The 57,168-nt window shown below is 65.4% G+C and carries 50 protein-coding genes and 1 tRNA gene (1 of these 51 only partly in view); 20 read left to right on the forward strand and 31 right to left on the reverse strand.

Annotation, left to right across the window (positions count from 1 at the left end; genetic code table 11):
- Window positions 1-195: 195 nt before the first annotated feature.
- Together VL52_RS13305 and VL52_RS13310 are read right to left on the reverse strand one after the other, a co-directional pair.
- Window positions 196-906 carry a substrate-binding periplasmic protein gene (locus VL52_RS13305; RefSeq protein WP_082113739.1) on the reverse strand — a complete coding sequence of 237 codons (711 nt, stop codon included), beginning with the start codon at window positions 904-906 and terminating at the stop codon, window positions 196-198.
- Window positions 907-983: 77 nt separating this feature from the next.
- Window positions 984-2,303 carry a sodium-dependent transporter gene (locus tag VL52_RS13310; RefSeq protein ID WP_046157465.1) on the reverse strand — a complete coding sequence of 440 codons (1,320 nt, stop codon included), beginning with the start codon at window positions 2,301-2,303 and terminating at the stop codon, window positions 984-986.
- Between the two features lie 615 nt (window positions 2,304-2,918).
- Between VL52_RS13310 and VL52_RS13315 the strand changes: the two genes are divergently transcribed.
- Entirely contained in the window at window positions 2,919-3,398 is a 480-nt protein-coding gene (locus VL52_RS13315) for a hypothetical protein (RefSeq protein WP_046157466.1), read from the forward strand.
- A 320-nt stretch (window positions 3,399-3,718) separates the two neighbouring features.
- Window positions 3,719-4,654 (forward strand): sensor domain-containing diguanylate cyclase, encoded by a 936-nt coding sequence (locus VL52_RS13320; protein ID WP_046157467.1) that lies wholly within the window; start codon window positions 3,719-3,721, stop codon window positions 4,652-4,654.
- Between the two features lie 77 nt (window positions 4,655-4,731).
- Here the strand turns inward: VL52_RS13320 and mpl are convergent, their stop codons facing one another.
- On the reverse strand, window positions 4,732-6,102 hold the full coding sequence (mpl, locus tag VL52_RS13325) for a UDP-N-acetylmuramate:L-alanyl-gamma-D-glutamyl-meso-diaminopimelate ligase (RefSeq protein WP_046157468.1): 1,371 nt from the start codon (window positions 6,100-6,102) through the stop codon (window positions 4,732-4,734).
- A gap of 187 nt (window positions 6,103-6,289) precedes the next feature.
- Here mpl and VL52_RS13330 point away from each other — a divergent pair, with 187 nt between their 5' ends.
- The 4 genes from VL52_RS13330 (at window position 6,290) to VL52_RS13345 (ending at window position 11,615) form a co-directional block, all read left to right on the forward strand.
- Window positions 6,290-7,990, forward strand: a complete 1,701-nt coding sequence (locus VL52_RS13330) for a sensor histidine kinase (protein ID WP_046157469.1) — start codon at window positions 6,290-6,292, stop codon at window positions 7,988-7,990.
- On the forward strand, window positions 7,984-8,706 hold the full coding sequence (btsR, locus tag VL52_RS13335) for a two-component system response regulator BtsR (RefSeq protein WP_046157470.1): 723 nt from the start codon (window positions 7,984-7,986) through the stop codon (window positions 8,704-8,706). The genes VL52_RS13330 and btsR overlap by 7 nt, the downstream gene beginning before the upstream one ends.
- A gap of 84 nt (window positions 8,707-8,790) precedes the next feature.
- On the forward strand, window positions 8,791-9,576 hold the full coding sequence (locus tag VL52_RS13340) for a type 2 periplasmic-binding domain-containing protein (protein ID WP_046157471.1): 786 nt from the start codon (window positions 8,791-8,793) through the stop codon (window positions 9,574-9,576).
- 230 nt (window positions 9,577-9,806) lie between these two features.
- Complete coding sequence (locus VL52_RS13345; protein ID WP_046157472.1) at window positions 9,807-11,615, forward strand: carbon starvation CstA family protein; 1,809 nt, start codon at window positions 9,807-9,809, stop codon at window positions 11,613-11,615.
- Between the two features lie 70 nt (window positions 11,616-11,685).
- Here VL52_RS13345 and VL52_RS13350 read toward each other — a convergent pair whose 3' ends face one another.
- The 9 genes from VL52_RS13350 to hemG all read right to left on the reverse strand — a co-directional run bounded on the left by VL52_RS13350 (window position 11,686) and on the right by hemG (window position 20,618).
- Window positions 11,686-13,101 (reverse strand): sodium:proton antiporter, encoded by a 1,416-nt coding sequence (locus tag VL52_RS13350; protein WP_046157473.1) that lies wholly within the window; start codon window positions 13,099-13,101, stop codon window positions 11,686-11,688.
- A gap of 198 nt (window positions 13,102-13,299) precedes the next feature.
- Window positions 13,300-13,689 carry a lactoylglutathione lyase gene (gene gloA, locus VL52_RS13355; RefSeq protein ID WP_046157474.1) on the reverse strand — a complete coding sequence of 130 codons (390 nt, stop codon included), beginning with the start codon at window positions 13,687-13,689 and terminating at the stop codon, window positions 13,300-13,302.
- Window positions 13,690-13,708: 19 nt separating this feature from the next.
- Entirely contained in the window at window positions 13,709-14,419 is a 711-nt protein-coding gene (locus VL52_RS13360) for a M48 family metallopeptidase (RefSeq protein ID WP_046157475.1), read from the reverse strand.
- Complete coding sequence (locus VL52_RS13365; RefSeq protein WP_046157476.1) at window positions 14,379-15,155, reverse strand: lysophospholipid acyltransferase family protein; 777 nt, start codon at window positions 15,153-15,155, stop codon at window positions 14,379-14,381. Before VL52_RS13365 ends, VL52_RS13360 begins: the two co-directional genes overlap by 41 nt.
- Before the next feature lie 16 nt (window positions 15,156-15,171).
- Window positions 15,172-15,711, reverse strand: a complete 540-nt coding sequence (gmhB, locus tag VL52_RS13370) for a D-glycero-beta-D-manno-heptose 1,7-bisphosphate 7-phosphatase (RefSeq protein WP_046157477.1) — start codon at window positions 15,709-15,711, stop codon at window positions 15,172-15,174.
- Between the two features lie 89 nt (window positions 15,712-15,800).
- Window positions 15,801-17,861 carry a glycine--tRNA ligase subunit beta gene (gene glyS / locus VL52_RS13375; RefSeq protein ID WP_046157478.1) on the reverse strand — a complete coding sequence of 687 codons (2,061 nt, stop codon included), beginning with the start codon at window positions 17,859-17,861 and terminating at the stop codon, window positions 15,801-15,803.
- A gap of 15 nt (window positions 17,862-17,876) precedes the next feature.
- Window positions 17,877-18,299, reverse strand: a complete 423-nt coding sequence (locus VL52_RS13380) for a surface-adhesin E family protein (RefSeq protein ID WP_046157479.1) — start codon at window positions 18,297-18,299, stop codon at window positions 17,877-17,879.
- Window positions 18,300-18,363: 64 nt separating this feature from the next.
- Window positions 18,364-19,254, reverse strand: coding sequence for a glycine--tRNA ligase subunit alpha (gene glyQ / locus VL52_RS13385; protein ID WP_046157480.1), 891 nt, complete (start codon window positions 19,252-19,254; stop codon window positions 18,364-18,366).
- A gap of 56 nt (window positions 19,255-19,310) precedes the next feature.
- Window positions 19,311-20,618, reverse strand: a complete 1,308-nt coding sequence (gene hemG, locus VL52_RS23320) for a protoporphyrinogen oxidase (RefSeq protein ID WP_052729286.1) — start codon at window positions 20,616-20,618, stop codon at window positions 19,311-19,313.
- Between the two features lie 174 nt (window positions 20,619-20,792).
- Between hemG and VL52_RS25385 the strand changes: the two genes are divergently transcribed.
- Window positions 20,793-22,307: a methyl-accepting chemotaxis protein gene (locus tag VL52_RS25385; protein ID WP_235429293.1), complete on the forward strand. Its 1,515-nt coding sequence runs from the start codon at window positions 20,793-20,795 to the stop codon at window positions 22,305-22,307.
- Window positions 22,308-22,369: 62 nt separating this feature from the next.
- On the opposite strand, the gene tdh is transcribed toward VL52_RS25385, so the two are convergent.
- The 5 genes from tdh to hemB form a co-directional block, all read right to left on the reverse strand.
- Window positions 22,370-23,395 (reverse strand): L-threonine 3-dehydrogenase, encoded by a 1,026-nt coding sequence (gene tdh / locus VL52_RS13400; protein ID WP_046157481.1) that lies wholly within the window; start codon window positions 23,393-23,395, stop codon window positions 22,370-22,372.
- 56 nt (window positions 23,396-23,451) lie between these two features.
- A complete protein-coding gene (locus VL52_RS13405; RefSeq protein WP_046157482.1) occupies window positions 23,452-24,651 on the reverse strand; it encodes a glycine C-acetyltransferase in 1,200 nt (399 codons plus the stop codon).
- 15 nt (window positions 24,652-24,666) lie between these two features.
- A tRNA-Leu gene (locus VL52_RS24910) sits at window positions 24,667-24,758 on the reverse strand.
- A gap of 25 nt (window positions 24,759-24,783) precedes the next feature.
- The gene (locus VL52_RS13410) at window positions 24,784-24,984 is read right to left on the reverse strand and encodes a hypothetical protein (RefSeq protein ID WP_046157483.1); all 201 of its coding nucleotides are present in this window, start codon (window positions 24,982-24,984) and stop codon (window positions 24,784-24,786) included.
- Window positions 24,985-25,056: 72 nt separating this feature from the next.
- A complete protein-coding gene (gene hemB / locus VL52_RS13415; RefSeq protein ID WP_046157484.1) occupies window positions 25,057-26,061 on the reverse strand; it encodes a porphobilinogen synthase in 1,005 nt (334 codons plus the stop codon).
- A gap of 402 nt (window positions 26,062-26,463) precedes the next feature.
- Here hemB and VL52_RS24555 point away from each other — a divergent pair, with 402 nt between their 5' ends.
- Both VL52_RS24555 and VL52_RS23330 read left to right on the forward strand, forming a co-directional pair.
- On the forward strand, window positions 26,464-26,661 hold the full coding sequence (locus tag VL52_RS24555) for a hypothetical protein (protein WP_144410244.1): 198 nt from the start codon (window positions 26,464-26,466) through the stop codon (window positions 26,659-26,661).
- A 206-nt stretch (window positions 26,662-26,867) separates the two neighbouring features.
- A complete protein-coding gene (locus tag VL52_RS23330; RefSeq protein ID WP_052717610.1) occupies window positions 26,868-27,980 on the forward strand; it encodes a porin in 1,113 nt (370 codons plus the stop codon).
- Between the two features lie 119 nt (window positions 27,981-28,099).
- On the opposite strand, the gene dnaJ is transcribed toward VL52_RS23330, so the two are convergent.
- The 4 genes from dnaJ to grpE form a co-directional block, all read right to left on the reverse strand.
- Entirely contained in the window at window positions 28,100-29,224 is a 1,125-nt protein-coding gene (dnaJ, locus tag VL52_RS13425) for a molecular chaperone DnaJ (protein ID WP_046157485.1), read from the reverse strand.
- 13 nt (window positions 29,225-29,237) lie between these two features.
- Complete coding sequence (locus VL52_RS13430) at window positions 29,238-30,347, reverse strand: fatty acid desaturase family protein (RefSeq protein ID WP_046157486.1); 1,110 nt, start codon at window positions 30,345-30,347, stop codon at window positions 29,238-29,240.
- A 118-nt stretch (window positions 30,348-30,465) separates the two neighbouring features.
- A complete protein-coding gene (dnaK, locus tag VL52_RS13435; RefSeq protein WP_046157487.1) occupies window positions 30,466-32,394 on the reverse strand; it encodes a molecular chaperone DnaK in 1,929 nt (642 codons plus the stop codon).
- Window positions 32,395-32,508: 114 nt separating this feature from the next.
- Window positions 32,509-33,054 (reverse strand): nucleotide exchange factor GrpE, encoded by a 546-nt coding sequence (gene grpE, locus VL52_RS13440; protein WP_046157488.1) that lies wholly within the window; start codon window positions 33,052-33,054, stop codon window positions 32,509-32,511.
- A gap of 440 nt (window positions 33,055-33,494) precedes the next feature.
- Between grpE and aceA the strand changes: the two genes are divergently transcribed.
- Both aceA and rraA read left to right on the forward strand, forming a co-directional pair.
- Complete coding sequence (gene aceA, locus VL52_RS13445) at window positions 33,495-34,793, forward strand: isocitrate lyase (protein ID WP_046157489.1); 1,299 nt, start codon at window positions 33,495-33,497, stop codon at window positions 34,791-34,793.
- A gap of 94 nt (window positions 34,794-34,887) precedes the next feature.
- Window positions 34,888-35,367: a ribonuclease E activity regulator RraA gene (rraA, locus tag VL52_RS13450; protein ID WP_046157490.1), complete on the forward strand. Its 480-nt coding sequence runs from the start codon at window positions 34,888-34,890 to the stop codon at window positions 35,365-35,367.
- Here the strand turns inward: rraA and VL52_RS13455 are convergent.
- Window positions 35,364-35,771 carry a GFA family protein gene (locus VL52_RS13455; protein WP_021478193.1) on the reverse strand — a complete coding sequence of 136 codons (408 nt, stop codon included), beginning with the start codon at window positions 35,769-35,771 and terminating at the stop codon, window positions 35,364-35,366. The genes rraA and VL52_RS13455 overlap by 4 nt on opposite strands.
- Window positions 35,772-35,937: 166 nt before the next feature.
- Between VL52_RS13455 and VL52_RS13460 the strand changes: the two genes are divergently transcribed.
- Entirely contained in the window at window positions 35,938-36,735 is a 798-nt protein-coding gene (locus tag VL52_RS13460) for a substrate-binding periplasmic protein (protein ID WP_046157491.1), read from the forward strand.
- 70 nt (window positions 36,736-36,805) lie between these two features.
- Here the strand turns inward: VL52_RS13460 and panD are convergent, their stop codons facing one another.
- From panD to VL52_RS13495, 7 genes are all read right to left on the reverse strand, one after another.
- Window positions 36,806-37,186 carry an aspartate 1-decarboxylase gene (gene panD, locus VL52_RS13465; protein WP_046157492.1) on the reverse strand — a complete coding sequence of 127 codons (381 nt, stop codon included), beginning with the start codon at window positions 37,184-37,186 and terminating at the stop codon, window positions 36,806-36,808.
- 63 nt (window positions 37,187-37,249) lie between these two features.
- Window positions 37,250-38,083, reverse strand: a complete 834-nt coding sequence (gene panC, locus VL52_RS13470; protein ID WP_046157493.1) for a pantoate--beta-alanine ligase — start codon at window positions 38,081-38,083, stop codon at window positions 37,250-37,252.
- 19 nt (window positions 38,084-38,102) lie between these two features.
- Window positions 38,103-38,891, reverse strand: coding sequence for a 3-methyl-2-oxobutanoate hydroxymethyltransferase (gene panB / locus VL52_RS13475; RefSeq protein ID WP_046157494.1), 789 nt, complete (start codon window positions 38,889-38,891; stop codon window positions 38,103-38,105).
- A gap of 51 nt (window positions 38,892-38,942) precedes the next feature.
- Entirely contained in the window at window positions 38,943-39,578 is a 636-nt protein-coding gene (locus tag VL52_RS13480; protein ID WP_046157495.1) for a deoxynucleoside kinase, read from the reverse strand.
- A complete protein-coding gene (folK, locus tag VL52_RS13485; protein WP_046157496.1) occupies window positions 39,575-40,087 on the reverse strand; it encodes a 2-amino-4-hydroxy-6-hydroxymethyldihydropteridine diphosphokinase in 513 nt (170 codons plus the stop codon). The genes VL52_RS13480 and folK overlap by 4 nt, the downstream gene beginning before the upstream one ends.
- Window positions 40,084-41,436, reverse strand: a complete 1,353-nt coding sequence (gene pcnB, locus VL52_RS13490; RefSeq protein WP_046157497.1) for a polynucleotide adenylyltransferase PcnB — start codon at window positions 41,434-41,436, stop codon at window positions 40,084-40,086. Before pcnB ends, folK begins: the two co-directional genes overlap by 4 nt.
- 117 nt (window positions 41,437-41,553) lie before the next feature.
- Window positions 41,554-42,483, reverse strand: a complete 930-nt coding sequence (locus tag VL52_RS13495) for a LysR family transcriptional regulator (protein WP_200896017.1) — start codon at window positions 42,481-42,483, stop codon at window positions 41,554-41,556.
- A 123-nt stretch (window positions 42,484-42,606) separates the two neighbouring features.
- Between VL52_RS13495 and VL52_RS13500 the strand changes: the two genes are divergently transcribed.
- The 6 genes from VL52_RS13500 to mobA all read left to right on the forward strand — a co-directional run bounded on the left by VL52_RS13500 (window position 42,607) and on the right by mobA (window position 51,195).
- Entirely contained in the window at window positions 42,607-43,620 is a 1,014-nt protein-coding gene (locus tag VL52_RS13500) for a zinc-binding alcohol dehydrogenase family protein (RefSeq protein WP_046157498.1), read from the forward strand.
- 146 nt (window positions 43,621-43,766) lie between these two features.
- On the forward strand, window positions 43,767-44,540 hold the full coding sequence (locus tag VL52_RS13505) for a glycine betaine ABC transporter substrate-binding protein (protein ID WP_046157499.1): 774 nt from the start codon (window positions 43,767-43,769) through the stop codon (window positions 44,538-44,540).
- 214 nt (window positions 44,541-44,754) lie between these two features.
- The gene (locus VL52_RS13510; RefSeq protein ID WP_052729287.1) at window positions 44,755-46,272 is read left to right on the forward strand and encodes an efflux transporter outer membrane subunit; all 1,518 of its coding nucleotides are present in this window, start codon (window positions 44,755-44,757) and stop codon (window positions 46,270-46,272) included.
- Between the two features lie 81 nt (window positions 46,273-46,353).
- On the forward strand, window positions 46,354-47,460 hold the full coding sequence (locus VL52_RS13515; protein WP_046157500.1) for an efflux RND transporter periplasmic adaptor subunit: 1,107 nt from the start codon (window positions 46,354-46,356) through the stop codon (window positions 47,458-47,460).
- A 9-nt stretch (window positions 47,461-47,469) separates the two neighbouring features.
- Entirely contained in the window at window positions 47,470-50,526 is a 3,057-nt protein-coding gene (locus tag VL52_RS13520) for an efflux RND transporter permease subunit (RefSeq protein ID WP_046157501.1), read from the forward strand.
- 72 nt (window positions 50,527-50,598) lie between these two features.
- Window positions 50,599-51,195 carry a molybdenum cofactor guanylyltransferase MobA gene (gene mobA / locus VL52_RS13525; RefSeq protein WP_046157502.1) on the forward strand — a complete coding sequence of 199 codons (597 nt, stop codon included), beginning with the start codon at window positions 50,599-50,601 and terminating at the stop codon, window positions 51,193-51,195.
- A gap of 6 nt (window positions 51,196-51,201) precedes the next feature.
- Here the strand turns inward: mobA and fdhD are convergent, their stop codons facing one another.
- Complete coding sequence (gene fdhD, locus VL52_RS13530; RefSeq protein WP_235429294.1) at window positions 51,202-51,978, reverse strand: formate dehydrogenase accessory sulfurtransferase FdhD; 777 nt, start codon at window positions 51,976-51,978, stop codon at window positions 51,202-51,204.
- Between the two features lie 151 nt (window positions 51,979-52,129).
- Between fdhD and VL52_RS13535 the strand changes: the two genes are divergently transcribed.
- Window positions 52,130-52,411, forward strand: coding sequence for a hypothetical protein (locus tag VL52_RS13535; RefSeq protein ID WP_046157519.1), 282 nt, complete (start codon window positions 52,130-52,132; stop codon window positions 52,409-52,411).
- Between the two features lie 143 nt (window positions 52,412-52,554).
- On the forward strand, window positions 52,555-54,858 hold the full coding sequence (locus VL52_RS13540) for an FdhF/YdeP family oxidoreductase (protein WP_046157504.1): 2,304 nt from the start codon (window positions 52,555-52,557) through the stop codon (window positions 54,856-54,858).
- A gap of 28 nt (window positions 54,859-54,886) precedes the next feature.
- On the opposite strand, the gene VL52_RS13545 is transcribed toward VL52_RS13540, so the two are convergent.
- On the reverse strand, window positions 54,887-57,168 hold the final stretch of the coding sequence (locus tag VL52_RS13545; RefSeq protein WP_144410245.1) for a PAS domain S-box protein. The gene runs 2,926 nt beyond the window's last position; 2,282 of the gene's 5,208 nt are visible here — the last part of the coding sequence; its start codon lies off the right edge, out of view; its stop codon occupies window positions 54,887-54,889.

Genomic DNA, 57,168 nt, shown 5'->3' on the forward strand with positions numbered 1-57,168 from the left:
CACGTCGACGGCGGGGGCGGAGGCCGGTTCCGGCGCGACGATGGGGGCCGGCGCGGAGGCCGGATTAGGCGGCGTGGCGCAGGCGGCGACAAGCAGGCTGCCTGCCAGCAGGGTCAGACGGGCTTTCAACGGTGTCTCGCAAACGGGCAAAGACGGCAGTGTAGCCCAGCGCGGGCCCATTTGGCATGCCTGCCGTCAACGCAGATCGAAACGGGCCATGCTGCCGTCGGCGCGCATCGAAGCGATGGCGCGGTCCAGCCGGGCGATCAGCGCGTCGTCGACTTTCCGGTTGCAGGCGAAGGATACGTCCAGCGTATCCATCACCCAGGCCACCCTGGGCGGCGGCATGTCCAGACGCTTGGCCAGCGACGAAATGCCGACATCCAGCATCGCCCACAGGTCCAGCCTGCCCAGCCGCAGCTTCTCCAGCCCGCTCAGATAATCGGCGCTCTCCTCCACCGCCAGGCCCCGCTCTTTCAGCCGCGCCGCCGCCATGGTGCCGCGCATCGCCCCCACCCTCAGCGACTGAGCCTGTTCCAAGCCGCTCAGCTGACGGCCGTCGTCCGCCCTGGCCAGCAACACCAGGCGCATGTGCAACAGCGGCGCGGTCCATTTGTACTTCGCCTGCAATTCGGGCAAGCGCCCAACGGGAAAGCAGGCGTCGGCCTGCTGTTCCACCAGCAGGCGGGCGCGCGCCTGGGGATAGGCCTCGAAGCGCAACTCCACGCTAGCCCGGCGCCCCACTTCCTTCATCAGGTCGACGCCGGTGCCCCGCATGGACGCGCCGTCCGGCGCCAGCTCGATGACGCCGGGAATCTGCGTCAACAGCATGCGCAGGGTTTCCGCTTGCGCGCCCCCCGCCTGCAACGCGCCCAACAAGACCGCCGCCGCTCGCCATCCAGACATCGTCTCTCCAGGCCATCCGTACTGTCTGAACCATAGCAAAACGGGGAGCCATCGCTCCCCGTCTTCTCATGCCGGCGTCAGATGCCGGCCAGCATGATCCAGCCTATCAGCAAAGGCGCCAGCGCCATGCAGAAGCCGCGCATGCACTGCATCGCCCGCGGGGAGCGGCCCGACGACAGCTCGGCCTTCACCACCGGCCAGGCTTTCCAGCCGACGAACAGCGCCAGCAGCAATTCGCCGGCCGGCATCAGCAGTTTGGAGGTGACGAAGTCCAGCAGGTCGAAGAAATTCATGCCGCCCAGCTGATAATCGCCCCACACGCCCAGCGACAGCGAGGCCGGGATGCCCAGCAGGAAGGTGCCGGCGGCCATCAGGATGGCGGAGGCGCGGCGCGACAGGCGCAGCTCGTCGATCGCGAAGCTGGTCACCACTTCCAGCAGCGAAACGGAAGATGTCAGCGCCGCCAGCAACAGCAGGCAGAAGAACATCACCGCGAACAGCTGCCCCAGCGGCAGGTGGGCGAACACCGCCGGCATGGTGATGAAGGTGAGGCCGGGGCCGGCGGACGGATCGAAGCCGAAGGCGAACACCGCCGGCAGCACCATCAGGCCGGCCAGGAAGCAGGTGGCCACCGTCAGCGCGATCACCCACAGCGCCGAGCTCACCAGCTTGGATTCGCGGCCGACGTAGGAGCCGTAGGTGATCATGATGCCCAGGCCCAGCGACAACGAGAAGAAGGCCAGGCCCAGCGCGTCCACCAGCATCGCCGCGCTCACCTTGGAGAAGTCCGGCGCGACGAAGTAGCTGACGCCCTCCAGCGCGCCCGGCAACGTCAGGCCGCGCGCGATCAACACCAGCATCAGCACGAACAACGCCGGCATCAAAAACTTGGACAGCGCCTCGATGCCCTTCTGCACGCCGCCGACCACCACTGCCAGCGTCAGCAGCGCGAAGCCGCCGTGGTAGAGCACCGGCTGCACCGGGTCGCTGATGAAGCCGGTGAAAATGGCGCCCAGCGCCTTGGGATCGGAAGTCATGATGCTGCCCTGCAGCGACTTGACGATATAGGCGACGGTCCAGCCGCCCACCACGCTGTAGAACGACAGAATGAGGAAGCACACCAGCACGCCCATATAGCCGATCACCGGCCAGAAGCCGCCGGCCAGCTTGCGGAAGGCGCCGACGGCGCCGGCGCTGGCGGCGCGTCCCAACGCCATCTCCGACACCATCAGCGCCAGGCCCAACGTCAGGCAGATGCCGAGATAAATGAACAAAAACGCGCCGCCGCCGTTGGTGGCGGCGACGTAGGGGAACTTCCAGATGGCGCCCAGCCCGATGGCCGAGCCGGCTGCCGCGAGAATGAAACCGAGGCGCGAGCCCCATTGAGATCTAGCCATGTCCTGTAAATCTTTGTCGTGTAATAGGTTTTATGTGTGCCGCCACGCGCGCTCGGGCACGCGCAATCGCCCCGCCGAAACGGAGCCGGTCTAACGTGCACGGGAAGCGCGCGATGCCGCGGCGTCGCCGAACGTCCGCGCCTGCCTATGCGGCAAGCCGCGGAGTCGAGATGTCCGTCGCGCGCGTCGCGGCCGCTGCGCGGACCACGTCCGCCTGCGCGGCGGAACCGGGGGAGGAAGCCGTCTGTTGAACGGTTGCTACTGGCGCCCCGGGGTGGTGGAGCCTGCCAGTCCTCGCGATGCATCTTGAAGATGCGTTTCAGAATGTAACACGATTGCGAGCAGTCTCTAATTCATGCCAGTGTAAATAGTCGTTTACATGACATTCCGCATATGCGGCAATCCCGCCAGGGATCCGCCTCCGGCAGCGCGAAACCGCTCGATTTCCGCGTTGCCACCAGCCTCCGCCTGCGCCAATCCGACCGCTTAACACTTTCTTCACCATTGCAAAACAAACACATCACTTTTATTGCAATTGAAACATAAGCCTTATTCATCATCACTAGAATGACTCTCGCATTAAAACAATGTCATTAAAACTACAAGGGTCATGAAATGAAGAAACTTGCTTTGGCCGCCTGCCTGCTGGGCGTTTCCTTCGCCGCGCTGGCGGACGCCAAATCCGACTGCCGCGCCGCCGCCGGCAGCTACCTGACCGGCACTGTGGTGAGCGGACCGACTTTCGCCTCCGGCCAGTCGCTCAACGGCGTCGAGCTGTCGCACACCCACGTCCGCCTGCGCGCCGACCAGGACGGCCGCACCTACGACGTGGCGATGGACAATGTCTACGCCTACGGCTACGACTACGCCGGCGAAGACGTCCCCTCTCCGCTGAACACCATCCAGCAGGGCGACCGCCTGCAGCTGTGCGGCCAGCTGTACACCAGCGGCGTCGGCATCCACTGGGTGCACCCCAACTGCGGCGCGCAGCCGACCAGCCGGCAGCCCAACGGCTGGGTGAAGAAGATCTACAACGACGGCACGGTCAGCGACAACTACGAAGCGAACACCGAATACTGTCAGCTGTGGCAATAAGGAAGCCGCCATCTTCATGCGAAAAGCGCGCCCGAGGGCGCGCTTTTTCATGGTTCAGCCGCTTGCCAGGCCGGACTGGCCGACCGGTTCTCCCATGCGCGCGAAACGATGCGCCGCCGACTCCGCCCTATCTCGGCGAAAAGCCCGCCCAGCCTGGAAAACAGATATCTAATTGAAAATTAAGCAGTTAATCTTCATCAAACAACGTGAAAATGGCGAAAACTATGAATAAACTAAGTAGAAGAACGTAGTGTGCTGCGACGCCTCCCCCAGGTGCCCGAGCCGCGTCATTACCTTCGGCAGCCACGGGAGACGGAGAGATGGTTACATTGCAGGCATTCCAGCCATTGATAGACACGGTGCAAGGCAGCCTGCTGCTGGCCTCGCCCGAGGATGGCCGCATCTACTGCGCCAACCAGCTGGCCTGCATCCTGCTCGCCAGCCCCCAAAGCGAGCTGCTCAAGTCTTCGGTCTACGACTTCCTGCCGGACAAGACCGAGGCCTACAACATCTGCCGCGAGCTGGCCGGCAACAACATGATCTACAACCGCGGCATGCAGTTGAGCACCGGCACCGGACGGATGTTCGACGTCCAGTTGTCGGCGCGGCGCATCCTGCTGGACCAGGTGCCGCTGCTGGTGGTCAGTTTCTCCGACCGCACCGAGGCCAAGGTGCTGGGGCAGCTGCTGGATTTCGAGCGCCAGCTGGTGGAGCGCTCGCTCAGCATCGTCAAGACGCTGAAGGAAGAAGGCCGGCAGAGCGAAGACGAAGACAAACTGACCGGCGTGGTGGGCATGCACAGGCTGATGTCCAGCGCCCACGCCGAAACCAGCCGCGCCAAGCGTTACGGCGGCAATCTGTCCAGCCTGGCGCTGGAGCTGGTCAACATTCCCGAGATGGTGCCGCGCGAGGATGACGGCTCCGCCTACAGCCATCTGATCCGGCTGGCGGGCAGCCTGTGCCTGCAAAGCAGCCGCGACAGCGACCTGGTGGCGCGCCGCAGCGCCAACACCTTCGTCATCCTGCTGCCGCAGACGCCGATCAGCGGCGCCCATGAGATGGGACGGCGCCTGATCAAGTCGCTGCGCCAGCTCACCTTCCTGTACCAAGGCGCCGAAAACCAGGCGGCCGCCTGCATCGGCATCAGCACGCTGCGGCCGGAGGAAACCAGCCCCGCGCCGATGCTGGAACGGCTGGAGGATGCTTTGGCCAAAGCCCGCGCGGGCGGCGCCAATTACATCATCGAACTGCCCTGATCCCGCAAGCCGACACAGGCGCTTAATCTAGCGCCCGGAGCCGGGAACCGCGCTTGCGGCATTCTCCGCTCGGCGGCTCAGGCCAGCCTGTCCAGCAGCTTCTGGTGGATGCCGCCGAAGCCGCCGTTGCTCATCACCAGCACATGGTCGCCCGGTTTGGCCTCGGCGACGATGGCGTCGATCAGCTCGTCGAAATCGCCGAAGGTCTGCGCCTTGGCGCCCATGACTTGCAGCGCCTCGCCCGGATTCCAGTTCAGCCCCGCCGCCGAGCAGAACACTCTGTCAGCCAATTCCAGCGAGCCCGGCAACGCGTCCTTCATCGTGCCCAGCTTCATGGTGTTGGAGCGCGGCTCCAGCACCGCCAGGATGCGCGCGCCGCCTACCTTGCGGCGCAGCCCCTCCAGCGTGGTGGCGATGGCGGTCGGATGGTGGGCGAAATCGTCATACACCGTGACGCCGTTCGCCGTTCCCTTCACTTCCATCCGGCGCTTGACATTGGCGAAGCGGGACAGCGCGGCTATGGCGTCTTTCACCGCCACGCCGGCGTGGCGGGCGGCGGCGATGGCGGCGATCGCGTTCAGGCGGTTGTGCTCGCCCATCAGCGCCCAACGCACCGTGCCCTGCGCCTCGCCGTTCAACAGCACGTCGAAGCCGCCATCCTCATGCAGCGCGCCCAGCTGCCAGCCGGCGTCCGCGCCGAAGCGCTCCACCGGGGTCCAGCAGCCGCGGTCCAGCACGCGGTCGAGATTGGCCTCGCGGCCGTTGCTGACGATGCGGCCGTCGCCGGGAATGGTGCGCACCAGATGGTGGAACTGGGTTTCGATCGCGGCCAGGTCGGCGAAGATGTCGGCGTGGTCGAACTCCAGATTGTTCAGGATGGCGGTGCGCGGCCGGTAGTGGACGAATTTGGAGCGCTTGTCGAAGAAGGCTGTGTCGTACTCGTCAGCCTCGATCACGAAAAAGGGGCTGACGCTGTCCGGGTCCAGCGCCGGCCGGCCCGGCAGCCGCGCCGACACGCCGAAGTTCTCTGGAATGCCGCCGATCAGGAAGCCCGGCGCCAGGCCGGCGTCTTCCAGGATCCACGCCAGCATCGAGCTGGTGGTGGTCTTGCCGTGGGTGCCGGCCACCGCCAACACCCACTTGCCCTGCAGCACGCTCTCGGCCAGCCACTGCGGGCCGGAGATGTACGGCAGGCCGCGGTTGAGGATTTCCTCCATCAGCGGCTTGCCGCGCGTCACCACGTTGCCGATCACGTACACGTCCGGGTTCAGATCCGCCTGCTCCGCGCCGAAGCCTTGCACCAGTTCGATGCCCATCGCCTCCAGCTGGGTGCTCATCGGCGGATAGACGTTGGCGTCGCAGCCGGTCACCTTGTGGCCGGCCTGTTTGGCGATGGCGGCGATGCCGCCCATGAAGGTACCGCAGATACCCAGGATGTGGATGTGCATATCGTTCAACGCAGCTAAAAACAACGAAACCGCAAGGATACCGGAAAGCTGCCCGCCCCGACACCGCGAGCCGGCCTCCCCGCCCGCCTCGACGCGCCGCAGGCGCCGTCCGCTCTTGCGCCAGGACAAGGCCGCGGCGGCGATACAGCCATTAAACTGTCTTCATGCAAACCATCCACGCCGCCGAATGCTCGTAGAACTGACCCTGGTGCTGTCGTTGCTGCAGCAGATGTGCGTTTACCTGGTGATCGCCTATCTGCTGTCCAAGACGCCGCTGTTCATCCCGCTGACCCAGATCACGCTGCAACTGCCTCACAAGCTGGTCTGCTATCTGGTGTTTTCGATGTTTTGCATCATGGGCACCTATTTCGGTCTGCACATCCAGGATTCCATCGCCAATACCCGCGCCATCGGCGCGGTGCTGGGCGGCATGCTGGGCGGCCCTTGGGTGGGGCTGGCGGTGGGCTTCACCGGCGGCCTGCATCGCTATTCGCTGGGGGGGCTCACCGCTGGCGCCTGCATGGTGTCGACGATGATGGAGGGCCTGCTGGGCGGCCTGGCGCATCTGTATCTGGTGCGCCGCGGCCTGCGCGCGCGGTTGTTCGATCCTCTGGTCGTGGCGGCGGTGGCCTGCGTCGCCGAGATCGGACAGATGCTGATCCTTCTGGCGCTGGTGCGCCCTTCCGATGCGGCCGAGCGTCTGGTGGCCAGCATCGCGCTGCCGATGATGGCGGCCAACACGCTGGGCGCGGCGATGTTCATGCGCATCCTGCTGGATCGCCGGGTGCTGGCGGAAAAATACTCCACCGCCTTCTCCGGCAAGGCCCTGCAGATCGCCGCCCGAGCCGAAGGCGTGCTGCGACAGGGATTCGACCCGGAAAACAGCATGACGGTGGCCCGCATCCTGTACGAGGAACTGGGCGTCGGCGCGGTGGCCATCACCGATCGCGAGCGGCTGCTGGCCTTCATCGGCATAGGCGCCGGCCACCACCTGCCCGGCACGGCCATCACCTCGCCGCACACCCATCGCGCGATCGAGCGCAACGAGGTGGTGTACGCCGACGGCAACGAGACGCCCTACCGCTGCTCCATCAGCGCCCAGTGCCGGCTGGCGTCCTCGCTGGTGATTCCGCTGCGCGGCGAGGACGAGCGGGTGATCGGCACCATCAAGTTGTACGAGCCGCGCAACAAGCTGTTCTCCCGTATCAACCTGACGCTGGGAGAAGGCATCGCCCGGCTGCTGTCCACCCAGATACTGCAAGGCCAGTACGACAGGCAGAAGCAGCTCTTGGCGCAAACCGAGATCAAGTTGCTGCATGCCCAAGTGAATCCTCACTTCCTGTTCAACGCGCTGAACACGCTGTCAGCCGTGATACGGCGCAACCCGGAGCACGCCCGGCAACTGGTTCAATACCTGTCCACCTTCTTTCGCAAGAACCTGAAGCGCTCTGAAGAGGCCGCGACGCTGGAAGACGAGATCGAACACGTCAGCGCCTACCTGCGCATCGAGGAAGCGCGCTTCGCCGGCAGGCTGAACGTGGAGATCGCGCTGGATGAGGCTGCCCGCCTGGCGCGGCTGCCGGCGTTCTCGCTTCAGCCCATCGTGGAAAACGCGATCAAGCACGGCACCTCTCAATTGCTGGAAGCCGGCCGAATCCGCATCGGCGCGCGCTGCGCGGACGGTAGGCTTTGCGTGACGGTGGAAGACAACGCAGGCCTGTACGCGCCGGCCGGCCCCGGCGACGGATTGGGCATGGCGCTGGTGGACCGCCGCATCCGCGCCCGCCACGGACCGGATTACGGCCTGTCGGTGGAATGCAAACCAGAGGCCTACACCCGCGTCACGCTCAGCGTGCCCTGCCCCGCGCCCGGAGAAACGCCATGCTGAAAACCCTGCTGGTCGACGACGAGCCGCTAGCACGCGACGAATTGCGCCAGATGCTGGCCGGACACAGCGATTGCGACGTCGTCGGGGAATGCGGCAACGCGATCGAGGCCATCGCCTTCATCCACCGCCAGCAACCAGACGTGGTGTTCCTGGACATCAGAATGCCGCGGATCAGCGGCCTGGAAATGCTGGCGATGCTGGACCCGGACAAGATGCCGCGCGTGGTCTTCGTCACCGCCTTCGACGACTTCGCGATTCAGGCCTTCGAAGAACACGCGTTCGATTACTTGCTCAAGCCGGTGGACCCGCAACGCCTGGCCAAGACGCTGGCCAGGCTGAAGCGGGAAACCGCGCCGCAGGCGCTGGACATCTTGCGCTGCCTGCCCCCGCTGGAAGTGGTGCCCTGTCACGGCGTCAACCGCATCATGCTGTTGCCGCTCGCCGAAGTGGAATTCGTGTCCTCGCGCGTCAGCGGCGTGTTTGTCCAGGCCGGCGACGGGCGTGAACACTTCACCGAGCTGACGCTGCGCACCTTCGAGGAGCGCAGCGCGCTGTTCCGCTGCCACCGCCAGCATCTGGTCAACCTGCGCGCGATCCATGAGATTCGCCTGGGTGAAAACGGCATGGCCGACATTGTCACCCATGCCGGCCGCTCGCTGCCGGTCAGCCGGCGCTTCCTCAAGCCGCTGAAGGAGGCGCTGGGCATTCCCGGCTGACGCCATCCTCCCCCTGTGCTACACCCAAATCAGCAAGCGCCGCCTCATAACAAGGCGCAAGACGAAAAGGATGGATGCAAGGGGATGGCCATATACGCGCCGAAAACGCTTTGCCTGCCGCTGGCCCTATGCGCCGCCCAGGCCCTCGCCTGCAACGGCACCACCACGCCCGAGCCCTCGTCCCCGGTGGACGCGCCCGATCTGCACGGCATCGCGGTGTTTCTGCCCCAGGTACTGGAAAGCAACGAATCCGGCCCCTTCGCCGAACTGCTCAAGACCATCGCCCGCCATTATCCGGAAGGCAAGATCAGCTTCGAGATCAAGCCGGTCAAGCGCGTCTACCTGGATACCGATGCCCGCGGCGCCGATTTCCGCTTCCCCATCATGAAGGTGCGCGACAACGCCGACGGCGCCACGCCCTACCAGTTCTCCCACGAAATGATGGGCAAGGTCACTTTCGTGCTCTACTCCAACCAGGCCAAGCCGCTGCGCAAGATCGACATCCTTCGCACCGCCAACCTCGCCCGTTATTCGGTGGAGGCGCCGCCGGTGAACTGGGGCTTCCCCAGCAAAAGCGTGGTCAATCTGGAGCTGTCGCTGAAACAGCTTAATCTGGGCCGCGTCGACGCCGTGCTGTGGGCGCAAGAAGAAGCCGACTACCTAGTGCGCAAGCACAAGCTCAGCCACATCCATCGCGAGCATTTCGACGACTTTCCCGACGTGCTGTTCATGTCCTGCAATCGCCGCGGCGACTTCGTCAACCAAGCGATCAGCCGCGCCATCAAGGCCGCGCGCGCCAGCGGCGAGCTGCAAAAAGCCTACGCCAGGGTGCACCTGCCCTATCAGGACTGGCAGCCGCAGAACCGCTAATCCCCCGGACCCGCTCTTTGTCCCGCAACTTGCGCTGCCCGCGCCGGCTCGTTTTGGCCCAGGGACTCTTCGCGGTTGGCTCTTTCCGCTGCTCATGGGGTCGTGGCCGCCGCCGCTCGCCCCCGCCACGCCGCCGCTCGCGACGCCAGGCTGCCGCTCGCCCATTTCCCGCGTCGGCCCGCTCCTTTTGAAGCGTAAGGTGGAGCCACGATTTCACCGGAGCCTCCATCATGGATCACGCATTGAGTTTTGTGATCGGCACCCTGTGCATACTTGCGATCTGCTACCGCCTGTACGGGGTATTCTTCACGCGCAAGGTGCTGGGCGTCGACGATAGCGCCGTCACCCCTTCCCACGAACTGAAGGACGGCAAGGACTACGTGCCCACCAGCAAGTGGGTGGCCTTCGGCGGCCACTTCGCCGCCATCGCCGCCGCCGGCCCGTTGGTGGGCCCGGTGCTGGCCGCCCAGTACGGCTATCTGCCCAGCATGATCTGGCTGCTGATAGGCTGTGTGATCGGCGGCGCGGTGCACGACACCGTGGTGCTGTTCGCGTCGATGAAGCACCACGGCAAGTCGCTGTCCGAAGTCGCCAAGGCCGAGCTCGGCCCGGTAGCCGGCTGGTGCACCGGCCTGGCCATGCTGTTCATCATCACCATCACCATGGCCGGCCTGTCCATGGTGGTGGTGCACGCGCTGGAACGCAACCCGTGGGGCGCCTTCGCCGTGTTCATGACCATCCCCATCGCCATCGGCGTCGGCCTGTGGGAACGCATGACCGGCAGCATGAAAAACGCCAGCTACGTCGGCATCGCCGCCATCATGGCCTGCGTGTTCGCCGGCCCTTACATCCAGCACACCGCGCTGGGCGAATGGCTGTCGCTGAAGGCGTCCACCGTGTCTCTGCTGCTGCCGATCTACGCCTTCTTCGCCACCGCGCTGCCGGTATGGATGCTGCTGACCCCGCGCGCCTGCCTGTCCAGCTTCATGAAAATCGGCGTGTTCGGCCTCCTGGTGGTCGGCGTGGTGTTCATCAACCCGCAAATCCAGTTCCCGGCGGTGACCCAATTCATCCACGGCGGCGGCCCGGTGTTGTCCGGCCCGGTATGGCCCTTCATCTCCATCACCATCGCCTGCGGCGCGATTTCCGGCTTCCATGCCTTCATCGGCTCCGGCACCACGCCCAAGCAGATCGACAAGTGGAGCGACATCCTGCCGGTGGGCTTCGGCGCCATGCTGGCCGAATGCGTGGTGGGCGTGATGGCGCTGATCGCCGCCACCGCCTTGCACCCGGCCGATTACTTCGCCATCAACTCCGCGCCGGCCGTGTTCCAGACCCTGGGCATGGACGTGGTCAATCTGCCCAAGCTGTCGCAGGAGATAGGCCTGGACCTGTACGGCCGCACCGGCGGCGCGGTGACGCTGGCGGTGGGCATGGCGGACATCTTCACCCGCATCCCCTGGTTCAGCCATCTGGCATCCTACTTCTTCCAGTTCATGGTGATGTTCGAAGCGGTGTTCATCCTCACCGCCATCGATTCCGGCACCCGCGTCGCCCGCTATCTGATCCAGGACTTCGTCGGCGACCTGTGGGCGCCGCTGAAGCGCACCGACTGGATGCCTGGCGCGATCGGCGCTTCCGTAGTCGCCTGCGCGATGTGGGGCTACCTGCTGAACTCCGGCGACATCAATTCGGTATGGGCGCTGTTCGGCGTGTCCAACCAGCTGATGGCCTCCATCGGCCTGATCATCGGCGCCACCATCATCCTGCGCCTGTCTCACAAGCGCAGCTACATGCTGACCTGCCTGGTGCCGCTCGCCTACCTGTACGTGACGGTCAACTACGCCGGCTACTGGATGGTGAAGAACGTCTACCTGAACCCTGCCGCCAAAGGCTATAACGTGTTCAACGCCGGCATATCCATCGTAATGCTGGCGCTGGGACTAGTGATCCTGATCTCCGCCGTCCGCCGCTGGAAAGCGCTGCTGGGCCGACCGGCGCCGCAAGCCGGTTTGAAGCCGGCAGCCGCCGAAGCCTGACCCCGATCCTCTCCGACAAAAAAAGCCCATCGCATGCGCGATGGGCTTTTTCCTTGCGGCAGAGGCGGCATCAAAAGTGGAAGAACACCAGCGTCAGCAGCAGGAAGCACGGCAGCAGCACCGCGCCCGACCACAGCATGTAGCCGAAGAAACCCGGCATTTTGACGTGGCGGTGCTCGGCGATGGCCTTGACCATGAAGTTGGGCGCGTTGCCGATATAGGTCATCGCCCCCATGAACACCGCGCCCATCGAGATGGCCAGCAAGGTGCTGGCGAACGGCCCCATCAGCTCGGCGGCGTCGCCTGACGCCAGATTGAAGAACACCAGATAGGTCGGCGCGTTGTCCAGGAAGCTGGACAGGATGCCGGTCATCCAGAAATACATGCCGTCCAGCGGCTTGCCGTCCGAACCCGACACCGTCTGCACCAGGCCGGCCAGCGCGCCGTGGTCGCCGGCGCGCAGGATGGCGATCACCGGCGCGATGGTGATGAAGATGCCGGCAAACAGCTTGCCCACCTCCAGGATGGGCAGCCAGTTGAACTCGTTGCCGGCGCGCACCTGCTTGGGCGTGATCCACAGCGAAACGAAGGCCAGCAGCAGCAGGGCCAGGTCGCGCAGAAGGTTCTGCAGCTCCAGATGGACGCCTGGCAGCTCGAAAGCGATGCCGGGCTTCCACAGCCCGGACATCAGCACCGCGCCCACCACGCCGCCCAGCAGCCAGAAGTTGCGCTTGCCGTGCAGCTTCAATGGCTTGTCGTGGCTGGTGTCCACCGGCTTGAGCGTGCCCTCCTCCGCCTCTTTGGCGAACATGTGGCGATCCAGGAAGTAGAAGATGATCAGCAGCAGCGCCGACAGCAGCAGCACCGGCATCAGCATGTGCTGGAAGGTCCAGCCGAAGGTCACGCCCTTGAGGAAGCCCAGGAACAGCGGCGGATCGCCCAGCGGCGTCAGGCCGCCGCCGACGTTGGCCACCAGGAAAATGAAGAACACCACCACGTGCACATTGCGCTTGCGGCCCTCGTTGGCGCGCAGCAGCGGCCGGATCAGCAGCATCGCCGCGCCGGTGGTGCCCATGATGGACGCCAGCGCGGTGCCTATGGCCAGGATGGTGGTGTTCAGCCGGGGCGACGCGTGCAGCGAGCCCCAGACCAGGATGCCGCCCGACACCGTGTACAGCGCGAACAGCAGCACGATGAAGGGGATGTATTCGGTGAACAGCGCGTGCAGCACCAACGCGCCGGTGTGCCCCAGCCCGAAGGCGGCGGCAAAAGGCAGCAGGAACAGCGCGGTCCAGACCGCGGTGATCTTGCCGAAATGGTGGTGCCAGATGCCGGGAGCCAGCATGGGAAACAGCGCGATGGACAGCAGGATGCCGGCGAACGGCACGCCCCAGCCCAAGCCAAGCGTGGCGCCGTCCAGATCGGCGGCGCCGGCTAGCGCGGGGAGCAGCAGCCCTCCCGCCAGTGCAATCAGTTTTTTATTCATCAGTCCTTCCCGAACGAGCAGGTGCCCGTGATGCCAAAACGCAGCCGCGGCTGCCGGAACATTCCCGGTTGTTATTGGAAGCGGACCGGCTTCCGGGTGCCGGTCCGCCCGGGCGGCCCCTCCCGCCCGCAGCCGGCCGCGTCGAAACGGCCGGCGAATTCGGCAAGATGCCCGCACCGGGCATCCCGCCGGCAGCGTTTAGCGGCTGCCTTTCTGGATGAACTCGATCTTGTAGCCGTCCGGATCCTCGATGAAGGCGATCACGGTGGTGCCGTGCTTCATCGGGCCGGCTTCGCGCGTCACCTTGCCGCCCTTGGCGCGCGCCATGTCACAGGCGGCGTAGGCGTCTTCCACCTCGATGGCGATGTGGCCGTAGCCGCTGCCCAGGTCGTAGGATTCGGTGTCCCAGTTGTGGGTCAGCTCCAGCACGGTGTGGGCGGCTTCGTCGCCGTAGCCGACGAAGGCCAGCGTGAAACGCCCATCCGGAAAGTCGTTGCGGCGCAGCAGCTTCATGCCCAGCACTTCCTGGTAGAAGGCGATCGAGCGATCGAGGTTGCCGACGCGCAGCATGGTATGGAGCATTCTCATGGCGTTTTCCTTTTAAAGATCAGTCTAAGACAAACAAGCCGCCGCCGTGCTGGCGCAGCCAGCGGCGGGCATCGCGCCAGCCCGGACAGAGACGCTCGGTCTCGGCCCAGAACGCCGGCGAGTGATTCATGTGTTCGAGATGGGCCAGCTCGTGGGCGGTCACGTAATCGACCACCGCCAGCGGCGCCTGCGCCAGCCGCCAGTTCAGGCGGATGCGGCCATCGGCGCTGCAACTGCCCCAGCGGGTGCGCGCAGACGACAGCTGCAGCGAGCCCGGCTTGCGGCGGCAATGCGCGGCCAGCAGGGAAAGACGGCCGGGAAACAGCATCGCCGCCTCGCGTTTCAGGAATTTGGCCAGAACGGCTTTCAGCGCGGCAGCGTCGCCGTCGGCGACGCCCGCTACCAGCAACTCGCCGCCCTCGCGCCGCGCCGCCTTGCGCGCGCCGCCTGTCAGCCTGATAGCCAACAGCTCGCCCAGCAGCGCCAGACTGCTCAGCTGCTCGCCGGCCGCCAGATGGCTGCGCTGGCGCAACACGTGGCCGACGATCCAGTCGTAGCGCTGCTGCAGCACTTGATGCAAGCGCTGTTGACTGACACCCGGCGCGGCGATCAGTTCCACCACTCCGCCGCTGACCTTGATGCCTATGCTCTGGCGCGCTCGGCGCGTCAACAGCACAGGCACCTCGCCGTCAGGCAGAGGCAGGCGGTGCCAGACGCTGGCGTTTTTCATCGGGATGGGCGAAGGGGCCGACGCCGCCGATTTCGCGTTGGCGGGCCTCGATCCAGGCCTCGGCCTCGGCCATCATCGCCTCGGGGCCGGTCTCTTCGTCTGGATGGATGGCGGGGCCGATCACCACCGTGACCTCGCCCGGATATTTCAGGAAGGCGTTGCGCGGCCAGAACTCGCCGGCGTTATGCGCCACCGGCACCATCGGCATGTCGAACTGCTTGGCCATGCGCGCGGCGCCCAGCTTGTACTTGCCGCCCACGCCTGGCTTGGTGCGGGTGCCCTCCGGAAACACGGTGATCCAGAAACCGTGGCGCTTGCGCTCCAGGCCCTGGTCCAGCAGGCGCTGGTTGGCGCGGGCGCGGTCGGAGCGGTTGATGATGATGGGGTTCATCAGCACCAGGCCCCAGCCGAAGACCGGAATCCAGGTCAGCTCGCGCTTGGCCACATACACTTGCCACGGGAAGATTTTCTGCAGCGCCAGCGTTTCCCAGCCGGACTGGTGCTTGGAAGTGATCACCGACGGCACCGACGGAATATTCTCCGCGCCGATCACCTTGTATTTCAGGCCGATCACATGCTCCAGCATCCAGAACAGGGTCATCGCCCAGCTCACGCCGAACACGTGGCGGCTGCGGCGCGGCAGCGGCGCGGCCAGCATCAGCAGCAGGAAAAACACCGGCGTGGCGATAATCAGCACCACCCAGTACAGCAAGTTGCGTATCCACAAACCAATCATGCTTTCAGTCTCTGCCTCAATGATGGTTGATCAGATGCTCGGCGGCATCGTACAGGTCGTTGAACACCAGCGTGCTTTCCGGCAGGCCGCCCTTGGCCAGCGTCTTGGCGCCCTTGCCGGTCTTCACCAGGATGGGCTGGCCGCCGACGGCGGCGATGGATTCCAGGTCGCGCAGGCTGTCGCCTATCATCGGCAGCCCTTCCAGCTTGACGTTGAAGCGCTCGGCGATCTCCAGCACCATGCCGGGCAGCGGCTTGCGGCACTCGCAGCCGTGGTCCGGCCCGTGCGGACAGAACACCACCGCGTCGATGCGGCCGCCGGCCTGGCCGACCAGCCGGTGCATCTTCTCGTGCATCGCGTTCAGCGCGTGCATGTCGAACAGGCCGCGGGCGATGCCGGACTGGTTGGTCGCCACCACCACGCGCCAGCCGGACTGGGTCAGGTTGGCGATCGCCTCCAGGCTGTGCGCCAGCGGCACCCATTCGATGGTGTTCTTCACGAAATCGTCGCGATCCTCGTTGATCACGCCGTCGCGGTCCAGAATGACTAGCTTCACCCGATAATCCTTTCACCCAGCCATCTTGTCAAAACGGGAGGCCGGCCGCGTCGCCGCGGCCTCCTCCCATCCATGCGTCTGCCTGCCGCTTACTCCGCCAGCAGCGAAATATCGGCCACGCGGTTGAACAGCGCGGCCAGGCTGGCCAGCAGCGCTACGCGGTTGGCGCGCACCTTGGCGTCCTCGGCCATCACCATCACGCCGTCGAAGAACGCGTCCACCGGCGCCTTCAGGCTGGCCAGCTGCGACAGCGCCCCGGCGAAGTCGTGGGCGGCGAACTTGGCCTCCACCGCCGGCGCCAGCTCCCGCACCGCGGCGTACAAGGCCTGTTCGGCGGCTTCCTGCAGCAACGCGGCGTCCACCGCGCCGATTTCGCCCTCGGCCTTCTTCAGGATGTTGTTGACGCGCTTGTTGGCGGCGGCCAGCGCGGCGGCTTCCGGCAGCGACTTGAACGCGGCCACGGCGGCCAGCACCGCGCGCACTTCGTTCAGGCGGCTGGGCGAGAGCGCCAGCACGGCGTCGATCTCGTCGCCCTTGTAATCGGCGGCCAGGAAGTTCTTCAGGCGATCCATCATGAAGCCGAACACTTCCTCGGCGACGTTGGCGGACAGCTTGCCGGCGGGGAAGGCCTCGACGACGACCGCCAGCAGGCGCTTCAGGTCCAGATCGGCTTCCAGCGCCATCCGCACCACGCCCAGCGCGGCGCGGCGCAGCGCGAACGGGTCCTTGTCGCCGGTCGGGATCAGGCCGATGCCCCAGATGCCGACGATGGCTTCCAGCTTGTCGGCCAGCGCCGCCGCGGTGGCGATCTTGCCTTCCGGCAACGTGTCGCCGGCGAAGCGCGGGTGGTAATGGCCCTCGATGGCGGCGGCCACTTCGGCGTGCTCGCCGTCGTGATGGGCGTAGTACATGCCCATGATGCCCTGCAGTTCCGGGAACTCGCCGACCATGTCGGTCACCAGGTCTGCCTTGGCCAGATACGCGGCGCGGGCGGCCAGCGCGGCGTCGGCGCCCAGCTCATGGGCGATGGCGCCGGCGATGCTCTGCAGGCGCTCGACGCGCTCCAGCAGCGAGCCGATCTTGTTGTGGTAAACCACATTGGCCAGGCGCGGCAGGCGGCTGTCCAGGCGGTGCTTCTTGTCTTGCTCGAAGAAGAACTTGGCGTCGGACAGGCGGGCGCGCAGCACGCGCTCGTTGCCGCCGACGACGAAGGACGGATCCTGCGGATCGACGTTGGACACCAGCAGGAATCGGTTCATCAGCTTGCCGTTCTTGTCCAGCAGCGGGAAGTACTTCTGGTTCTGCTGCATGGTCAGGATCAGGCATTCCTGCGGCACTTGCAGGAACTCGGCCTCGAAGCCGGCCTCCAGCACCACCGGCCACTCCACCAGCGCGGTCACTTCGTCGAACAGCTCATCCGGCGCGGCGATGGTGGCGCCGAGCTTGGCGGCGGCCTCGGCCAGCTTGTGGCGGATCAGCTCGCGGCGCGCGTCGAAGCTGGCGATCACCTTGCCCTGCTCGTGCATCGCGCGGGCGTAGCCATCGGCGTTGGCGATGGCTACGTCGCCCTGCGACAGGAAGCGGTGGCCGCGGGTGGCGCTGCCGCTCTTCAGGCCCAGCACCTCGCCTTCAATCACCTTGTCGCCGTGCAGCATGATCAGGCCGTGCACCGGACGGACGAACTGCACGTCGGAATCGCCCCAGCGCATCAGTTTGGGCACCGGCAGCTTCTTCAGCGCCAGCGACACCACGTCGGCCAGCTGCGCGGACAGCGCCTCGCCCGGCTTGGTGCTGGAATAGGCGTAGACATCCTGCTTGCCGTTTCTGACGATGGAGAGTTCGGACACGCCCACGCCGCAGGAGCGGGCGAAGCCGGCCAAGGCCGGCGTCGGCTGACCGTCCTTCATGCCGGCGGCGGCGGCCGGGCCCTGGCGGGTGATGCGTTGTTCCGGCTGCACGGCGAGCACGCCGGACAGCTGCACCGCCAGGCGGCGCGGCGACGCGTACACCACCGCCTCGGCGTCGGCGGCGGCGAACTGCATCTTCTTCAGTTCTTCGGCGATGGTCTGGGCGAAACTGGCGGCCAGACGCGGCAGGGCCTTGGGCGGCAGCTCCTCGGTCAGGAGTTCGATCAACAGGGTCGCGTTCATTCTCTCAAGCTTCAATTATCGGGATGCGGATCCCGCCGCCTCGCAAATCACCTTCATCATGGCGTGGGCGACCGAATCCTCGTTCACCGGCTGCCACTTCCAGGCATAGCGCGGCACCGGGAACATGGTGGAAAACAGGTGCTTGTTGTTCTTGTCGAAATACTCGGAACCGACAAACACGTACTGGTACTGCTTGCAATCGGCGTAACCGGTGGTGCGGCGGATATAGAAGTTCAACCGGTACGACTTCTCGTAGCGTTGCTTGGCGAAGCGTTCCTGGTTGATGAAATGCACCAGCCCATCCTTGCCCAGCCACAGCGAGTTGCCGTCTATCGCCAGCTGCATCTGGCTGCCGTCCTGGTACACCACCCAGTCGGCGGCCGGCTGCGCCCAGGCCGGCAAAGCGAACAACAGCCAGAATGCGGCTTTGACTCTCATATCCACCCCCTGTCAGGCGCGACGACGATTGCCGCCGCCCCTAACAGCATAGACCTCCCTCCGCTCAGTCCTTGCGGCACATCGGAAAGCCCAGCGCCTCGCGGGCGTCGTAATACGCCTGCGCCACGCCGCGGGACAGATTGCGGATGCGGCCGATGTAGGCGGCGCGCTCGGTCACCGAGATGGAGCCGCGGGCGTCCAGCAGGTTGAAGGCATGTCCCGCCTTCAGGATCATCTCGTAGGCCGGCAGCGGCAGGCTGGCGTCCAGCAGCGTCTTGGCTTCGGCTTCGTAGTCGTTGAACTGGCGGAAAAGCAGCTCGACATTGCTGTGCTCGAACGCGTACTTCGACTGCTCCACCTCGTTCTGGTAGAACACATTGCCGTAGGTGACCGGCTGGCCGTCCGGCAAGTGGGTCCAGATCAGATCGTAAACGTTCTCCACGCCCTGCAGATACATCGCCAGGCGTTCCAGACCATATGTGATCTCGCCCAGCACCGGTTTGCAATCCAGACCGCCCACTTGCTGGAAATAGGTGAACTGGGTCACTTCCATGCCGTTCAGCCACACTTCCCAACCCAGGCCCCAGGCGCCCAGCGTCGGGTTTTCCCAGTTGTCCTCGACGAAGCGAATGTCCTGCACCGTCGGGTCCAGGCCCAGCTCCCGCAGCGAGCCCAGGTACAGTTCCTGGATATTGGACGGCGACGGCTTCAGCACCACCTGGAACTGGTGGTGCTGGAACAGGCGGTTCGGGTTCTCGCCGTAGCGGCCGTCCTTCGGGCGGCGGCTGGGCTGGACGTAGGCGGCGTTCCAGGGTTCAGGCCCCAGCGCGCGCAGGAAGGTGGCGGTATGGGAGGTGCCCGCGCCCACTTCGGTGTCGTACGGTTGCAGCAGCGCGCAGCCCTGGCGGTTCCAGTAGTGCTGGAGCGTGAGGATGATTTCCTGGAAGGTAAGCATAGAGGTGGTGTTGGAAAATTGAAGAAACAAGGGTCGATTCTACCCCCTGCGGCCGCTCACGCAAAGCCGGACGCCCTCTCCGCCAATTGCTTCGCCAGCCTTCGCCCTTTTCCCAGGCAATCCGGCAGGGAGGCGCCGTCCAGCCAGTTGGCGCACAGATGCAGCCCCCTGCCGCTCCACGGCGCCGCCGCGCCGCGCAGCCTGCGCTGCAAGCCGGTGCCCTGCGGCAGCGCCTGCGGCCAGCGGGCCAGGTATTGCGCCAGCGGCTTGCCGCGCATGCCGAACAGCCTCTCCAGCTCGGCGTTGAGTCCATTCAACAATGCGGCGTCGCTGCTCTCCAGCGATTCCGGATGCCTGCGGCCGCCGATAAAGCTGGTCACCAGCCGGGTGCCCGCCGGACAAACGTGAGGGTAGATATTGCTGACGGTCAGGTGGCCCAGCGTCAGCGCCCCCTCCCCGCTCGGATGCAGCGCGCCGTAGCCGGGCAGCGGCCGGTCCATCGCCTCGCCGTCCAGCAAGGTGGACACCACCGCCAGCGGCGCGTACGGGATGCGCCGGCAAATATCGGCCATCTCCGGCGCCAGCGGATGCAGCAGCTCGGCCGCGGCGTCGGCCGGCAGGGCCAGCACCACTCGCTCGGCCCGCGTCCACCCCTCGCGGGTTCGCAGCCGCCAGCCCTCGCCGTCGCGGCGCAGCGCGGTCACCGGCGAGTCCAGCCTCACGTCCAGGTCTCGCGCCAGCCGCTGCGGCAACTGCTGCAGCCCGCCTTGCAGCGTGCACATCCGGGCGCGCGCGGTCCTTTGCCGCCACAGTCCCCGCCACAAAGGCAGCGGCTGCGCCGCCGCCCGCGCCAGCCTCGGCAGCGTCTCATCCAGAGCCAACTCTTCCGGATCGCCGGCGAACACGCCGCCGGCCAGCGGGTCCAGCAGCTTGTCCAGCACCTCCTGTCCGAAGCGGCGGCGGCAGAACTCGGCCAGACTGGCCTCGGCCTCCTTGGGACTGCCCGGCCGCAGCAGGCCGCGCAGCAAGGCCCACTTGGCCGGCCAGCTCAAAAAGCTCCCAGCCAGCAACTGCCAAGGCCCGGATGGCAGCGGCCGGTATCGCCCGCTCCGCAGCACATGCCGCAAGCCGCTGCCCTGCTCCGGCCACAGCGGAGACAGGCCCAACTCGGCCAGCCACTGCTGAAGCTCCTCGTCCAATAACAGCATATTGGGCCCCTGTTCGCACAAAGCGTCAGCCGCCAAGGTGCTCACCTTGCCGCCGACGCGCTCCGCCGCCTCGAATACCCGTACCGCCACGCCCTGCCGTTGCAGCCACCAGGCACAGGACAGCCCTGAAACGCCCGCGCCGATTATCGCGATCATCATCGTCTCCAAAAAACCCGTTCAAGCACGATTATCCCTGCCCCCGCCCCGCCCTCATTGACTGCGGTCAACAGCGGCCGGCATCGCGCGGGAACGCGAAGACTCCGTCGCGGCGGGCTATACCGATAGCAACCAGCCCGATGCGAAGAAATGCCGATGCGACAAGCTCTCAGCATGAAAACCAGGCTCTGGCTCCTGGCCCTGATCAACCTGACGGTCCTGCTTCTGCTGTCCCTATCCTGCCTGGGCCAGCTGCGCGACATGGCGGAAAACACCCGGCGGGAACTGGAGCAGGTCAGCCGCGGCAGCCGGATCAACCACGCGATGCAGCTGGCCAATCTGCACTTCAAGGTGCAGGTGCAGGACTGGAAGGACGTGCTGCTGCGCGGCAACAATCCGGCCGACTACCAGCGCTACCTAGCCGCCTTCGAAGCCGAGCGCGCCATCGTCGAGCAAACGCTGGCCCAGGCCTCCGCCGCGCAGCGCGACGACGGCGAGTCCAGCGCGGCGGTAGACGCGGTGCGCGACGAACATCTCCGGCTGACCGTCCGCTACCGCGCGGCGCTGGCAGCCTTCCGCCAGGAAGACCCGCTCTCCGGGCAAGCCGTCGACAAGCTGGTGCGCGGCATGGACCGCGCGATGACCGATAAGCTGCTGCGACAGAGCGCCCAGGTCCAGGACGGATTCGAGAAGATGCTGGCCGATCGGATCGCGGAAGCCGACCGCGGCTACCGCCAGACCCTGAACCTGTTCATCGCGGTCGCCGCCCTCAGCCTGCTGGTCCTGGCCGGCTCCATCGGCCACATCGGCCGGGGCCTGTTCCGCCAGGTGGGCGGCGAGCCGGCAGCGGTGGCCGAGATCGCCCGCAGGGTGGCCGGCGGCGACCTGACGGCAAGGCCGGCGCTGCGCGACGGCGACGATCGCAGCGTGCTGGCGGCGATGCAGCACATGGTGAACCGGCTGACCGGGGTGATCGAGCAATTGCGGCTCGACGCCGAGCAATTGAACGCCACCTCGTCCGAGGTCGCGGCTTCGGCGCAGGCGCTGAGCCAGAACGCGTCGCTGCAGGCCGCCAGCCTGGAAGAGACCAGCGCCTCGGTGGAAGAGATCGCGGCCACTGTGACCCAGAACTCCGAAAGCGCCCGCCTCACCGACACCATGGCCCGCCAGGCGGCGCAAAGCGCCGGCGGCGGCGGCGAGGCCGTGACCCGCACCGTGGCGGCGATACGCGACATTTCCAACCGGATAGACGTGATAGACGACATCGCCTATCAGACCAATCTGCTGGCGCTGAACGCCGCCGTCGAGGCCGCCCACGCCGGCAGCCAGGGCAAAGGCTTCACCGTGGTGGCCGCCCAGGTGCGCAAATTGGCCGAACACAGCCAGACGGCGGCGCGGGAAATCGGCTCGCTGGCCGGCTGCAGCGTGGACATGGCGGAACAGGCGGGCGCGGCGCTGGACGAAATGCTGCCCGCCATCCGCAAAACCGCCAGCCTGGTGCAGGAGATCGCGCTGGCCTCGCATGAACAGAGCGAAGGCCTGCAGCAGATCAACGCCGCGGTCAACCACCTGTCGCTGGCCACCCAGCTGAACGCCTCCACCTCCGAGCAGTTGTCCGCCGCCTCCGACCAGTTGAACACGCAGGCGGAACACCTGCGGCGGATGATCGCCTATTTCAAAACCGCCTGAGCGGGCATGAAAAAGCGGCTCCTCTCGGAGCCGCTTCGCATGCGGTCGAACCGGGACGACGCTCAGCGCCAGTCCAGGATCACCTTGCCGCTTTGGCCGGACAGCATGGCGGCGAAGCCCTGCTCGAACTCGTCCACCTTGAAGTGGTGGGTGATGATGGGGCTGATGTCCAGACCGGACTGGATCAGCGCCACCATCTTGTACCAGGTCTCGAACATCTCGCGGCCGTAGATGCCCTTGATTTCCAGGCCCTTGAAGATCACCTGGTTCCAGTCGATCGCGGTGTTGGACGGCGGAATGCCCAGCAGCGCCACCTTGCCGCCGTGGTTCATCGTTTCCAGCATCTGGCGGAAAGCCTGCGGATTGCCGGACATTTCCAGGCCCACGTCGAAGCCTTCGGTCATGTGCAGCTCCTGCATCACCGCCTTCAGGTCTTCGCGGGCGACGTTGACGGCGCGGGTGGCGCCCATCTTCTTCGCCAGATCCAGCCGGTAGTCGTTGACGTCGGTGATCACCACGTGTCGCGCGCCGACATGCTTGGCGATGGCCACCGCCATGATGCCGATCGGACCGGCGCCGGTGATCAGCACGTCCTCACCCACCAGGTTGAAGCTCAGCGCGGTGTGCACGGCGTTGCCGAACGGGTCGAAGATGGAGGCCAGGTCGTCGGAGACGTCATCCGGAATCGGGAAGGCGTTGAAGGCCGGAATCACCAGATACTCGGCGAACGCGCCTTCGCGGTTGACGCCCACGCCGGTGGTATTGCGGCATAGGTGGCGGCGGCCGGCCCGGCAGTTGCGGCAGTAACCGCAAGTGATGTGGCCTTCGCCGGACACGCGCTGGCCGATCTTGAACCCCTGCACTTCCGAACCCATGCCGGCGACGACGCCGACGTATTCATGGCCGACGTGCATCGGCACCGGGATGGTCTTCTGCGACCATTCGTCCCAGTTCCAGATATGGATGTCGGTGCCGCAGATCGCGGTCTTGACGATCTTGATCAACAGATCGTTGTGGCCGACTTCCGGCTGCGGAACGTCGGTCATTTCCAGGCCGGGAGCGGCCTTCAGCTTGGCAAGCGCCTTCATGTCTCTATCCTTGGGCGCGCGGGCATTCGATCCGCGCCGCCTGTCATGCGGTCAAATCAGATTACACCCAGCTCGCGGCCGACCTTGGTGAACGCGGCCACCGCCTTCAGCACCTGCTCTTCGCTGTGCGCGGCAGACATCTGGGTGCGGATGCGGGCCTTGCCCTTGGGCACCACCGGGTAGGAGAAGCCGATCACGTACACGCCTTCGGCCAGCAGCTTGGCGGATACTTCGCCGGCCAGACGGGCATCGCCCAGCATCACCGGGATGATCGGGTGCTCGCCCGGCACCAGGGTGAAGCCGGCGGCGGACATTTCCTTGCGGAACAGCTCGGCGTTGCGGCGCACCTTGGCGCGCAGCTCCGCGCCTTCGCCGCTCTTCAGGATGTTCAGCACTTCCACGCTGGCGGCGGCGATGGCCGGGGCCAGCGTGTTGGAGAACAGATAGGGGCGCGAGCGCTGGCGCAACAGGTCGACGATGGGCTTGTGCGCGGCGACGTAGCCGCCGGACGCCCCGCCCAGCGCCTTGCCCAGCGTGCCGGTGTAGATGTCGACGCGGTCGGACACGCCACAGTATTCCGGGGTGCCGGCGCCGGTTTCGCCGATGAAGCCGACCGCGTGCGAATCGTCCACCATCACCAGCGCGTCATGGCGCTCGGCCAGATCGCAAATGCCCTTCAGGTCGGCGATGATGCCGTCCATCGAAAACACGCCGTCGGTGACGATCAGCTTGAAGCGGGCGCCGGCCGCTTCGGCGGCGGCCAGTTGCGCCTCCAGATCGGCCATGTCGTTGTTCTTGTAGCGGAAGCGCTTGGCCTTGGACAGGCGCACGCCGTCGATGATGGACGCGTGGTTCAGCTCGTCCGAGATCACCGCGTCCTCTTCGGTCAGCAGGGTTTCGAACACGCCGCCGTTGGCGTCGAAACAGCTGGAATACAGGATGGTTTCGTCGGTGCCGAGGAAATCGGAGATCGACTTTTCCAGTTGCTTGTGGATGGACTGGGTGCCGCAGATGAAACGCACCGACGCGCAGCCGTAGCCGTATTGGTCCATGCCGGCCTTGGCCGCCAGCACCAGCCGCTTGTCGTCGGCCAGGCCCAGGTAGTTGTTGGCGCAGAAGTTCAGCACATGCTCGCCGCCGGCCAGCGCGATATCGGAGCTTTGCGGCGTGGCGATCACGCGTTCCGGCTTCTCGAAGCCGTCGGCCTTGATCTGGGCCAGCGTCGCCTGCAGGTGGGCAAGATAAGTGTGATTCATGGCAGTCCTTTGGATTGGCCGGACGCGGGAATCGAACCCGCGTCCGCAGGCACCGCGCGCCGCTCTTGGCGGCTGCGCGCCGAAACTGTCGCCATTCTAGCCCAGCCGCATGCGCGCTAGCAGTGACAGTTATCAGTGTTTTGGCGGCTCTCTGTCACCGTCATGCAACTTTTCCGGAACATCGTCCTCCTCGTCCCAGCCCAGCGGCTTGACGCCAGGCGGCAGCTTGACCGGCGGCTCGCGCCTGGCCAGCCGGGCCAGCGTGCCAATCACGAGAATGGCCGGCGCGGCGATCACCGCCAGCCAGAACCAGGTGGAGTGCAGCACATCCATATATTGCCCTTAGATAGACAAACACCCCTCGCCGCTGTCTTGGCAAGGGGTGCGGCTCATCCATTCATGATATCAGCGCTGGCGCAGCAAGCGAGCCGCGTCCATCGCGAAATAGCTGAGGATGCCGTCGGCGCCGGCGCGCTTGAAGGCGAGCAGGCTTTCCATCATGCACTTCTCTTCGTTGAGCCAGCCGTTCTGGAACGCCGCCTTCAGCATCGCGTACTCGCCGGACACCTGATAGGCGAAGGTGGGCACATGGAAGGTGTCCTTGACGCGGCGGATCACGTCCAGATAGGGCATGCCGGGCTTGATCATCACCATGTCGGCGCCCTCCTCCAGATCCTGCGCCACTTCCTGGATCGCCTCTTCGATATTGGCCGGGTCCATCTGGTAGCTGTTCTTGTCGGCCTTGCCCAAGTTGGCTGACGAGCCCAGCGCGTCGCGGAACGGGCCGTAGAAGCCGGACGAATACTTGGCGGAGTAGGCCAGGATCTTGGTGTGGATGAGGCCCTCTTCCTCGAAAGCCTCGCGGATGGCGCCGATGCGGCCGTCCATCATGTCGGACGGGCCGAACACGTCGACGCCGGCCTCGGCATGGCACAGGCCCTGCTTGATCAGGATTTCGGTGGTCTCATCGTTCAGCACGTAGCCGTTGGCGTCGATCACGCCGTCTTGTCCGTGGATGGTATAGGGATCCAGCGCGCCGTCGGTCATCACCCCCAGCTCCGGGAAGCGCTTTTTCAACTCGCGCACCACGCGCGGAATCAGCCCGTCCGGGTTGTAGGCCTCGCTGCCTTCATTGTCCTTGTTGCCGGTGATCACCGGAAACAGCGACAGCATCGGGATGCCCAGTTCCAGCGCCTCTTCGGCCACCGGCAGCAGCCTGTCCAGCGTCAGGCGCGGCGCGCCCGGCATCGACGGCACGTCCACCACCTGGTTGCTGCCCTCCATCACGAAGACCGGGTAGATCAGGTCGTTGGTGGTCAGCACGTTCTCGCGCATCAACCGGCGGCTGAACTCATCCTTGCGCATCCTGCGCATGCGGGTCACCGGGAAATAGCGATTAGCAAAAATCATGACGACAGCCCCCTAAAAAAGACATCGGCAATTGTACGCCCAATCCCCACGATGCGGCAGCGGGCTTTACGCATCGCCCCTATGCATCCGCGCAGCATTCGTCGCTCCGCCGCACTCCGGCCACGGCGGCGTTGGAAATCCGCGGCTCATTGCATAGTAGAAAAGCAAAAACATCCATTTTTCAAATTCATTTAAGCATCCATCAGCTTTTCCAATGCCTGGCCTCACATTCTTCCATTCCGCGAGCTCAATCCGAATCCTGCTGCCTAGCCCGACGCAAGCGCCTCATCAAACGACAAGCGAAACCGCGATAAGCTGCGCGGCCAACGGAGGCATCCGCTCAACAAACGGCCTGCGGCTCACATCCGGCCGTCTGCTGGCGCTCATGCCAGGCGGCGGCTGGTGGCCAGCGAATCCACCGACATTCCCCAGCCATGGCGGCGCATGACAAAAACTCAATCATCATTAATTGTGCAATTGCAGCAAAATGCAAAAAAGCAACAAACATTATCATTATCGGCTGAAATTTTTATATTCCATACAAATTCAACCTCGCAAAAAATACAGAACCCAGCGCAACCAGCAAAAACAAGCCATTGAATAGAAAGAAAATAGCAAAATAAACTAAAACAAATGCCATAAAAATTCATAGAGCATCACAGTCAGCTTCCTGATATGTTAACAAGTATGTCTTGACGGAAAACTCATCCCTCCCACACACTGCCGAACCTATCACGACGGAATAAAAACAACACCGTCGGAAGGCGCCCCAGGGCAAAAAATCGAAACAAAGGGTTTTAGAGAAAATGAAGAAAATCGCACTCGCCGCCGCCATCGCAGCGGCCATCCCGGCATTCGCTCAAGCCGATGTCAATATCTACGGCTCGCTGCGTACTGGCGTTTCCATCACCAAGAACAGCACCAACAACTACAGCTCCACTTTCGGCGTTGACGATTTCGGCAGCCGTATCGGCTTCCGCGGCAATGAAGATCTGGGCAATGGCCTGAAAACCATCTGGCAGGTGGAAACCGGCTTCTCCACCGACGGCACCACCGGCTTCGGCAGCACCGACTCCGGCACCCTGGCCAACCGCCAGACCTTCGTCGGCCTGGAAGGCGGCTTCGGCAAAATTCGCATGGGCTACATCACCGATGTGCTGGGCGACACCGAATCCACCGACAACTTGTACGGCCCGTACCGCGACAGCATGGGCACCGGCTTCCCGCTGTACGAAGCCACAGACGTGTTCGGCGCCTATGGCGACTCCCGCTTCAAGAACAGCATCCGCTACGACTCCCCGGATTTCTACGGCTTCAACGCCTCGCTGCAATACGGCGCAGGCGAAAACAGCACCGCCGGCCAGATGAAGCAAGGCGACAAATACGGCCTGCGCCTCGCTTACCAGAATTCCGGCTTCTTCGGCGCCTGGGCCTACGCCGGCGCGATGAACACCAAAGGCGGCAGCAACAGCTCGACCAACCGCCTGGAAGGCGGCTACACCAGCGACGCGCTGTATCTGGCGGCCAGCTATCAATGGGTCACGCTCTATGGCGATGCCCACGCCGCCAACAAGGACGGCTCGCTGAAATTGCCCGGCGTCGCCAGCCTGAGCCCCATCATCAATACCGGCATCAACAAGCTGGAAAACACCGGCTGGGCGCTGAACGCCGCTTACACCATCGGCAACTTCAAGCCGTCGATTGTTTACTCCAAGCGCAACGACGCCAAAGTGGACGGCATCCGCTACAGCCTGGGCGCGACCCAATGGGCGATCGGGCTGGACTACACGCTCAGCAAGCGCACGCTGCTGGAAGCCGGCTACGGCCAGGTGAAGGAAAACCGAGATGCGCAGACCATCAACAAGCACGCCAAGGACACTTCGTCCACCATCTGGGCGATGATGAAACACAACTTCTAAGTCTCCCCGGTTTCAGGAATGTGCGAACGGCCGCCCGATGGGCGGCCGTTTTGCTTTGCGACGCCCAAACAAAAACGCCAGCCTGAGGCTGGCGTTTTGCGCTGCGGGCGAAAAGCGGCTTATTCGAAGAAGTCGCGCAGCTTGTCCATGAAGGACTTGGAACGCGGATTGTGGGTGGCCACATCGCCCTGGCTGATCGCCTCGAACTCGCGCAGCAACTCTTTCTGGCGCTCGGTCAGCTTGACCGGGGTTTCCACCACCACATGGCAATGCAGGTCGCCGAATTCGGCACCGCGCACCGCCTTCACGCCCTTGCCGCGCAGGCGATAGACGCGCCCGCTCTGGGTTTCCGGCGAGATCTTCACCTTGGCCATGCCGTCTAGCGTCGGAATTTCCACCTCGCCGCCCAATGCCGCGGTGGAGAAGGAAATCGGCATCTCGCAGTGCAGGTCCATGCCGTCGCGCTGGAACACCGTGTGCTGCTTGATATGAGTGACCACATACAAGTCGCCCGCCGGGCCGCCATTCTGCCCCGGCTCGCCCTCGCCGCCCAGGCGGATGCGGTCGCCCTCGTCGACGCCGGCCGGGATCTTCACGTTCAGCGTCTTGGTGGTTTTCTTCTGCCCTGCGCCGTGGCAACTGGTGCACGGATCGGTGATCTGCTTGCCCGTGCCATGGCAAGTCGGGCAGGTTTGCTGGATCGAGAAGAAGCCCTGGCTCATCCTCACCTGGCCGTGGCCGCCGCAGGTGGCGCAGGTCTTGGGCTGGGTGCCCGGCTTGGCGCCGGTGCCGCTGCAGGTGGAGCAGGATTCGTGCGACGGGATGCGGATCTGTTTCTCGCAGCCGCGCGCCGCTTCTTCCAGCGAAATCTCCATGTTGTAGCGCAGATCGGCTCCGCGGTAGACATTGGAGCGCCCGCCGCCGTTGCCGCCCCGGCCGCCGCCGAAGATGTCGCTGAAAATGTCGGCGAAATCGCCGAAACCGCCGAAGCCCTGCCCGCCGCCCCCGCCGGCCTGCGGGTCAACCCCGGCATGGCCGAACTGGTCGTAGGCGCCGCGCTTCTGGCTGTCGGACAGGATCTCGTAGGCCTCCTTCACCTCCTTGAACTTGTCCTCCGCTTCCTTGCTGTCCGGATTGCGGTCCGGATGGTATTTCATCGCCAGCTTGCGGTAGGCTTTCTTGATGTCGTCGTCGGAAGCGTCTCGGTTGACGCCGAGCACGTCGTAGTAGTCTCGTTTGGACATCTTGCTGTCACTCTCAAATTCTGGTTGCCGCAGCAACAGGGCCCACGCTCAGCGCGGCCGGTTGTCGCCCCATCTGTTTCAAAAAGCGGAAATGCGCCCTCATCGCCGACCACACCGACTGGAACGACTGGTAGGGCATGCCATGCTCGCGACAGGCTTCGGCGACTATCCTGCTCAGCGCCGGATAGTGGACATGGCTGGTCTTGCGGAACAAATGATGCTCGACCTGGAAATTCAGGCCGCCCATGTAAAAAGTCACCAGGCGGTTACCGCAAGCGAAATTGGCCGTGGTTTTCAACTGGTGCACCGCCCACTCGTCCGCCATCTTGCCGTCGCCGTCCGGCAGCGGAAACGCCGCGCCTTCCACCGTGTGGGCCAACTGGAACACCACCGACAAGGTCAGGCCGAACAGCAGGTGCACGCCCAGGAAGGCCAGCAGCACATGCGAAAACGGATGGTACAAAGCAGGCAGAACCAGCGCATAGCCGATATACAGCAACTTGGTGGCCACGAAATAAGGCCATTCCCACCATGCCCGCTTCGGCAGCGGCGTGTCGCCGATCTTGCCGCGTATCATCTTGTGCCAATCGCTGAACAGCAACCAGAACAGCGTCAACAGGCTATACAGGACCACCGCGTACCAATGCTGCAGCCGGTGCCAGGGCCGCCACTGCGTGGCAGGCGACAAGCGCATCAGGCTGCCCAGCGCGATGTCGTCGTCCTTGCCCTCGACATTGGTGTAAGTGTGGTGCAGCACATTATGCTTCTGCTGCCACATGCTCTGGCTGCCGCCCAGCACTTCCATGCTGGAGCCCATCAGCCAATTCACCCAGCGCTTGCGCGAATAGCTGCCGTGCGCGCCGTCGTGCATCACGTTGAAGGCGATCAGCACCAGGCCCTGCGTCAGGCCGAAACCTGCCAGCAGCGCCGTCCACAGATGCTCCGCGCCCCACACCAGCATCGCGTAGCTGAAACCAGCCAGCGCGTAGGAAAACACAGTCTTGAAATGCAGCAGCCGATTGCCGGTGTGGCGTTGGCCGGTTTGCTGAAAATAGGCGTCAACCCGGGACTTCAGCGTTTCGAAAAACGGCCCTCGGGCCGAAAAGGTGATACGGGACGACATGCACTCTCCAAAAGACCGAACCTGAAGACGTCACGCAAACGCCGATGACCGGAGCAAGCCCCGGGGCTTCCCGGAGGGCTTGGCCCGGTCATCTGGCGCCATCATGACAAGACGGCTATCAGGCCTTGTCTTTCTTCACTTCTTCGAACTCGGCGTCCACCACATTGCCTTCGTCCTTCTTGTCGCCGGCGGCGGCTTGCGCGCCTTCGGCGCCGCCTTCCGCCTGAGCGGCCTGGGCGTACATGATCTCGCCCAGCTTCTGACTGGCCTTGGCCAGCTCTTCCGCCTTGGCTTCGATGGCGTCCTTGTCGTCGCCCTTCACCACTTCCTCGGCCGCCTTGATGGCGTCCTCGATCTTGGCCTTCTCGTCGGCGCCGATCTTGTCGCCATGCTCGGACAGAGATTTCTTGATGCTGTGGATCAGGCCTTCGGCGTGGTTGCGCGCGGTCACCAGCTCGTGCAGCTTCTTGTCTTCCTCGGCGTTGGCTTCGGCGTCCTGCACCATGCGCTCGATTTCAGCCTCGGACAGGCCGGAGGAGGCCTGGATGGTGATGTTGGCCTGCTTGCCGGAAGCCTTGTCCTTGGCGGACACGTGCAGAATGCCGTTGGCGTCGATGTTGAACTCGACCTCGATCTGCGGAATGCCGCGCGGCGCCGGAGGAATGTCGCCCAGATTGAACTGGCCCAGCGACTTGTTGGCGGCGGCCTTCTCGCGCTCGCCCTGCAGCACGTGGATGGTCACGGCGGTCTGGTTGTCGTCGGCGGTGGAGAAGGTTTGCGAGGCCTTGGTCGGGATCGTGGTGTTCTTCTGGATCAGCTTGGTCATCACGCCGCCCAGGGTTTCGATGCCCAGCGACAGCGGGGTCACGTCCAGCAGCAGCACGTCCTTGCGGTCGCCCGACAGCACCGAACCCTGGATCGCGGCGCCGACGGCCACCGCTTCGTCCGGGTTCACGTCCTTGCGCGGCTCCTTGCCGAAGAATTCCTTGACCGCGTCCTGCACCTTGGGCATGCGGGTCTGGCCGCCGACCAGGATCACGTCGGTGATGTCGGCCAGCGATACGCCGGCGTCTTTCAGCGCCACGCGGCACGGCTCGATCGAACGGGCGATCAGGTCGTCAACCAGGCTTTCGAACTTGGCGCGGGTGATCTTCATCGCCAAATGCTTCGGACCGGTGGCGTCCATGGTGATGTACGGCAGGTTCACCTCGGTCTGGGTCGCGCTGGACAGCTCGATTTTGGCCTTTTCAGCCGCTTCCTTCAGGCGTTGCAGCGCCATCACGTCCTGCTTCAGATCAACGCCCTGCTCCTTCTTGAACTCGGTGACGATGTAATCGATCACACGCTGGTCGAAGTCTTCGCCGCCCAGGAAGGTGTCGCCGTTGGTCGACAGCACTTCGAACTGGTGCTCGCCGTCCACGTCGGCGATCTCAATGATGGACACGTCGAATGTGCCGCCGCCTAGGTCGTACACCGCGATCTTGCGGTCGCCTTCCTGCTTGGCCAGACCGAAGGCCAGCGCGGCCGCGGTCGGCTCGTTGATGATCCGCTTCACTTCCAGGCCGGCGATGCGGCCGGCGTCCTTGGTGGCCTGGCGCTGGCTGTCGTTGAAGTAGGCCGGCACGGTGATCACGGCTTCGGTCACTTCCTCGCCCAGGTAGTCTTCGGCGGCCTTCTTCATCTTGCGCAGCACTTCGGCGGAGATTTGCGGCGGTGCCAGCTCCTGGTCGCGCGCCTTCACCCAGGCGTCGCCGTTCTTCGCCTTCAGGATTTCGAAAGGCATCAGGTCGATGTCCTTCTGCACTTCCTTGTCTTCGAAACGGCGGCCGATCAGGCGCTTGGCGGCGTAAATGGTGTTCTTCGGGTTGGTCACCGCCTGGCGCTTGGCCGGCGCGCCCACCAGAATCTCGCCGTCTTCGACGTAAGCGATGATGGACGGCGTGGTGCGGTTGCCTTCGGCGTTTTCGATGACTTTCGGGTTGCCGCCTTCTACCACTGCCACGCAGGAGTTGGTGGTGCCCAGGTCGATACCGATGATTTTACCCATGATGTATTCCTTTTCTCTATTCGTTCCGGCCTTGGCTTGTCTGATAGCCAGGGCCTGTTGTCTCAATAAATATTGGCTATGCCGCGCTTTTCAAGAGGGCGGCATCGGCCTTTTTTATGCTTTGGCCTTGGCCACCACCACCATGGCCGGGCGCAGCACGCGATCGGCCAGCAAATAGCCCTTCTGCATCACCCGCACGACGGTGTTCGGCTCGGCGTCGGACTCTTCGGCGCTCATCGCCTGGTGCTGGTGCGGATCCAGCTTGTCGCCGGCCTTGGGCGCGATGTCCTTGATCTGGGCTTTGTCGAAGGCGGAGACCAGCTGCTTCAGCGTCAGGTCCACGCCCATCTTCAGGGTGTCGATCTGGCCGCTCTGGTCCAACAGCGCCATTTCCAGGTAATCCTTGACCGTCACCAACTCGCCGGCAAACTTGCTGATCGCATATTTATGCGCAGCGGCCACTTCGTCCTGAGCGCGGCGGCGCTGGTTGTCCAGCTCCGCGCGGGCGCGCAGCAGGGTGTCGTTCAGTTCGGCGATTTCAGCTTCCAGCCCGGCGATATGCTGCTCGGGAGTCTGCTCCAGCTCGGTGTGCGCCTCGCTGGCGGTATCGGTCATTTCGTTTTCCACGGCTTCGGCCGCCTGGTTTTGGTTCTCTTGCATGACGTTTCCTCGGAATTGCACCGGCTAAATTGATGTCCAGACCCAAGGTAGGGACTTTCGCAGCGATTTCAAGCCCCGATCTGCATATCTCCACTCCAAGAAAAAATAATCAATGTGCGTATTTCTACTGCTGATTTTTCGTAAACAATGTTTTTGCCAAGCCCAAATATTCGTTTGAAGCAGCACATTGTTAGCTTATGAAAATGTTGTTTTTTTTCTGTGCTGCACCGCACACAACGCGATTTTTTTGTGCTTATAATGGCCGCACACCAAGGAGAAAACCGTTGCGGCGGTGCAAAAACGCAGCCCCGCTCGGCCAAGAAAAATCAGGTCGAACAGACCCGGTTTCGACAAAAATCCGGCACACCGGATACGCCGTACAGCCATCGAGGACGCCGGTTCGCCGGCGAGCACAGAAACGTTTCGAGAAGGGTTTCAATATGACGACTCGCGAACAACGCATTGCAGCCATCCAGAAAGACTGGGACGAAAACCCGCGCTGGAAGGGAATCAAGCGTGGCTACAGCGCCGCCGACGTCGAGCGCCTGCGCGGCTCGCTGCAGGTGGAGCACAGCCTGGCGCGCCACGGCGCGGAAAAGCTGTGGAAGCTGGTCAACAACGAACCGTACGTCAACTGTCTGGGCGCGCTGACCGGCGGCCAGGCCATGCAGCAGGTGAAAGCCGGCGTCAAGGCCATCTACCTGTCGGGCTGGCAGGTGGCGGCGGACAACAACGAATACTCGGCGATGTACCCGGACCAGTCGCTGTATCCGGTGGACTCGGTGCCCAAGGTGGTGGAACGCATCAACAACGCCTTCACCCGCGCCGACGAAATCCAGCACGCCAAAAACATCGAACAAGGCGACAAGGGCTATGTCGACTACTTCGCGCCCATCGTCGCCGACGCCGAAGCCGGTTTCGGCGGCGTGCTGAACGCCTATGAGCTGATGAAGTCGATGATCCGCGCCGGCGCCGCCGGCGTGCACTTCGAAGACCAGCTGGCCTCGGTTAAGAAATGCGGCCACATGGGCGGCAAGGTGCTGGTGCCGACCCAGGAAGCGATCCAGAAGCTGATCGCCGCCCGCCTGGCGGCCGACGTCTACGGCGTGCCGACGCTGGTGATCGCCCGCACCGACGCCGAAGCGGCCGACCTGCTGACCAGCGACGTCGACCCCAACGACGAGCCCTTCCTGACCGGCGAGCGTACCGCCGAAGGCTTCTACAAGACCAAGAAGGGTCTGGAGCAAGCCATCAGCCGCGCGGTGGCCTATGCCGACTACGCCGACCTGGTGTGGTGCGAGACCGGCACGCCGGACCTGGAGTTCGCGCGCAAGTTCGCCGAAGCCGTGCACGCGAAGCATCCGGGCAAGCTGCTGGCCTACAACTGCTCGCCGTCGTTCAACTGGAGAAAGAACCTGGACGACGCCACCATCGCCAAGTTCCAGCGCGAGCTGGGCGCGATGGGCTACAAGTACCAGTTCATCACCCTGGCCGGCATCCACAGCATGTGGTTCAACATGTACGACCTGGCGCAGGATTACGTGGCGCGCGGCATGTCCGCCTACGTCGAAAAAGTGCAGGAGCCCGAGTTCGCTGCCCGCGACCGCGGCTACAGCTTCGTGTCCCACCAGCAAGAAGTGGGCACCGGCTACTTCGACGACGTCACCACCGTGATCCAGGGCGGCGCCTCCAGCGTCACCGCGCTGACCGGCTCCACCGAGGAAGAACAGTTCCATTAAGCCGCCACAAGCGGCGCCCCCAAAGCCCGCGTACCCCGCGGGCGATGCCGCCCACCCTCACCGGTGGGCGGCATTTTCATATCTGGGAGACGACATGAGCTTGGCCACCACCGACCTGTGCGACGCTTTCGACGCGGAAATCCAGGTTCTGGACCCGATCTTTCAATCATTCGGCGGCAACCTCCGCTTTCACGGCCCGATCGCCACGCTGAAGCTGTTCGAGGACAACAGCCTGGTGCGCGAGACGCTGGGCGAAGCCGGAAACGGCCGAGTGCTGGTGGTGGATGGCGGCGGCTCTCGCCGTTGCGCGCTGCTGGGGGACCAGTTGGGCGAACTGGCGGTGAAGAACGGCTGGGCCGGGCTGGTGATAGACGGCTGCGTGCGCGACTCAGCCGCCCTGTCCAAGCTGCCGCTGGGCGTCAAGGCGCTGGCCGCGCATCCGCGCAAGTCGGTGAAGCTGGGCAGCGGCCAAAGGGATATCGCCGTGCGCGTCGGCGGCTGCGAGCTGCGGCCGGGACAATGGCTGTACGCCGACGAGGACGGCGTGGTCGTCAGTGCCCGGCAGCTGGCCTAGCCGCCGCAGCGCTGATGCACTGGCAGCGCGCTCTGCGCGTTGGCGGTGCCCCACTCCAGCCGCTGCTCCCACCAGGTATGATGCTCCGGCACCAGCACCTCGGGCGTGTCCAGCGAGGCGGCGGTGACGTCGATCTCTTCGGGATCGGACTCGTGGAAATAGGTGAGCGTGGAGCCGCAATGCGGGCAGAAGCCGCGCGACACCGCCGCCGACGAGTGGTACTGCATCGGCCGCTCGCCGCGCCACTCCAGCTCGTGCACCCGGATGGTGAACCAAGTGACGAAGGCGGCGCCGCTGGCCCGTCGGCAACTGCGGCAATGGCAATGGGTGATGTGGCATGGCGTGCCGCGCAAGCGATAGCGCACCGCGCCGCACAGACAGCCTCCAGTCAGGCCTACGCTCATCGACGCTCCTTCGCAGGATTGGAACGCGGCATTCGCCGCCTCTCCATTTCACTATGCCTCAGCCATGCTGCAAGTGCAAAAAAACCATTGCGCCAGGCCCGTCAGGCATCCCGGACAGATGGCAAACGCCGCATACAATGGAATATGCACTTCTTGGGAAACCGCCATGCGCCGCATCCTCTCCGCCGTCTTGCTCTGCCTGACTCTGCCTCATGCGCCCGCCTCGGCCCAGGAACCCGACCGCTCGCCGGTGCACATCTGCGACGACGGCGACGAATGGCCGCCGTACACCTATTACCGCCGGGCCGACGGCAAGCCGACGACCGAGATCACCGGTTTTTCGGTAGAAGTGATAAGCGCCATTCTCGGCAAGCACGGCATACCGTTCTCCATTGTCCTGCCGCCGTGGAAACGCTGCCTGGCCTCGATAGAGGCGGGTGAGAACTACGTGATGGCGCTCAGCGCCAGCAAGAACCCGGACCGGGAGAAACGCTTCCTGTTTTCATCGCCCTACTACCAGACTCATTATTACGTGTTCTACTCGAAAGACCGCTTTCCCCAGGGGCTGAAGCTGGACAGCCAGGCCGATCTCAACCGCTACCGGCTGGGCGGCGTCAAAGGCTATGCCTATGCCAGCCTGGATAGCGTGGACAAGAGCAGGATGATACTCGCCGCCAGTTATACCGAACTGGTTAAGATGATGAAGGCCGGCCGGCTGGACGTGTTCGCGGAGGACTATGAAGTGATGGCCGGCCTGGCCAGCATAGGCACGCTGGACGTGATCGGCGACGCGGCCATCGGACACGCTCCGCTGCCCGGCACCCATCCCAACCCCTTCCACATGATTTTCAGCCGCAAAAACCCGCGCAGCGAGGCATTGCGACAGCTGGTGGACGAAGAGCTGGAATCGATGCGGCGCTCCGGCCAGTTGGCGCGCCTGCTGGCCAAGTACGTCAAACGCTAGCAAAAAAGCAAATCGCCGCGGGCGGCCCGTTCGGACTGCCGAGCGGCGACAAGGCAAAGCGAATGGATGATCAGGCCGGCTGGGTCGGCGTGGCGCCCTTCACTTCGGTGAGGCGGTTTTCGCCGTCGACGAACACCAGCCTGGGCGAATGGCCCTTCAGCTCGGCGTCCTCGTACTGCGCGAACGAGGCGATGATCAGCAAATCGCCCGGCGCGGCGCGGCGCGCGGCCGAACCGTTGACCGAGATCACGCCGGAGCCGCGCTCGGCCTTGATCGCGTAAGTGGCGAAACGCTCGCCGTTGGTGACGTTCCAGATCTGCACCTCTTCGTACTCGAGAATGTCCGCCGCTTCCAGCAGATTCTCGTCGATGGCGCAGGAGCCGATGTAATGCAGCTCCGCATGCGTGGTGGTCACGCGGTGGAGCTTGGATTTGAGCATATTGCGTTGCATGGCAGTTTTCCTTCTCGTTCCGTTTCGCGGTGTCCGGCGCGGCGTCGGCCGCGCCGGCGACTCTCAGCGGAATACCTCGATATTGTCGATCAGACGGGTCTTGCCCAACCGCGCGGCGGCCAGCGCCACCAGCCGCTTCTCCCCGGCGTGGGCGATTTCCAGCGTGTCGGCCTGACGCACTTCCACGTAATCCACGGTCCAGCCGGCGGCGGCCAGATCGTCGCGCGCGGCGTTCTCCAGCGCGGCGTAGTCCTGGCTGCCGGCCAGCAGGCCGTCGCGGATCATGGACAGGTTGCGGTACAGCCGCGGCGCCTCGGCGCGCTCCTCGGCCGACAGGTAGCCGTTGCGCGACGACAGCGCCAGGCCGTCGGCGGCGCGGCCGGTGTCCACCGGGACGATTTCGATCGGCGAGTTCAGGTCGGCGATCATCGCCTGGATCACGTGCAGCTGCTGGTAGTCCTTCTTGCCGAAACAGGCCAGGTCAGGCTGCACGATGTTGAACAGCTTGGTGACCACGGTGGCCACGCCGCGGAAGTGCCCGGGACGGAAGGCGCCGCACAGCTCGTCCTGGATGTGCGGCGGCTCGACGTTGAAGTCCTGCCGCACGCGCGGATACAGCTCGCGCTCGGTCGGGAAGAACAGCGCGTCCACGCCGGCGGCGGCCAGCTTGGCGCAATCGGCGTCGAAAGTGCGCGGATAGGCGTCGAAGTCCTCGCCCTGGCCGAACTGCAGCCGGTTGACGAAGATGCTGACCACCACTTTTTCGGCGCGTTCTCGCGCCGCGGCCACCAGCTTCAGGTGCCCCTCATGCAGATTGCCCATCGTGGGCACGAAAGCCAGCTTGCCCGCCTGCTTGCGCCAGGCGCGCATCTCGGCCACGGTACGGATGATTTCCATCTCTCGTTCTCTTCCGGGCTCAGTAAGTGTGTTCCGCCGCCGGGAAGGATTGGTCCTTCACCGCCTTGACGTAGGCTTGGACAGCGCCCTGGATGCTGCCCGCCTCTTCCATGAAATTCTTGACGAACTTGGCCTTCTTGCCCGGATACACGCCCAGCATGTCGTGCAGCACCAGCACCTGCCCGGAAGTATCCGCGCCGGCGCCTATGCCTATGGTCGGCACCTTGACGGTTTCGGTGATCTCTTTGGCCAGCGGCGCCGGCACGCACTCCATCAACACCAGGCTGGCGCCGGCTTCGGCCAGCGCCTTGGCGTCGTTCAGGATGCGCTGCGCGTCCTCGCCCCTGCCCTGCACGCGGTAGCCGCCGAACATGTTGACGTACTGCGGCGTCAGGCCGATGTGGGAGCAGACCGGGATGCCGCGCTCCACCAGGAAGCGGGTGGTCTCGGCCATATAGGCGCCGCCTTCCAGCTTCACCATGTGGGCGCCGGCCTGCAGCAGGCGCGCTGCGTGGGCAAACGCTTGCTGCGGGCTTTCCTGGTAGGCGCCGAAAGTCATGTCGCCGAGGATCAGCGCGTTCTTGCTGCCGCGGGCCACGCAGCGGATATGATAGAGCATGTCCTCCTCGCTGACCGGCAGCGTGGAGTCCACGCCTTGCATCACCGGTCCCAGCGAGTCGCCGACCAACAGAATCTCCACGCCGGCGTCATCCAGCAAGCTGGCGAAGCTGGCGTCGTAGCAGGTCAGCATGGTGATCTTCTGGCCTTCTTCCGCCAGCTTGTGCAGGGTATTGACGGTTATTTTCATTTCTCGGCTTCCTCGTGTTCCATCTGCGGCGTCGCGCGGGAACCAACCCGGTCAGACGCTCTTGTTGAAATAACTGCGCTGGCCGCGCATTTCTGCAATGCAGCGGATCAATAACTCGAAGTCCTCGCCGCCGTCCACCAGATTCAAATGATCGGTGTTGACGATCAGCAACGGCGCCGACTCGTACTGATGGAAAAACTCGCTGTAGCCGGCATGCACGCGCTTGAGGTAGCCCTCGGGGAAGTTCACCTCGTAGTCGACCGCGCGCGCAGCCACCCGCTGCAGCAGGATGTCCTCGGACGCCTGCAGATAGATCACTAGGTCCGGCACCGGATGCTCCGGCAACGCCAGCCTTGCCAGGCGCTGGTAGACCGCCAGTTCGTGCTCGTCCAGATTGAGGCGGGCGAACAACGCGTCCTTTTCGAACAGGAAGTCCGACACCTGCGGCGCAGCCTGCAGCTCGCCGCTGATCATCTCGCGCGCGATGTCCGCCCGCTGCAGCAGAAAGCTCAGCTGGGTGGACAGCGCGTGGGCCGGCATATTGCGATAGAAGCGCGGCAGGAAGGGATTGGCGGCCGGGTCCTCGGCTTTCAGTTGCACGCCCCAGTACTCTGACAGCCGGCGGGCCAGCGAAGATTTGCCCGAGCCTATCGGCCCCTCCACCACCACGTATCGCAATTGACTCATGCTTGTTCCTGTTTGTTCGGGTTGGCCTCGTCGTCCAGGCGCTCCACGCCGTCGCCGGCCAGCGCCGCCGCCAGCGCGACCACGTCGCCGACGCCCGGCAGCGTCGATCCGCCGGCGATCTCGGCCAGAGGCGCCATCACGAAGGCGCGCTCATGCATCCGGGGATGAGGCAGGATCAGCCGCGGATCCTCGAGAAAGACGCCATCGTAATACAACAAGTCAAGATCCAGCACCCTTGGCGCGTTGCGGAAGCTGCGTTCGCGGCCGAAGCGTTGCTCCAGCGCCAGCAATTCATCCAGCAGCCGGTGGGGCGGAAGCGCGGTGTCCAGCAGGGCCACCGCGTTGATGAAATCGGGCTGGTCGGCGTAACCGACCGGCGCGGTGCGGTACAGCGAGGAGTGGCGGACCATCTCGGTCTCGGCCAAATGGCCAAGGGCCGCGAGAGCGGCCCTGACCTGCTGTTCCGGCTGCTCCAGATTGCTGCCCAGAGCCACGTAGGCCAGCGTCACTCGGCGCTCTCCCCCGCGCCCTCGGGCTTGCGGCGGCCGCTGCGCCGGCGGCGGCGCTTCTTGGCCGGCTCCTCGGCGCCGCCTTCTTTCGCCTCGGCGATCAGGCGCTCGCACTCGTCGCCGTCGGCGCGCTGGAAGCGCTCCCACCACTCGACCAGGGCGCTCGGCACTTCGCCGGCCTCGCTGCGCAGCGCCAGGAAGTCATAGGCGGCGCGGAAGCGGGGCTGCTCGAGGAAACGGTAGGGACGGCCGCCGGTGCGGCTGTCGAAGCGCGCCTGCAGCGTCCAGATTTCGCGCATGGTCACGCTGAAGCGGCGCGGGATGGCGAAATCGTTGTCCTGTTCGTTCTCGACATCGGAAATGGCGTCCAGCAGCGCCGGCAGGCTCTTCTCGCCGGCCTCGCAGCGGCGCTGCCAGCCCTGGGCCACCTGGCGCCACAGCAAGGTGGCCAGCAAGAAGCCTACGGAAATCGGCTTGTCGGCGCGCAGGCGGGCGTCGGTGCTGTCCAGGCTCAGCTTCAGGAAGGCGTCTTCGCCGCCCTTGTCGTCGATCACCGCGTCCAGCAGCGGGAACACGCCGCGCGCCAGGCCTTCCTCGCGCAGCTTTTTCAGGCAGGCGTAGGCATGGCCGGACATCAGCAGCTTGAGCAATTCATCGAACAAGCGGGCCGGCGGCTCCTTCTTCAACAGATGGGCGTGGGAACGGATCGGCTTCTTGGTGTCCTCGTCGATCTCGAAGCCCAGCTTGGCCGCCAGGCGCACCGCGCGCAGCATGCGCACCGGGTCTTCCTGATAGCGGCGCGCCGGCTGGCCTATCATCACCAGCTTCTTGGCGTGCAGATCCCTGACGCCGTTGTGGTAGTCGATGACGGTTTCGTTGGACGGATCGTAGAACAGCGCGTTGACGGTGAAGTCGCGTCGGTGCGCGTCCTCTTCCTGGCTGCCGAAGCTGTTGTCGGCCATGATGCGGCCGGTTTCATTGGTGTCGTCGACGCTGCCGCCGCGGAAGGTGGTCACCTCGATGGTTTCCGGGCCCATCATCACGTGGACGATGCGGAAACGGCGGCCGATGATGCGGGAGCGGCGGAACAGATGATGCACCTGCTCCGGCGTGGCGTTGGTGGCCACGTCGAAGTCTTTGGGCGACACGTCCAGCATCAGGTCGCGCACGGCGCCGCCCACCACGAAGGCGGAGAAGCCGGCCTCCTGCAGACGGGAGGTCACGCGCAGCGCGGCGTGGCTGAGCTGGTCGCGGCGAACGCCGTGCTGCGGCAGCGGATAGACGCGCGGCTTGCCGCGGCGCTTGCCCATGGGCAATTCCAGAACTTTACGGATGAGCTTGCGGATCATTTGGAAGATAGTGGCTTGGAATGCTGGATTCGCAAGGTTAGAGATTCAAGGTCGCGATTATAGCCCGAATCCCCGCGGAAAATACACATCGGCCCTTCCCTCCCCAGGAAACTTGTTTCAATCGGCGCGGTCCGCGCCGGGTTCCGCCAGATACTGTTCTAGGCAATGTTGCAGATGCGCGCGCAGCGCTGCCACCGCCGGCGACAGCATCAAGCGGTGCGGAGTCACCAGGCACAGGGGCGTCGCCTCGGTCTCGTAGCCGGGCAGCAGGCGCGCCAGCCGTCCGGCGCGCAGATCGGCCAGCACATCGAGCCGGGACTTGTAGGCGATGCCGCAGCCGTCCACCGCCCAGCGCCGCACGATCTCGCCATCGTCGCTGAGCCAGCGCCCCCCCACCGCTACCGTCTGCCGCTCGCCATCCCGCTCGAAGCTCCAGCGCTCGTGCACCGCCGTTCCCAACACCATCCTCAGGCACTGGTGGCCGCGCAAGGCCTGCGGCGTCTCCGGCGCGCCATGGCGGGCCAGGTAGCCCGGCGACGCGCACAACACGCGGCGGTTGTCCGGCATCAGCGGCAGCGCCACCAGGCTGGAGTCCTCGGGCACGCCGTAGCGCAGCGCCACGTCCACCGGCTGGCGGTAGAGATCGGCCACGCGGTCGCTGATCCGCAACTGCAGGCCCAGCCCGGGATGCGATCGCAAAAAATCGTCCAGCCAGGGCCTGAGCAGGTTGCGCCCCAGATCCGACGGCATCGACAGCGACAGGCTGCCGGACAGTTCGCGCCGGTCCTGCTCCAGCGCCAGCCTGCCCGCCTGCAGCGCGTCCAGCGCGCCGCGGGCGTGCTCCAGATAGCGCTCCCCGGCCAGCGTCAGCCTCAGGCTGCGGGTGGAACGCGCCAACAACTGCGCGCCCAGCGCCTGCTCCAGCCGCTTCAAGGCGGCGCTGGCCACCGCGGGACTCAGGTCCAGCTGCCGCGCGGCCGCCGACAGGCTGCCATTGTCCGCGGCGCGGATGAACACCTGCAAATCGTCTACTCGAACCATTTTCATCAAAATTTTTTTGAAACTGATTCATATATTAGCCGGATTTTCTTCAAACCAAACCGCAATACCATGCGAGGCATCACGAAGGCGGACCTCTGCGCCGCCCGGATAGCAAACAAGGAAACCGAAATGAAAGCCGTCGCCTACTACCAAAGCCTGCCCATCTCCCACCCAGAAGCGCTGCAGGACGTGCAGCTGCCCGACCCAGCCATCGGCGAGCATGACCTGCTGGTGGAAGTGAAAGCCATCTCCGTCAACCCGGTGGATGTCAAAGTGCGCGCCAATATGGCGCCGGAAGCCGGCCGGGCCCGCGTGCTGGGCTGGGACGCGGCCGGCGTGGTGCGCGCCGTCGGGGCCAAGGCCAGCCTGTTCCAGCCGGGCGACCGCGTCTGGTACGCCGGCGCGTTGCAACGGCCCGGCGCCAACAGCGAGCTGCACGCGGTGGACGAGCGCATCGTCGGCAAGATGCCGGCCAGTCTGGATTTCGAAACCGCCGCCGCGCTGCCGTTGACCGCCATCACCGCCTGGGAATTGCTGTTCGACCGCCTGCAGGTGCTGGCCAACCCGCAGCCATCCGGCAAGAAGCTGCTGGTGGTCGGCGCGGCCGGCGGCGTCGGTTCCATCCTGGTCCAGCTGGCGCGCCAGCTGACCGGCCTCACCGTGATCGGCACCGCGTCGCGGCCGGAAACCCAGGCCTGGGTCAAGGAACTGGGCGCGCATCACGTGATCGACCACAGCCAGCCGCTGAGCCGGGAGCTCAAACGCATCGGCGTCGATCAGGTCGACTATGTCGCCAGCCTGAACCAGACCGACCAGCACTTCGGCGAAATCGTCGAATCGCTGACGCCGCAGGGCAAGCTCGCGCTGATAGACGACCCGGCCGCGCTGGACATTGCCCAACTGAAGCGCAAGAGCCTCTCGCTGCACTGGGAGTTCATGTACACCCGCTCGATGTTCGCCACCGACGACCAGATCGAACAGCACAAGCTGCTGACCGAACTGGCGCGGCTGGTGGACGCCGGCATCGTCAAGAGCACGGTGGCCGAGCGCTTCGGCGCGATCAACGCCGCCAATCTCAAGCGCGCCCACGCGCTGCTGGAAAGCAATACCGCCAAAGGCAAGATCGTGCTGGCCGGTTTTTGAAAACCGCTAGCCGCAAGGGCAGCAAGAAAGCATCGCCGTCCTTGCCTGCGCTCGCGGCGAATGCCGCCGACCGGTCCGGCGCGACGCTCCGGACCGGCTCCACGCCTGCCGCACGGCGCGGCAGGCGCCCCCATTAAGGGATCGCAATGACTGCCAACCGCCTCACCCTGATCACGATAGACCTCTCCTTCCATGCCGCCAGCGCCGCGGCGGTGGCCGCCGTTTTGGACCGGCACGGCGTGGCGGTAGAAGAACGCCGCGCGCCGCACGAGCGCGCGTTCGAACTGCTGGCTGCCGGCCAGGTCGACATGCTGTGCAGCGCCTGGCTGCCCGGCAGCCACGGCGCCTATCTCGCGCCGATAGCGGACGAAGTCGAAAAGCTGGCCGCGCTTTACGCCCCCTACGCGCTGTGGGGCGTGCCCGACTATGTGCCGACAGAGGCCGTCGCCGCGATCGCCGACCTGAAAAAGCCGGAAGTCTCGGCGCGGATGGTCAAGAAGATACAGGGCATCAATCCCGGCGCCGGCATCAGCCGCTTCTCCCGCGAAATCATCTCCCGCTACCGGCTGGACGAGGATGGCTACCATTTTGAAAACGGCAGCCTGGAGGACTGCGTCTCCGCGTTCGAGCAAGCCGTCGCGCGGCGCGACTGGACGGTAGTGCCGCTGTGGCAGCCGCAATTCCTGCACTGGCGCCACCGCATCCGCGAACTGGCGGACCCGGAAAACCTGTTGCGCGGCCCAGACCAGGCGACGCTGATCATCCGCAAGGACGCGCTGGCCCGCTTGCCGCCAGCCGCCGTAGACGGCTTGCGCGCGCTGCGGCTGGGCAACCGCGCCGTCGCCTGGCTGGACCATCTGATCAGCCGAGAGGGAATGACGCCGGATGCTGCGGCGCGGCAATGGCTGTCTTCCATCTGAGCATCCGCCCGAATCGGAGCGACAACCATGTTCAACAAGACGACATTCACAAAACCACACCATCAACCCAGTAGACATATGAACGAAATCCAGAGAGCATACGGGATTCATTCCCTTGCTCCGCCCAAGAGAGCCCTCGCAAGGGAAGAAATCGGGGAAGGCCGCAGATCCGGATGATGGCCGCGCGGCATTCCTGCACATTCAGGAGCACGCTGTGTATTCCAGATCCAATCCTCCATCCGCCCGTCGGCGGCAGCCCGCCGCCGGCAGGCCGTCCTGGCGCCGCCTCGCGCTGCTTGCCCTGGTTCTGTCCCAGGCCGGCTGCGCGGTCGGCCCAGACTTCAAATCCCCCACCCTTCCGGACGCCGCCAAACGCGGCTATTCGGAGTCGGCGCTGCCGGCAGCCACCGCCGGCACCGAACGGGCCGGTTCCGCCGGCACCGGCCAGCGGCTGGTCAACGGCGGCGAATTGCCCGCCCAATGGTGGACGCTGTTCCGCTCGCCGGAACTGGACCAGCTGATCCGCGCCGCGCTGGAGCACAACCCCACGCTGGAAGCCGCCCAGGCGGCGCTGGTCCAGACCCGCGAGAACTACAACGCCGCCTCGGGCAGCCTGCTGTTCCCCAATGTCAACGCCCAGCTGGGCGGCGGCCGGCAGCGCGCGATCCTGACCGGCACCAACCCCAGCGAATTCAACTTCTACAGCGCCACCGTCAACGTGTCGTACACGCTTGACCTGTTCGGCGGCTCCCGCCGCCAGCTGGAAGGCCTGATGGCGGCGGCCGACTACCAGCGCTTCCAGACCGAGGCCGCTTACCAGACGCTGGTCGCCAACGTGGTCACCGCCGCGGTTCAGGAAGCTTCGCTGCGCGGCCAACTGGCGGCGACGCAAGAATTGCTGAAGGCGCAGGTAGCCCAACTGGCCATCGTCGACAAGCAGGTGGCGCTCGGCGCCCAGGCCCGCTCCGCGTCGCTGAGCCAGGGCACGCTGGTGGCGCAGACCCGCGCCCAGCTGCCGCCGCTGGAAAAAGCGCTGGCGCAAACCCGCAACCTGCTGGCGACGCTGGTGGGCCGCTTCCCCGGCGAAGGCGGCCTGCCGGAGTTCCGGCTGGAATCGCTGAAGCTGCCGGACGAACTGCCGGTGTCGCTACCGTCCGACCTCGCCCGCCAACGCCCTGACATCCGCGCCAGCGAGGCGCTGCTGCACCAGGCCAGCGCCAATGTCGGCGTCGCCACGGCGAACCAGTATCCGCAGATCACCCTCAGCGGCAGCTACGGCACCCAGCACACGGCGCTGCCCAACATGGATGTCGGCAACACCTTGTGGAACGTCACCGGCGGGCTGCTGCAGCCGCTGTTCAACGGCGGCGCGCTCAGCGCCAAGCGCCGCGCGGCCGAGGCGGCCTATCGGCAGGCGGAGGCGCAGTACCGGGCGACCGTGCTGAAGGGCTTCCAGAATGTCGCCGACAGCCTGCGCGCGGTGGAAGCCGACGCCATGGCGCTGAAGGCCCAGGCCGACGCCGAGTCCCAGGCGCGCGAGTCGCTGGAGGTGCATACCCGGCAGTACAAGCTGGGCGGCATCAGCTACCTGGCCCTGCTGGACGCCGAACGCAGCTACCAGCAGGCCAAAATCGGCCTGATCCAGGCCCAGGCCGCCCGCTATAGCGACACCGCGGCGCTGTTCGTGGCGCTGGGCGGCGGCTGGTGGAAACAGCCGGCGGCCGCCAACTGACCGACAGGACACACGCATCGCCCGCCGCGAGCGGCGGGCCGGCCAATACGAATCGCCATTAAATCAAAGAGAAGACGAATCATGACCAAGCGAATGTTGATCATGCTGGGCTGCGTGCTGGCGCTGGTGGTGGCGCTGGGCGTGGGCTTTTTCCTCCACATCCAGAAGCTGATCGCCAGCTCGCCCAAGCCGGGGCCCCAGACAGTGTCCACCACGGTGGCCAAGATGCAGGAATGGCAGCCGCAGCTGGGCTCGGTGGGCACGCTGTCCGCCGTGCACGGCGTGGATGTCAGCAGCGAAGTGGCCGGCCAGGTGCGCAGCCTGCACTTCAAGTCCGGCGAAGACGTGAAAGCCGGCGAGGTGCTGGTGCAGCTGAACGCCGATTCCGACGTCGCCCAGCTGCGCGCGCTGCAGGCCGCGGCCGAGCTGGCGGCCACCACGCTGAAGCGCGACCGCGCGCAGCTGGCCGTGCAGGGCGTCAGCCAGGCCCAGGTGGACGCCGACGAGGCCGACCTGAAGAGCAAGAAGGCCCAGGTGGCGCAGCAGGAGGCGCTGGTAGCCAAGAAGACGATACGCGCGCCGTTCGCCGGCCGCGTCGGCATCACCCCGGTCAATCCCGGCCAGTACCTGAACCCGGGCGACAAGATAGTCACGCTGCAAACCATCGATCCGGTCTACATCGATTTCTACCTGCCGCAACGCCAGATCGCCCAGATCCGTCCGGGCCAGCCGGTCAAGGTGAAGAGCGACGCCTTCGGCGCCCAGCAGTTCCACGGCAAGATCAATGCGATCAGCCCCAAGATCGACCCCGCCACCCGCAACGTCCAGATCCAGGCCACCATCGCCAATCCGAAACGCCAGCTGCTGCCCGGCATGTTCGGCAACGCCACCGTGGACGTGGGCAGCAAGCAAAGCCGCCTGACGCTGCCGCAGACCGCGATCACCTACAACCCGTACGGCTCGACCGTATTCATCGTCCAGAAGGGCAAGAACGGCCCCGAGGCGCAGCAGGTCTTCGTCACCACCGGCGACACGCGCGGCGATCAGGTGGCGATCACCGGCGGCCTGAAGGACGGCCAGGAAGTGGTGACCAGCGGCCAGCTGAAGCTGAAGACCGGCACGCCGATCACGGTCAACAACTCGGTGCGCCCATCGGATAATCCGAACCCGACGCCGCAAGAACACTGAGGCAGCGCCATGAACTTTACCGATATCTTCATCAAGCGGCCGGTGCTGGCCACGACCATCAGCCTGCTGATCGTCGTGCTCGGCCTGCGCTCGCTGTTCGGCCTGCCGATCAACCAGTACCCGCAGACGCAGAACGCGGTGGTGACGATTTCCACCACCTACTACGGCGCCGACGCCAAGACCGTGGCCGGCTTCATCACCCAGCCGCTGGAGTCGGCGATCGCCCAGGCCCAGGGCATCGACTACCTGTCGTCCTCCAGCAGCAACGGCGTGTCCACCATCACCGCCACGCTGCGGCTGAACTACGACGCCAACCGCGCGCTGACCCAGATCAACACCCAGGTCAACTCGGTGAAGAACCAGTTGCCGGCCCAGGCGCAGCAGCCGGTGCTGACGGTGCAGACCGGCCAGACCACCGACGCGATGTACATGGGTTTCTACAGCAACACGCTGCCGACCAACAACGTCACCGATTACCTGGTGCGCGTGGTCAAGCCCAAGCTGGACTCGGTTCCCGGGGTGCAGACCGCCGAAATCCTGGGCGCGCGCCAGTTCGCGCTGCGCGCCTGGCTGGATTCGGCCAAGATGGCGGCCTACGGCGTCACCGCGGCCGACGTCAGCGTCGCGCTGGCCAGCAACAACGCGCTGAGCGCGCCGGGCTCCAGCAAGGGTCAGATGGTGACCATCCCGCTGACCGCCGACACCGACTTGCACTCGGTCGCCGAATTCAAGCAGCTGGCGATCAAGCGCAACGGCGACGCCATCGTGCGCCTGGAGGATGTGGCCACGGTGACGCTGGGCTCGGAGAACTACGACTTCAACGTCGCCTTCAGCGGCGTGCGCTCGGTATTCATCGGCATCAAGGTGGCGCCGGAAGCCAACATCCTCGACGTGGCGGCGCGGGTGCGCAAGGCCTTCCCCGCCGTCCAGCAGCAATTGCCCACCGGCCTGACCGGCCAGATCGTCTACGACTCCACCGACTTCATCAACACCTCCATCCATGAGGTGGTGAAGACGCTGCTGGAAGCGCTGGTGATCGTGACCGTGGTGATCTTCCTGTTCCTGGGGAGCTTCCGCGCGGTGGTGGTGCCGGTGATCGCGATGCCGCTGTCGTTGATCGGCACCTTCTTCATCATGCTGATGCTGGGCTACTCGATCAACCTGCTGACCCTTCTGGCGCTGGTGCTGGCCATCGGCCTGGTGGTGGACGACGCCATCATCGTGGTAGAGAACGTGGACCGCCACATGCGCGAGGGCAAGACGCCGTTCGAAGCCTCCATCATCGCCGCCCGCGAGCTGGGCGGCCCCATCCTGGCGATGACGGTGGTGCTGGTGGCGGTGTACGTGCCGATCGGCTTCCAGGGCGGCCTGACCGGCGCGCTGTTCACCGAGTTCGCCTTCACGCTGGCGGCGGCAGTGACGGTGTCCGGCGTGGTGGCGCTGACGCTGTCGCCTATGATGTGCTCGCGTTTCTTCAACGCCGACATGGACAACAGCCCCTTCGTCCACGCCATCGACCGCACCTTCGAGCGCGTGCGCCACGGCTATCGCCGCCTCCTGCACAGCCTGCTGGAAACCTGGCCGGTGCTGATCGTGATGGGCGCCATCCTGATCGCGCTGCTGGCGGTGATGTTCAAGATGTCCAAGTCGGAGCTGGCGCCGGAAGAGGACCAGGGCATCGTGCTGTCCCAGGTGGTCGGCGCGCCGACGGCCACCTCGGACCAGATGCAGACCTACGCCAACCAGGTGTTCCAGGTGGCCAAGGGCATGCCGGAATACCAGCAGATGTTCCAGATCACCGGCGTGCCCACCGTCAACGCCGGCATAGGCGGCGTGCTGTTCAAGCCGTGGGATCAGCGCTCGCGCAGCGCGCACGAGATCCAGATGGACCTGCAATCGCGCTGGAACAAGATCGCCGGCGCGCGCGTGGCGGCGTTCCAGTTCCCGCCGCTGCCGGGCGCCTCCGGCCTGCCGGTGCAGTTCGTGATCAACACCACCGAACCGTTCGAGAACCTGAACCAGGTGGCGCAGCAGGTCATGGACAAGGCGCGCGCGTCCGGCAAGTTCTACTTCCTGGACTCCGACCTGAAGATCGACAAGCCGCAGGCCACGGTGGTGATGGACCGCGACAAGATCACCGCGCTGGGCCTGAGCCAGCAGGACGTCGGCAACGCGCTGAGCGCGGCGCTGGGCGGAGGCTACGTCAACTACTTCTCGATCGAGGGCCGTTCCTACAAGGTGATCCCGCAGGTGCAGCAGGTAGACCGGCTCAATCCTTCGCAGCTGCTGGACTACTACATCAAGACGCCCAACAACGGCGTGATCCCGGTCGGCACCGTGGCCACGCTGAAGTACGACGTGGTGCCGCAGTCCATCACCCGCTTCCAGCAGCTCAACTCTGTGACCATCTCCGGCGTGCCGGGCGTGTCCCAGGGCGAAGTGCTGCAATACCTGCGCGACACGGTGCAGCAAGTGGCGCCGACCGGCTATTCGGTCGACTACTCGGGCCAGTCGCGCCAGTTCATGCAGGAATCCGGCGGTTTCCTGGTGACCATGCTGTTCGCGGTGATCATCGTGTTCCTGGCGCTGTCGGCGCTGTTCGAAAGCTTCCGCGACCCGGTGGTGATCCTGGTGTCGGTGCCGCTGGCGCTGTTCGGGGCGATGATCTTCATCTTCCTGGGCTTCTCCTCGCTCAACATCTACACCGAGGTGGGCCTGGTGACGCTGATGGGCCTGATCAGCAAGCACGGCATCCTGATCGTCGAAGTGGCCAACGAGCTGCGCAAGACCGGCCTGTCCAAGCGCGAGGCGATCGAGGAGGCGGCGTCCATCCGGCTGCGCCCCATCCTGATGACTACCGCGGCGATGGTGTTCGGCGTGATCCCGCTGGTGATCGCCTCCGGCGCCGGCGCGGCCGGCCGCTACGCGATGGGCCTGGTGATCTTCACCGGCCTGTCCATCGGCACGCTGTTCACGCTGTTCGTGGTGCCGGCGATGTATATGTTCATCGCCTCGCGCCGCGAAGAGAAGGCTCAGCCGGCGCTGGAAGAAGCCGCCCAGCACTGACCCTCTCTCCTGCGCTATGATCCGACAGGCGGCTCCGGCCGCCTGTTTTCATTCCAGCCACGGGAAAATCACATGCCAAGCAATCGCTCCGCTGAATTCGTCACCGCCCTCTTGCTCGCCGGCGGCGAGGGCCGGCGCATGGGCGGCGTAGACAAGGGGTGGGTGGCGCTCGACGGCGTGCCGCTGGCCGAGCGGGCGGCGGCGCGGCTGCGGCCACAGGCCGACGCGCTGCTGATCAGCGCCAACCGCAATCTGGAACGCTACGCCGAACTGGGGCGGGTGGTGGCGGACGCGGCGGAATTCGCCGGCGGCGGACCGCTGGCGGGACTGGAAGCCGGACTGTCCGCCTGTCCTGGGCCCTGGCTGGTGACCGCCCCCTGTGATCTGCCCTTCCTGCCGGACGACCTGGCGACGCGGCTGCTGGCGCCGCTGCTGCGCTGCGAGGCTCTGCTCAGCGTGGTCCGCTGCGACGGCCATCCGCACCCGGTATGCATGGCGGTATCCGCGGACCTGCTGCCCTCGCTGCGCGACTATCTGCGCGGCGGCGGACGCAAGGTCAGGGAATGGCAGGCGCGCGCCGGCGCGGCGATGGTGGACTTCGACGACGCGCCGCAAGCCTTCCGCAATCTGAATACCCCGGACGACCTGGCGGCCGCCTCGCGAGGCTGAGCCGCGTCAGGCCGTGTACTCGACGAAGCCGTTCTGCCGGCAGAAGCTGGCCAGCGCGACGCCGGCGCGGCGCGCGATGTCCACCGCCAGCGAGGTGGGCGCGGAAATGGTGGCCAGCAGCGGAATCCCGGCCCTGGCGCATTTGCGCGCCAGCTCGTAGCTGGCGCGGCTGGACATGAAGGCGAAGCCGTCGCCCGGATCCATCCCCTCCAGCGCCAGCCAGCCTATCAGCTTGTCCAGCGCGTTGTGCCGCCCCACGTCCTCGAACACCGCCTTCACCTCGCCGTCGCGGCCGCACCAGGCCGCCGCGTGCGCGCAGCCCGTCGCCCGCATCAGGCGCTGATGGGCGGGCAGTTCGGCCGCCGCGCGCGCGATCGCCGCCGCGTCCGCGATCACGGGATGGGCCGGCTTCTCCATCGGCCCGGGCTCCAGATCCAGCAAGGCCAGGCTCTCGATGCCGCACACGCCGCAGCCGCTGCGGCCTTCCAGCGAGCGGCGCCGGCCCTTCAAGGCCAGGAAAGCCGGCTGGGCGATTTCCAGCCTGACCTCGGCGCCGCCGGCGACGAAATCGGCTTCGACGTCGAAAATCTCCGCCCGCCGCCCGACAATGCCCTCGCTCAGCGCGAAGCCCACCGCCAGCCGTTCCAGATCCAGCGGCGTGGCCATCATCACCGCGTGCGAAATGCCGTTGAACACCAGCGCCACCGGCGTTTCCTCCGCCACCAGGTCCTGGTCTGGCCGGATCTCTCCATCGCGATGGCGCACCACAGCCAGCGATGTCATCCCCTCTTCCGTCCCGCCATTGTCTTGCTTGCGCATCCGTCCGCCTCGTTTCGCGTCCTCCGGAAAGAAGGCCGCCGTGAAAATCCATCATTCCATCCATTGGCCGCGCCGCCATCGGTTACACTGGCGCGCCCGACACCGCGCGACCGCCATGACCGACCTGCCCCCCATCGACCAGCTGGATCCCAGCATCGCCGCCCTGCTCGCGCAGCTGTGGCGGGCCGCGTCAACCGGCGGCCAGCCCTGGCCTCTGGCGCGGCTCGCCAAGCAGGGCGGACTGGGAATGAGCACGCTGCTGCGCTGCCTGAACCTGCTGGCCGAGCTGGGGCTGGCCCACATGGAGCGCCGGGACAACGGCCGCGGCCGCGCCTGGCTCAGCGAAGAAGGCCTGGCCTGCTGCCGGCAATGGTTCGCCCCGGCGGGCCAGGATTGACATTATCCCGCCGGAGCCGCCCCGCGCGCCAGCAAACGCCGCCCGCAAGGAATTTACCGCAAGCGGCCGCCATCCTTTATCCTTGCACCTCTTGATCCAAAGCAAAACCGGAACCACACCTTTCCAGCAGGAGCCGCCCCGACATGAGCCATTCCAAGACCAGCGAACGCATCCAGCTGTACGCGCAACCGGCCGGCGGGCTGGACTCCCTCAAGAGCACCACGGTCACGCTGATCAAGGAAAAAGTGCCCGGCAGCCGTTACAAGACGCTGTTCCACCAGAACCAGCCCGACGGCTTCGACTGCCCGGGCTGCGCCTGGCCGGACCGGGAGCATACCTCCACCTTCGAGTTCTGCGAAAACGGCGTCAAGGCGGTGGCGGCCGAAGCCACCTCCAAGCGCATCGGCGCCGATTTCTTCGCGCGGCACACCGTCGCCGAGCTCTTGGAACAGAGCGATTACGAGCTGGAGCAGCACGGCCGCCTGACCGAACCGCTGGCCTACGACGCCGCCAGCGACCGCTATCTGCCGATAAGCTGGGATGACGCCTACGCGCGGGTCGCCGGCCATCTGAAAGCCCTGCCTCATCCGGACCAGGCCTCGTTCTACGTCTCCGGCCGCACCAGCAACGAAACCGCCTTCCTGTTCCAGCTGTTCGTGCGCATGTACGGCACCAACAATTTCCCGGACTGCTCCAACCTCTGCCACGAATCGTCCAGCCGCGCGCTGCCGCAAACGGTGGGCGTGGGCAAGGCCACGGTGGTGCTGGACGACTTCGAGCACGCCGACACCATCATGGTATTCGGCCAGAATCCAGCCACCAATCACCCGCGGATGCTGAACGAGCTGCGCGCCGCCGCCAAGCGCGGCGCGACCATCGTGTCGATCAACCCGCTGAAGGAAAAGGGACTGGACCGCTTCGCCAGCCCGCAGCATCCGCTGGACCTGGTCAACGGCGGCGCCCGCATCAGCTCGCTGTTCATCCGCCCGACGCTTGGCGGCGACTTCGCGCTGATCAAGGGCGTGGCCAAGCGGGTGCTGGAGCTGGACGACGCGGCCGTCGCCGCCGGCGGCGAACGGGTGCTGGACGCGGCCTTCCTGGCCGAGCATTGCGCCGGCTTCGACGCCTTCGCCGCAGACCTGCGCGCCGAAAGCTGGCCGGACCTGGCCGCCGCCTCCGGCGTGCCTTACCAGGATATCGACGCTCTGGCCCAGACATACGCGAAGGGCAAGGCGGTGATCGCCACCTGGGGCATGGGCCTGACCCAGCACCGCGATTCCGTCGCGGCGATCCAGATGCTGTCCAACCTGATGATGATGCGTGGCAACATCGGCCGCCTCGGCGCCGGCCTGTGCCCGGTGCGCGGCCATTCCAACGTGCAGGGCGACCGCACCATGGGCATCGAGGACAAGCCGGCCCAGGCCTTCCTCGACCGCCTGCGCGACGTCTACGGCTTCGAACCGCCGCGCGGGCACGGCCTGGACGCGGTGGACACCATCAAGGCGATGCTGGACGGCCGGGTCAAGGTGTTCTTTGGCCTGGGCGGCAATTTCGCCATGGCCACGCCGGACACGCCACGCACCTTCGAGGCGCTGCGCAACTGCGATCTGACGGTGCAGATATCCACCAAGCTGAACCGCAGCCACCTGGTCCACGGCCGCGACGCGTTGATCCTCCCGACGCTGGGCCGCACCGAGATCGACCGTCAGGAAATCGGCCCGCAAGGCGTGACGGTGGAAGACTCGATGTGCATGGTGCACCTGTCCTACGGCATCAACCCGCCGGCCTCGACGCAGCTGCGTTCTGAAACCGGCATCGTCGCCGGCATCGCCGACGCGACGCTGGGCGGCGGCAAGGTGGACTGGCTGAGCTATGTGGGCGACTACTCGCGGATCCGCGACGAGATCGCCAAGGTGTTCGACGCCTTCCACGATTTCAATGCCCGGGTCACCAGGCCCGGCGGCTTCCACCTGACCCCGGCCTCGCGCGAGCGGCGCTGGCTGACGCCGAGCGGCAAGGCGCAGTTCATCGTCAACGCGCTGGAGAAGGACACGCCGATCGCCCGCGCCCGCGCGCTGCACGGCGACCAGCTGATGGTGCTGATGACCGCCCGCTCTCACGACCAGTACAACACCACCATCTACGCGCTGGACGACCGCTACCGCGGCGTCTACGGCCAGCGCCGGGTGCTGCTGATCAACCCGGAGGACATGGCCAGGCTGGGCTTCGCCGACGGCGAGCGGGTGGACATCTTCACCGTCTGGCACGACGGCATCGAACGCCGCGCCGACGGCTTCCGGCTGGTGGGATACGACATCCCGCGCGGCTGCCTGGGCGCCTATTTCCCGGAAACCAATCCGCTGATCCCGCTAGACAGCGTGGCCGACGTGTCCAACACGCCGACCTCCAAATCGGTGCCGGTGCTGCTGAGGCGCGCGGCGGCCTGAGCGCGGGCCGGCCGCCTGCGCGCCCCGATCAGCCGGCCTCCGCCAACAGCTCCCTGACGATGACGATCGCCTGCTCGAACTGCAGACGCTGCACGCAGGCCGCCACTTCGCGCACCAACTCCTCCTGGCCGCTGAGCGGCCGGTCCAGCAAGCCATCCACCAGGTCTATCGCGGCCAGGTTGCTGTCCTCCAGCAGGGCCAGAATATCCCGCAGCTGCTCCAGCCAATCGGCCGCCGGCAGCGGCTTCGACGCTTTTCTGGCCTCTTCCGCCGGCAGGCTGTCGAACAGCTGCGCCACGCTGTCATCCAGCAGCCCGCGCAAGCGCTCCAGATCCTCGCCGCCTATCGCCTCTCCCGCGCGCGCGCGCTTCTCCAGCGCGGCGGCCTGCTGGCTCAACGCCTGCGCGCCTAGCGTGACCGACAAGCCTTTCAGAGTGTGCAGCCCCGAAGCCAGCTCCGACTGCGCGCCCAGGCGTCCGTTTTCGGCGATGCCGGTCAGCAGCGCGTCGCACTCTGGACGGAAGGTGGACAACGCGGCCCGGTAGACCCGCAGCTTGTTGCCGAAACGGCGCAGGCGCGAAGGCAGCGGCTCGACCAGCTCGCCGGTTTCCGCCGCATCCCGCGGCAAGGCTTCCCGCGCCGGCGGCGGCCCGCCGCCCGCCGCGGCCTCGCGGCCGCTCAATTCCAGCAGCTTGAGCACCAGTTCGTCGATGTCTATCGGTTTGCCGACATGGTCATTCATCCCGGCCTCCAGGCAGGCGGCACGATCCGCCTGGGACGCGTTGGCCGTCATCGCCAGGATGGGCAGGCTACGACAACGCGGATCGGCGCGGATCCGGCGGGTGGCCTCCAGCCCGTCGATGTCCGGCATCTGCACATCCATGATCACGATGTCGAACAGCGGATCCGCCTCCACCGCCTGGGATACTCCCGACAGCCCCCCCTCCGCCAGGCTGATCCGCGCGCCCTCCTCCTGCAGCAGCTCGGACGCCACCAGCCGGTTGAGCGCGTTGTCCTCCACCAGCAGGATGCGCATGCCGCCCAGCCGCCGGGTTGAAACCGGCTGCGCGATCTCCCTCTCCGCTCCGGTTACCGAACGGATCACCGCGTCCACCAGCTGCTGCGGCGTGATCGGCTTGGTCAGGAAATCGCTGAACGGCGGGTTCGGGCTGTCCGCCGCCTCGGCCAGCACCTCGCGTCCGAAGGCCGTCACCATGATGATCACCGGCGGCTTGTCGCGCGACAGCTGCTGCCGCATCATTTCGGCGACGCCGACGCCGTCCAGGCCGGGCATCCGCCAATCCATAAGCACCACATCGTAGAGCTGCCCCGCCATATCGGCCCGATGCACTTTTTCCAGCGCCTCTTCGCCGCCATCGGCGTATTCGGCCTTCCAGCCGACGGTGGAGATGGTGTCCATCAGGATTTCACCGGCCAGCGGGTTGTCGTCCACCACCAGGATGGCCAGCGGCCCCAGCGACTCGGCCGGCGCATGGGCCAGCGGCTCGTCCGCGGCCATTCCCAGCGTCAACTCGAACCAGAAACGGCTGCCGCAGCCGAACTGGCTTTCCACCCGCAATTGGCCGCCCATCAGTTCCACCAGCCGCTGGCTGATCACCAGGCCCAAACCGGTGCCGCCGAAGCGCCGGGTGGTGGACGCCTCGGCCTGGGTGAAGCCTTCGAAAATGCGCGCCAGCTGCTCCGGCGCGATGCCGATGCCGGTATCGCTGACCTCGATGTACAGGCTGACCTCGCCGCCGCCGCGCGACGACTCGCGCACCGTGATCACAACCTGCCCCTGGGTGGTGAACTTCAGCGCGTTGCCGGCCAGATTGATCAGGATCTGCTGCAACCGCAGCCGGTCTCCCACCAGTATGGAAGGCAGCGTCGGCTCCATGCGGAACAGCACTTCGACGTCCTTGTCGTTGGTATTGCCCGACAGCACCACCGCCAGTTCGCGCATCAACCCTTCCAGCTCGAACGGGTGCAGATCCAGCTGCAGCTTGCCGGCGTCCATCTTGGAAAAATCCAGAATGTCGTTGAGCAGGCCCAGCAACGACTTGGCAGCCGCCTGGATCTTGCCCACATAGTCGAGCTGGCGCTCGTCCAGCCGGGTGTGCTGCATCAATTGCAGCAGGCCCAGCACCGCGTTCATCGGCGTGCGGATCTCGTGGCTCATATTGGCCAGGAACTGGCTCTTCGCCACGCTGGCCTGCTCGGCCAGACTCTTGGCCTCCAGCAGTTTCTGCTCGTAGGCGCGGTTCTCGCTGATGTCGCGGTTGATGCCGGTGACCCTCACTCCATCGCCGT

This window comes from Chromobacterium vaccinii, from assembly GCF_000971335.1.
GTDB classification, from domain to species: Bacteria; Pseudomonadota; Gammaproteobacteria; order Burkholderiales; family Chromobacteriaceae; genus Chromobacterium; species Chromobacterium vaccinii.

Excerpts from the sequence above, each read along its gene's own strand:
- VL52_RS13330 (WP_046157469.1), top strand. The coding sequence starts at position 6,290 with ATGCTCGTAGAACTGACCCTGGTGCTGTCGTTGCTGCAGCAGATGTGC.
- VL52_RS13515 (WP_046157500.1), top strand. The coding sequence starts at position 46,354 with ATGACCAAGCGAATGTTGATCATGCTGGGCTGCGTGCTGGCGCTGGTG.
- glyQ (WP_046157480.1), bottom strand. The coding sequence starts at position 19,254 with ATGCTTACCTTCCAGGAAATCATCCTCACGCTCCAGCACTACTGGAAC.
- mobA (WP_046157502.1), top strand. The coding sequence starts at position 50,599 with ATGCCAAGCAATCGCTCCGCTGAATTCGTCACCGCCCTCTTGCTCGCC.
- pcnB (WP_046157497.1), bottom strand. The coding sequence starts at position 41,436 with ATGATCCGCAAGCTCATCCGTAAAGTTCTGGAATTGCCCATGGGCAAG.
- VL52_RS13320 (WP_046157467.1), top strand. The coding sequence starts at position 3,719 with ATGGTTACATTGCAGGCATTCCAGCCATTGATAGACACGGTGCAAGGC.
- VL52_RS23330 (WP_052717610.1), top strand. The coding sequence starts at position 26,868 with ATGAAGAAAATCGCACTCGCCGCCGCCATCGCAGCGGCCATCCCGGCA.
- VL52_RS13430 (WP_046157486.1), bottom strand. The coding sequence starts at position 30,347 with ATGTCGTCCCGTATCACCTTTTCGGCCCGAGGGCCGTTTTTCGAAACG.
- gloA (WP_046157474.1), bottom strand. The coding sequence starts at position 13,689 with ATGAGAATGCTCCATACCATGCTGCGCGTCGGCAACCTCGATCGCTCG.
- btsR (WP_046157470.1), top strand. The coding sequence starts at position 7,984 with ATGCTGAAAACCCTGCTGGTCGACGACGAGCCGCTAGCACGCGACGAA.
- VL52_RS13345 (WP_046157472.1), top strand. The coding sequence starts at position 9,807 with ATGGATCACGCATTGAGTTTTGTGATCGGCACCCTGTGCATACTTGCG.
- dnaK (WP_046157487.1), bottom strand. The coding sequence starts at position 32,394 with ATGGGTAAAATCATCGGTATCGACCTGGGCACCACCAACTCCTGCGTG.
- VL52_RS13500 (WP_046157498.1), top strand. The coding sequence starts at position 42,607 with ATGAAAGCCGTCGCCTACTACCAAAGCCTGCCCATCTCCCACCCAGAA.
- mpl (WP_046157468.1), bottom strand. The coding sequence starts at position 6,102 with ATGCACATCCACATCCTGGGTATCTGCGGTACCTTCATGGGCGGCATC.
- panD (WP_046157492.1), bottom strand. The coding sequence starts at position 37,186 with ATGCAACGCAATATGCTCAAATCCAAGCTCCACCGCGTGACCACCACG.
- VL52_RS13360 (WP_046157475.1), bottom strand. The coding sequence starts at position 14,419 with ATGAAAAACGCCAGCGTCTGGCACCGCCTGCCTCTGCCTGACGGCGAG.
- aceA (WP_046157489.1), top strand. The coding sequence starts at position 33,495 with ATGACGACTCGCGAACAACGCATTGCAGCCATCCAGAAAGACTGGGAC.
- rraA (WP_046157490.1), top strand. The coding sequence starts at position 34,888 with ATGAGCTTGGCCACCACCGACCTGTGCGACGCTTTCGACGCGGAAATC.
- VL52_RS13365 (WP_046157476.1), bottom strand. The coding sequence starts at position 15,155 with ATGATTGGTTTGTGGATACGCAACTTGCTGTACTGGGTGGTGCTGATT.
- VL52_RS13535 (WP_046157519.1), top strand. The coding sequence starts at position 52,130 with ATGACCGACCTGCCCCCCATCGACCAGCTGGATCCCAGCATCGCCGCC.
- VL52_RS13540 (WP_046157504.1), top strand. The coding sequence starts at position 52,555 with ATGAGCCATTCCAAGACCAGCGAACGCATCCAGCTGTACGCGCAACCG.
- VL52_RS25385 (WP_235429293.1), top strand. The coding sequence starts at position 20,793 with ATGAAAACCAGGCTCTGGCTCCTGGCCCTGATCAACCTGACGGTCCTG.
- VL52_RS13410 (WP_046157483.1), bottom strand. The coding sequence starts at position 24,984 with ATGGATGTGCTGCACTCCACCTGGTTCTGGCTGGCGGTGATCGCCGCG.
- VL52_RS13315 (WP_046157466.1), top strand. The coding sequence starts at position 2,919 with ATGAAGAAACTTGCTTTGGCCGCCTGCCTGCTGGGCGTTTCCTTCGCC.
- VL52_RS13310 (WP_046157465.1), bottom strand. The coding sequence starts at position 2,303 with ATGGCTAGATCTCAATGGGGCTCGCGCCTCGGTTTCATTCTCGCGGCA.
- VL52_RS13305 (WP_082113739.1), bottom strand. The coding sequence starts at position 906 with ATGTCTGGATGGCGAGCGGCGGCGGTCTTGTTGGGCGCGTTGCAGGCG.
- VL52_RS13495 (WP_200896017.1), bottom strand. The coding sequence starts at position 42,483 with ATGAAAATGGTTCGAGTAGACGATTTGCAGGTGTTCATCCGCGCCGCG.
- VL52_RS13380 (WP_046157479.1), bottom strand. The coding sequence starts at position 18,299 with ATGAGAGTCAAAGCCGCATTCTGGCTGTTGTTCGCTTTGCCGGCCTGG.
- glyS (WP_046157478.1), bottom strand. The coding sequence starts at position 17,861 with ATGAACGCGACCCTGTTGATCGAACTCCTGACCGAGGAGCTGCCGCCC.
- VL52_RS13350 (WP_046157473.1), bottom strand. The coding sequence starts at position 13,101 with ATGAATAAAAAACTGATTGCACTGGCGGGAGGGCTGCTGCTCCCCGCG.
- hemG (WP_052729286.1), bottom strand. The coding sequence starts at position 20,618 with ATGATCGCGATAATCGGCGCGGGCGTTTCAGGGCTGTCCTGTGCCTGG.
- dnaJ (WP_046157485.1), bottom strand. The coding sequence starts at position 29,224 with ATGTCCAAACGAGACTACTACGACGTGCTCGGCGTCAACCGAGACGCT.
- VL52_RS13520 (WP_046157501.1), top strand. The coding sequence starts at position 47,470 with ATGAACTTTACCGATATCTTCATCAAGCGGCCGGTGCTGGCCACGACC.
- tdh (WP_046157481.1), bottom strand. The coding sequence starts at position 23,395 with ATGAAGGCGCTTGCCAAGCTGAAGGCCGCTCCCGGCCTGGAAATGACC.
- VL52_RS13405 (WP_046157482.1), bottom strand. The coding sequence starts at position 24,651 with ATGAATCACACTTATCTTGCCCACCTGCAGGCGACGCTGGCCCAGATC.
- panB (WP_046157494.1), bottom strand. The coding sequence starts at position 38,891 with ATGAAAATAACCGTCAATACCCTGCACAAGCTGGCGGAAGAAGGCCAG.
- VL52_RS13340 (WP_046157471.1), top strand. The coding sequence starts at position 8,791 with ATGGCCATATACGCGCCGAAAACGCTTTGCCTGCCGCTGGCCCTATGC.
- VL52_RS13460 (WP_046157491.1), top strand. The coding sequence starts at position 35,938 with ATGCGCCGCATCCTCTCCGCCGTCTTGCTCTGCCTGACTCTGCCTCAT.
- VL52_RS13480 (WP_046157495.1), bottom strand. The coding sequence starts at position 39,578 with ATGAGTCAATTGCGATACGTGGTGGTGGAGGGGCCGATAGGCTCGGGC.
- grpE (WP_046157488.1), bottom strand. The coding sequence starts at position 33,054 with ATGCAAGAGAACCAAAACCAGGCGGCCGAAGCCGTGGAAAACGAAATG.
- panC (WP_046157493.1), bottom strand. The coding sequence starts at position 38,083 with ATGGAAATCATCCGTACCGTGGCCGAGATGCGCGCCTGGCGCAAGCAG.
- hemB (WP_046157484.1), bottom strand. The coding sequence starts at position 26,061 with ATGATTTTTGCTAATCGCTATTTCCCGGTGACCCGCATGCGCAGGATG.
- VL52_RS13455 (WP_021478193.1), bottom strand. The coding sequence starts at position 35,771 with ATGAGCGTAGGCCTGACTGGAGGCTGTCTGTGCGGCGCGGTGCGCTAT.
- VL52_RS13505 (WP_046157499.1), top strand. The coding sequence starts at position 43,767 with ATGACTGCCAACCGCCTCACCCTGATCACGATAGACCTCTCCTTCCAT.
- fdhD (WP_235429294.1), bottom strand. The coding sequence starts at position 51,978 with ATGACATCGCTGGCTGTGGTGCGCCATCGCGATGGAGAGATCCGGCCA.